Raw genomic sequence first — 57,188 nt, 5'->3', positions numbered from 1 at the left:
GCAGGTGCAACCGCGAAGATCGTGCCCACCACCGGGATTACAGGTAGCGCGTGGGGTCGAAGGAGTCCAGCTCGATGATGCGTAGGCGCGGCAAGGGCGCGTTGAAGGCCTGGAAGTCGTCCTCGAGGTCAACGATCTGCAGCCCCTGTTCCTCGAGTTCGTGCAGACCCGCGGAGAGCAGTTCCCGGAAGCACAGAACAGCCACGCGCCGGTCGTCGGCGAGCAGCGCACGCAGCTGGTCCAGGAAATCGATGTCATGGGTGGCCAGGACGACGTCGCCGTGGCCCTGTTCCAGGATGGCGTCCAGGGTGCGCTGGATACCCACGTCCACGACCTTGACCCGGGCAGGGCCGGACAGGGGCACCACCTGGTAGTCGAACCCCCGCAGTGCGGCCACGAAGCTGAAGGGAAGGTGCCCGTTGGACCCGTTGAGGAAGAACAGCCCCTTGGTCTTGCGCCCCGATCCGGGATCCCACAGCTTACGAGCCCCCTGCATCACGCGTTCCCACCGCGGCCGCTCCTCAGGTCGCGGCTTGCGTTCCAGCAGGGACATGCCCAAGGTGGCGTCGATGTTCTCACCGTCGACCACCAGGTAGGTCACCCGCTCACCGGAAGCCGCTTGACGGTCTTGGTCGGCGGACAGGGAGGCGTCAGCGGGGCCCACTCGTTCTGCAAAGGCGGGATCTTGCGCATTCATGACCATGAGCCTACGGGAGACCGACCGGGGCGCACTCATATCGTCCGGGAACTCATTCGCTCAGGGTCCGGAACCAGGGAAATACCCGGTGTGGTGGGTCACAATCGCGGGCTAGGGTTTGGTGCATGAGTGAGCACAGCCCCGCACGTCTGCAGTCCGATCTCGCCCGTCTGAGCAGGGAGGTGGAGCAGTACCTTTCCACCGTCGAGTCCTTCCACGACGACGAATTCGATCGTGCCTCCCTGTGCGAGGGCTGGACCCGCGCCGACGTGGTCGCACACGTCGCGGTGCTGTCCCGCCGTCTGGTGCGTCTGATCGACTGGGCCGAGACCGGCGACGAGCAGAAGCCGTACGACAGCCCGGAGGAGCGTGCCGCCCTCATCGCCGAGACCGCGGCCCTGCCCAGGACGGAGCTCAAGGTCGAGGCGCGAGCTGCCGCCCAATTCTTCCTGGAGAACGGGCAGCGCCTGCGCGGGGACCTGGCGGCCCAGGAGATTGCGATCGGCCCCAAGACCTTCGCCGCGACGTCGTTGCCGGCCGTGCTGATCGCGGAGATCGTGGTCCATCACGCCGACCTGGACACGCAGTGGGAGGTCGAGGAGGCGGATCCCGACTCGCTGCTGAACGCAGTGGAATCCGCGGTGCGGACCATGCGGGTCAAGGAAGCCCCGGGGATGACGATCTTGACCGACGAGCGGGACGAGTGGGTCATCGGCGACGGCGCCCTGCGGGTCGAGGGAGACCGGGAAGGTGTCCTTGCCTGGCTGGCCCGCGGTGACGACTCGGCGATCTACTTGCCGGAAGGAGCGGTGGCGCCCGAGTTGCCCCGGTGGTGACCGATTCCGTATCAAGCATGCACCCCCCGTACACGAGGGAACGGGCCCCAACTCATCGGAGTTGGGGCCCGTTCCCATGTATACCGATCGAGTCATGGGGGTGAGGTCAAGAGATTTGTTACCTGCGCGTAACAGATCGGACACGAGATTTACTGGGACGCGGAGTCTCATGCTGTTTGTTTGCTGTTAATCTGTGCAGCGTTACCGCCGAGTATGGCCCAGATCACATCCAAGGCTGCTCGGTTCTCCCGATCCTGGAGGTCACCATGAACCCTCTGTTGTCTCGCCGCCGTCTACTCGGAACCGTTGCGCTCTCCTCGGCCGCAGCCGTTGCACTGTCCGCCTGCGGGGGCGGCGGAGGTGGTGGTGAAGGGGGAGGTACGGTGACTGCGTTCAGCGTCGAGCCGGAGAACCCGCTGATCCCGTCCAACACCACTGAACAGGGCGGTGGGCGACCTGTCGAGTTGATCTTCAAAGGACTGATCTCCTACGACGAGGATGCCCAGCCCGTCAACGAGTTGGCCGAGTCGATCGAGTCCGAGGACAACATCAACTGGACCATCAAGATCAAGGGAGGCAAGAAGTTCACCAACGGGGAGGACATCACCTCCCAGAGCTTCGTGGACGCTTGGAACTACGCCGCTGCGGCCAAGAACGCGCAGCAGGGTTCGTACTTCTTCGAGGTCATCAAGGGCTACGACAAGGTCTCCGCCGAGGGCTCGGAGGAGGACGAGATGGAGGGTCTCAAGGTCGTCGACGACACGACCTTCGAGGTCGAACTCTCCCAGGCCGACATCACCTTCCCGAACCGCCTGGGCTATCACACCTACGTGCCGCTTCCCGCGTCGGCCTTCGAGGATATGGAGGCCTTCGGCGAGAACCCCGTGGGATGGGGACCCTTCAAGATGGACGGCGAGGGTGCCTGGTCGCACAACGAAGAGATCCGCCTGGTCAAGAACGAGGACTACGACGGTTCACAGCCGGCGCAGCTGGATGCCCTGACCTTCAAGCTGTACCAGTCCGCGGAAGGCGCATACTCGGATCTCATCTCCGGGAACCTGGACATCCTGGACCAGATCCCGCCGTCCAGCATGGACGTGCGTGAGGACGACCTCTCCGGGCGCACGGACCAGGTGGAGTACGCGGGCAACTACACCTTCGGTATCCCGTACTACCTGGAGGGCTGGTCGGGGGAAGCCGGGAAGCTGCGTCGTCAGGCCATCTCCCTGTCGATCAACCGCGAGGAACTCATCGACCAGGTCATCAAGCAGGGCACTCCCGCCAAGGACTTCACCTCGCCCGCCGTCGAAGGATTCCCGGAGTCCTTCAAGAACCAGGAGTTCGTGGAGTTCGACGCCAAGAAGGCCAAGGAACTCTGGGATCAGGCCGACGAGATCGAGAAATACAACGGCAAGCCCTTCGAGCTGGCCTACAACGCGGACGGTGGCCACCAGGAATGGGTGGACGCCGTGTGCAACATGATCAAGAACGCCCTGGGGATCGAGGCGCAAGGCAAGTCCTACGCGACCTTCAAAGAGCTGCGGACCGAGGCCAACGCCGGTGAGTTGACCTCAGCATTCCGGTCCGGCTGGATGGCGGACTACCCCTCCATGTACAACTTCCTCTCCGCGCAGTTCGCCACCGGGGGATCCTCCAACGATCCCAAGTATGAGAACCCCGAGTTCGACAAGAAGCTCAAGGAAGGCCTCGAAGCCGAAACTGTGGAGGACGCGAACAAGGCCTTCATCGAGGCTGACGAGATGCTGCTCGAGGACATTCCGGCTGTGCCGCTGTACTACCCGGCCCGCACCTTCGGATGGAGCGAGAATGTCAACGACGTCAAGCTGACCTGGAACGGCGAGATCGACTACGCCGTCGTCACCCAGGCCTGACCCCCGACCGGGCCGCGCGCCGTCGATCACGGCGGGCGGCCCGGTCCCGCTTTGCCCAGGTCCGGGAGCTCACATCCACGAGCCAGCCCGACCATCCCGTTCGCAGGAGTCCTTCCACCATGCCAACCACCACACCGGCGCCATCGCGCCCGAACGCTTCAGGGGGTGCCGCCTGACATGGCCTGGTATCTCATCCGACGCATTTTGCAGATGATCCCCGTGTTCTTCGGGGCCATCTTCATCGTCTACTTCCTGATGTTCGCCACCTCCGGCGATCCCACCGCCGCGCTGTGCGGTGATCGTGGCTGCACGGACGCCACCAAGGCGGCGCTCGAGGCCCAGTACAACCTGGACCAGCCGTTCATCGTCCAGTTCCTGCTCTACCTCAAGGGCGTTTTCACCCTGGACCTGGGCAAGAACTTCTCCGGACGTCCGATTCTCTCCGTCATCGCGGACACGTTCCCCAACACCGTCAAGCTCGCGATCATCGCCGTGATCTTCGAAGCGATCTTCGGCGTCCTGCTCGGGCTCATCGCGGGACTGCGCAAGGGCACCTGGTACGACTCCGGGCTGCTGTTCTTCTCCCTGATCCTGATCTCCATCCCGGTGTTCGTCCTGGGCTTCGTCTCCCAGTTCGTGTTCGGCATCAAGCTTGGGTGGACCAGTCCCACGGTGGGCAGCGGTGCTCCGCTGACCGACTTGTTGCTGCCGGGCATGGTGCTCGGCGGCATCTCGCTGGCTTATGTTCTGCGCCTGACCCGCAACTCGGTCGCGGAGACCCGCGACGCCGACCACGTGCGGACGGCCACGGCCAAGGGACTTTCCCGACGACGGGTGATCAACGTTCACGTGCTGCGCAACTCGATGATCCCGGTGGTGACCTTCCTGGGTGCCGACCTGGGCGCGCTGATGGGCGGGGCGATCGTGACCGAACGCATCTTCAACATCAACGGCATCGGCAATCAGCTCTACCGCGCGATCAACCTGGGTGACGGCGCCATGGTCGTCTCCCTGGTCACGTTGATCGTGATCGTGTTCGTGCTGGCCAACCTGCTGGTGGACCTGCTCTACGCCGTGCTCGACCCGAGGATCCGTTATGCCTGAGCCACAGAAAACCGTCACCGAACACTTCGTGGCCCCGGTCCTGGAAGATCAGGGCCGCGCCGGGATCGAGAACCAGCTTGACGCCAAGCCCAGCAACTTGTGGCGCGACGCCTGGAAGTCTCTGCGCAAGAACCCGATCTTCATCATTTCAGCCTTGCTCATGCTCTTTGTGCTGTTCGTCGTCGCGTTCCCGGGGGTTTTCACCTCCGCGTCCCCGAACAGCAACTGCATGCTCTCCAACGCCAACGGGTCACCCACGGACGGGCACCCGTTGGGTTTCACCAACCAGGGCTGCGACATCTACGCCCGCGTGGTCCACGGGGCCCGAGCCTCGGTGCTGGTCGGGTTCGGCGCCACCCTGGGTGTCCTTGTCCTGGGCGTGATCGTGGGCGGCCTGGCCGGCTTCTTCGGCGGCTGGGTGGACGCGATCATCTCCCGCGTCATGGACATCTTCTTCGCGATCCCGCTGATCCTGGGTGCGATCGTCCTCATGTCCGTTCCGGTCATGCGGCAGAACGCCGGGATCGTCACGTTGGCCATCGTGCTGACCGTCTTCGGATGGCCCCAGATGGCCCGCATCACCCGAAGTGCCGTGCTCGAAGTCCGGCACGCGGAGTTCATCACGGCGGCTCGATCGCTCGGCATGGGCAAGTTGTCCATCCTCTTCAAGCACGTCCTGCCGAACGCCGCCGGTCCGATCATCGTGATCGCCACGATCTCCCTGGGCATCTTCATCGTCGCCGAGGCCACGTTGTCCTTCCTGGGCATCGGGCTTCCGCCGTCGATGCTGTCCTGGGGACACGACATCTCCGCGGCCCAACCCCAGCTGCGCACCAACCCGGAGGCGCTGCTGTGGCCCTCACTCATGCTCTCCGTCACGGTGCTGAGCTTCATGATGCTCGGTGACGCACTGCGCGATGCCCTGGACCCGAAGGGACGTACCCAATGAGCACCTCCACTCGAGTTGAAACCCCGGAGACCGCCGGAGCGACCGAGCGCACACCCCTGCTGGAACTGCGCAACGTCGGCATCACGTTCAAGACCACCACGGGCGACGTGGAAGCCGTCAAGGACACCACCATCACCGTGATGCCAGGCGAGACCGTGGCGATCGTGGGGGAGTCCGGCTCCGGAAAGTCCACTTCGGCGCTGGCCGCGATGGGGCTGCTCCCGTCCAACGGCCGGGTGTCCGAAGGTCAGATCTTCTTCGACGGCGAGGACATCACCCACCCGTCGCGCAAGCGCCTGGAAGCCCTGCGCGGGCGGGAGATCGGCATGGTTCCCCAGGACCCCATGTCCAACCTCAACCCCGTCTGGAAGATCGGTTTCCAGGTCCGCGAGACCCTCAAGGCCAACGGCCTGCCCTCGACCGACGCGGATGTGGCGCAGGCGCTCAAGGACGCTGGACTCTCGGACGCCGAACAGCGCATGAACCAGTACCCGCACGAGTTCTCGGGCGGCATGCGGCAGCGCGCGCTGATCGCGATCGGTCTGGCCTGCGACCCCAAACTGCTCATCGCTGACGAACCCACCTCGGCCCTGGACGTCACCGTCCAGAAGCAGATCCTCAACCACCTGGACCGGCTCACGGACGAGAAGGGCACGTCGGTCCTGCTGATCACCCACGACCTGGGGCTGGCCGCGGAACGCGCCGACCGCGTCGTCGTGATGCAGAAGGGACGCGTGGTCGAGTCCGGGCCGGCGCAGGCGCTGTTGCAGAATCCGCAGCACCCGTACACGCAGGAACTGGTGCGCGCCGTGCCGTCGCTGACCCCAGAGGACATCGGGGCGGAGGACGAGGGCGCGGCCGCGGACGAGATCGTCAGCATCAAGGACCTGGTCAAGGAGTACAAGATCCGCGGCTCCTGGGGCCGTTCCACGCAGTTCCGCGCCGTGGACCAGGTGAGTTTCGGGATCCGCAAGGGCCACACGACGGCGATCGTGGGCGAGTCCGGCTCCGGCAAGTCCACCGTCGCCAAAATGCTGCTGGGCCTGGAGGACATCACCTCCGGGACCATCGAGGTCAACGGCCGGGACATCTCCACCCAGTCCGGCAAGGAGTGGTTCGACTTCCGTCGTCGTGTCCAGCCGATCTTCCAGAACCCGTACGGGTCCCTGGACCCCATGCGCAGCGTGTTCCGCACGATCGAGGAACCGCTGCGGGTCCACAAGGTTGGTGACGTCGCGTCCCGGCGCCAGAAGGTCCATGACCTCCTGGACCGTGTGGCCTTGCCGCGCCAGCTGGGGGACCGGTATCCGAGCGAACTCTCGGGTGGGCAGCGGCAGCGCGTGGCCATCGCCCGCGCGCTCGCCCTGGACCCGGAGATCGTGGTCTGTGACGAGGCGGTCTCCGCCCTGGACGTGCTGGTCCAGGACCAGGTGCTCAAGCTGCTGGGTCAGTTGCAGGAGGATCTGGGCCTGACCTACCTGTTCATCACGCACGACCTGGCCGTGGTGCGCGAGATCGCCCACGACGTCTGCGTCATGGAATCCGGGCGCCTGGTGGAGGTGGGTTCCGTGGAGGATGTCTTCGAGAACCCGCAGCAGGACTACACCAAGCACCTGCTGGACGCGATCCCGGGCAAGGACCTCCTGGAAACGGCCTGACCGCTCCGCCTGAGACTCGCCGAGACCTCCGTTACGGCCCATTCCACCCGGGATTTTGGGCCGTAACGGAGGTCTCGTCGGTCAGAGGATGCCGGATTCGTGGGCGATGACCACCAACTGCACCCGGTCGCGGGCCTGGAGCTTGGCCAGAATGCGGGACACGTGGGTTTTGACCGTGGCCTCCGAAAGCACCAAGCGCTGCATGATCTCCGCGTTGGACAGCCCGTGGCCCACCAGCTCGAACACCTCGCGTTCCCGCGGGGTCAGCTCGTCCAGGCGCGGATCCGCCGGAGCCTGCGGCTTGGGTGGGTCGATGAAGCGCTGCATGAGCCGATGCGTGGTGGACGGGGCGATCACGGCGTCCCCGCGGTGGCACGTGCGGATGGCGGCCAACAGGTCCTCCGGCATGGCGTCCTTGAGCAGGAAGCCGCTGGCCCCCGCCCGGATCCCGTCCAGGGCGTATTCGTCCAGGTCGAAGGTGGTCAACAGGACCACGGTGACCCCTGGGTGCGCGGACAGGATCCGATGCGTGGCCTCCAGCCCGTCCATGACCGGCATACGGATGTCCATGAGGACGACGTCGGGGCCCTCCGCGCGCCCGGCCAGAGAGTCGACCAGGGCCACCGCTTGGGCGCCGTCACCGACGTCACCGACGACGCCGAGGTCGGCCTGGGAGTTGATCAGCATGGAGAAGCCGCTGCGGACGAGGGGTTGGTCATCCACGATCAGCACGCGGATGGGCACCGTGTGGGATTCGGGATCGGGGCTCATGGGAGGTCCTGTCGTTGGTCGTCCGTGGTGACCCATCCCCGGATCACCCACTGGTCAGCATTGTCGCGGGACGGCGTGGCCTCCAACTGCCCGCCGTAGACCCCCAGCCGTTCCGCCAGGCCGCGGAGTCCCTGTCCGGAGGACGGGATCGGCCGGTGCGTCGCATCGTCCGACGGCCCGTGACGATTGGCCGACCTGGAGTCCTGAGCGGCCTGTGAGTCCTGAGCGGCAAGCAGCCCGTCGTTGACCACCTGTGCCTCGGCCCAACCGTGGCCCGAACGCAGCACCACGCTCGCGCCGGTGGCCTTGGGGCAGTGCTTGAGCACGTTGGTCAGACCCTCCTGCACCAACCGGTACAGCGCCAGGGACGCACCGGCCGGCAGGCGGGACAGGGCCTCCGGATCCTCGGGGAGTGTCAGGTCAACCGGGAGCCCGGACTGCCGCACGCCCTGGACCAGATCGGGGACGTCCGCGGTGCCCGGCACGGGGGTGACCTGCTGGGCGTCGTCCGTGCGGAGGACCCCCAACAGGCGCCGCATCTCCGTGAGGGAACCGCGCGCCGTCGTGGAGATCCGTTCCAGGGTTTCGACGGCGGCGGTCGGGTCCGCGGCCGAGGCGTAGCGGGCGCCGTCGGCCTGGGTGATGACCACGGACAGCGAGTGGGCGACCACGTCGTGCATCTCACGGGCGATCCGGGTGCGTTCGTCCTGGGCGGCCAGGCGGACCTCCTGGTCGCGTTCGATCTCCAGCCGGTGCGCCCACGCGGCCAGGGCCTCAGCGCGGTCCGCCAGGGCCTGCGCTCGTTGGGCCTCCGCCTGCTCGCGCTCCCAGCGCACGCGCTTGACGTCACCCAGCAGGTAGGAGGTGATGACCACCAACCACACGAAGGGAGTCATCACCAGCACGGCCATCCACCAGTCGGTGCCGCCGAAGGCGATGGACCCGGGCGCGATCATGGGTTCGGACCACAGCGGGCTGACCAGGGAGACCACTAGGGCCACGACCAGCGCGAGCCCCAGGACCCCCAACCGGTGGGACCGCTGGGACCGCGCGGCCACCCGGTGGATGACCATGGGGACGGCCCAGAACCCCGTGGCAACGGGCCACACGCCCAGCGCCACCGTGGAGATCACGGTGGCCAGGGCCACCAGGAGGGCCGCCGTGACCGGTCGACCGATCCGCAGGTAGACGGGAACCCCGACCAACGCGGCCCCGATGAATTGGCCCCAGCCGCCGGACACGCTGCCCAACACCGTGAAGAACATGAGGACGGAGACCACGACGGCGTTCGTGGCCACCTCGTGCTGCTCGGTCCACCGAGCGATTGCCAGGTGCGGTCTCATCTCGCCTCCGGAACCCGGGTCTGCGCGACGGCCGGTGGCCGCCGCGCAGACCCACGGACGTGTCTCATTCGATCGCGGCCAACCCGGCCACGGGTGAGACCTTCGTGGCCCGCCGGGCGGGCAAGGCAGCCGCGATCAGGGCCGTCAGCCAGGCACCGAGGACGACGGCCACGAGTCCCCACCAGGGTGCCGTGAGCAGCACCGGGATGGTTTTGGTGACCATGGCCGAGATCACCGCCGTACCCAACAACCAACCTGCCACGATACCCACGGCACAGGCAGCGGCGGCGATCACGATGGCCTCGCGCCGGATGGTGGCGCCGAGCTGCCGGCGGGAGAGCCCGAGAGCCCGCAGCAGGGAGTTCTCGCGGGTCCGCTCCAGGACGGACAGGGACATGGTGGAGGCGATGCCCAGGACCGAGACCAGGACGGCCGCGCCCAGCAGCCCCAGGGCCACCGCCAACATGATGTTGAGGATGTCCACGTAGGAGGCCTTCTCGAACGCGGCCGCGCCGATCTCGAAGGCGTTCGTGTCCGTGATCTCCGCGATGTCTCCCAGCGCGGTCTGCGTGGGACGCGAACCGATGCCTCGGGCGAGATCCACGGTGGTCTCACCGGCGCCCTGGGTGACGCCTTCGACGTTGTCCAGACCTGAGATCTTCTCGACGGCGGCGGCGTCCAGGTTCCTGGAGATGGTGACATCCACCGGGCGCGTCTGCTCGAGGTGTTCGAGCACCGACTTCTGGGCGACGGCGTGACCGGTCAACACGGTGGCCACCAGCGTGATGCCGATGAGCAGCGCCGTGGCCGTCGTCGTCGTGCGTGCCGGGTGACGGGAGGCGTTGGCGGAGGCCAGTGCCGACGGCGTGCCGCCCGGGAGCAGCCGCCCCAGGACCGTGACCACGGTCGGCATCCACAAGCGCGAGGTCAGGATGAGACCCAGGCCCGCTGCCGCGCCGGCCCCGATCCCTGCGAGCGGCTGGTTGTGGACCATGGCCGCCCAGGCCAGGACCGAGGCCCCGGCCAGCACCAGAACCACCCCGAGGGCGGTGCGGGCCACGGGCAGGCGGTTGTCGCCCCTGGAACCGCGCATGCCGTCCAACGGGGAGGCCTGCATGGCACGCCGTGCGGGGCCCAGGGAGGCGAGCAAGGTGACGACGACGCCCAGGCCGATGCCGATGGCCAGGTCGCGTGGGCTGACCGCGACGACCACCCAGTCGGGCAGCAGCGGCGACAGGGCGAATGCCACCCCGGTCACGGCGGCCACGCCCAGAACCGAGCTGATCGCACCGATGGCCACGGCCTCCATGACCACGCCGCGCCTCAGCTGCGAGCCTGTGGCACCCATGCACCGCAGGAGTGCCAGCTCCCGAGCGCGCTGGGCCGTGAGCACACCAAAGGTTGTGGTGATCACCAGGAAGGCGACGATCGCAGCCAGCAGGGCGAAGGCCATCAGGAAGGCCAACATGATGTTGCTGTCGCCCGACATCGCCTCCAGCTGTTGGTCGGAGAGCTCCTGCGGGGTCTGGACGTCGACGTCCACGCCCTTGTCCTCCAGCTGCGTCGTGACCCGGTCACGGACCTGCTCCAGATCGGCACCGGGGGAGAGCAGTAGTTGGGTGTCGAATGAGGTTGGCAGGCTGTCGACGCCGCCCGGGACCATGTCCGCGAGCTGGTCCTCGGTGACCCAGGTGTTCATCGAGGCCTCCATCTCCGGTGCGTCCACGATGCCCACCACGCGCAGCTCCGTAGCGGTCGGCGTGGCCTGGTCCGCACCGGCCGAGGGTGCCCCGGGTCCTTGCATAACCGCGGTCACGGGAATCGTCTGGTCGATCGAGAGCCCGCCCCGTTCGGCCAGGTCTGTGCTCACGACCACCTCCCCCGAATCCTGCGCCATTCGGCCCTCAGTGAAATCCCACGGGAAGATCGCGTCATCGGTGGGGGCCGGGGCGGCGTACATCGGGGCGGTGGCCGGGTCCTTGCCCTCGATCTGCGCGGCAACCATGGTCTGTGACCATGCGGTCTGCACGCCGTCGATCTCGGTCAAGGCGTTGACGTCCTCGACGGTGAGACCCTCCGAAGCTTCCATGCTGCCGCCACCCTCGGGCATGGCCACGGAGACCACCAGGTCCGAGTTCTTGGTCATGGCGGTGAGGGTCCCGACCATGGAGGCGTTCAACGTCGAATTGAGAATGAACGCGGCCGAGGCGAAGGCCGCGGAGACGGCCACGCACAGGGCGATCAGCACGTAGCGCGCCCATTGCAGGCGCAGGCGGGACAACACGATGCGACGCATCAGAGCGCGCCCCCTCGGCGTTCGTCGGAGACGATCCGGCCGTCCTGAACCATGATCGTGCGGTCCGTGTAGTCGGCCACCCGGGCGTCGTGGGTCACGACCACCACGGTGTTGCCCTCTTCGTGGACCGTCCGCGCGAGCAGCCCGAGCACTTGGGCCGTGGTCTCCGTGTCCAGAGCACCGGTCGGCTCGTCGGCGATGATGACGTCCGGTTCCGTGATGAGCGCACGGGCGATCGCCACCCGCTGCTGCTGACCGCCCGAGAGCTCATCGGGCCGGTGGTCCAGTCGTTCGGAGATGCCCAGAGCCTCGGCCACGCGCTCCAGGCGCCGGGCCTGCAGCTTCTTGCCCGCCAGGGTGAGCGGCAGTTCGATGTTCTGCCGGGCGGTGAGGACCGGGACCAGGTTGAAGGCCTGGAAGACGAAACCCACGTGCTCGCGGCGGAACTCGGTGAGTTTCTTGTCGTTCATGCGGGTGATGTCCTGCCCACCCACGCGGATGCTGGTCTCCGGTCGGTCGTCGGGGGAGTCCAGACCCGCCAGGCAGTGCACCAGGGTGGACTTACCGGAACCGGAGGGCCCGACGACGGCGGTGAAGGTGCCGCGTTCGATGTGCAGAGAGACGTCATTGAGCGCTGTGACCTTGAGTTCACCGTCGCCGTAGGTCCGGGACACGTGCTCGGCCAGGACGGCCGGAGCGGCCTCTCTCTCGGCCCCAGAGGCCCACGGGGTCTGCGATGGGTCTTGCGTCGTGGTCTGGGAAGTGGAGGTGGCAGAGGTGGTGCTGGAATGCAGAGGGTTGCTTGACATGGCATCCATGGTCCACGGCGGGGTGAGGCCGGCACATCGCCCCGCGGGTCCATCTGTGATGATGACGGGATCATCCCGGGGTATGACGTTCGGACTTGACGCCGTCCCGCGGGTCACGTCACGGCGGACAGTCCTTTGACCATGGCCGCGAGGCCGCCGAGGCCGGCGATCACCAGGGCCAGGGTCCGCGCCTGGAGGGGATTGACCCTGCTTTCGAGCAGCGTTCCGAGGCCGACCCCGCCCAGGACCAGCCCGATGACCACGGGCACCAGCCACCACGGCGGGAGTTGGGGTTGCCCCGTGGCCCCGAGCACCGACTTGGTGAGCACGGAGAACAGGCCCATGGACATGAAGATGGGCTGCAACGTGGCCGCGAACGCCCGTTGATCCCACCGGGTCAGGCGCGCGGCGATCACCATCGCCGGAGCGGCCACACCCGCCGTCGTGTTGAGCATCCCTCCGATCAGACCCGTGACCGGAAGCGCGACCTTGGAGTCCAGGTGGGGCAGGCGCGGGGTCGTGACCGTGAGGACCAAGGCGATCAGCACCAGCAGCCCGATGCCGATCTGCAGCCAGGCGGTGGGCAACACCAGGACCAGCAGGGCTCCCAGGACCGCTCCAGGCAACGCCGTGGCGACGACGACCGCGGCCTTGCGCCACTGCACCCGGTCCCGAACGGAGAGCATGATGGTGAAGCCCGAGACCGTGGTGGTCGCGTTGGTCATGAGCACACCCGCGACCGGCCCCAGGATCAGCGAGAGGACCGGCGTCACCACCAGGCCAACGCCGGTGCCGGAGAGCCGTTGGAGGGTGGACCCGACGACGATCGCCAGGCTCGCCCACAGAGCGGGCGTGAGACTGAGATCAGTCATGCCGCGGCCGGGCCATGTCCACGGCGGATTCGGCCAAGGCCAGCCCCACGCCGTCGTACAGCTGGATCACGACGTCGGCCCCCTGTTCGCGGATCTCGCGCACCTGGTCGTCGTACTGGGCCACGGCGGCCACCACGCCGTCGAACCCGCTTTGGTGCAGGCGGCGGAGTGCTTCCAGGTTGGTGCCGTGGAACGGCATGGCCAGCACCGCGATGTTCACGTGCTCGCTCATCTTGAGGCGGTCCCAGAAATCCGGGTCCGTGGCATCCGCTTCTTCGACCAGATAGCCGTTGGCGGAAAGGGATTCCACGCGTTCGGCACTGCTTTCGACGCCCACCACTCCGTAGCCGAACTGGTCGCGTAGTTCCTCGTAGGCACTGCGACCGATGCGGCCCATGCCCAGCACCACGGCGGTGGCGCCGTCGAGGTCGATGGGGCGTTCGTGGACGTGGACCTTGTCCTCCGGCCACCGGGGCAGCACCCGACGTGCGATGGCCAGGACGGTGTCCCGACGGCGGCCCACCAGGGGCGCGACCACCATGCTCAGGGCCACCGCCACGGTGATCGCGATGAGCCAGGTTTCGGGCAGCATGCCGGCCTCCACGCCGACGGCCGTGACGATCAGCGCAAACTCCGAGTAGTTGCTCAGGGCGAGCCCCGCGAACACCGATGTGCGGCGCCGCAGGCGGTTCATGTGCAGCAACCAGATGTAACCGACGGACTGGGCCGGGAGCAGGAGCATCAACAGCGTGCCCACCAACAGTGCTTCACCCGTGACCACACCCGCGATGCCGATCGAGACGAAGAACGCCACCAGCAGGAGTTCCTTGAGACCCATGAGCAGCCGGGAGAGTTCGCCCGCGGCGGGGTGTCCGGCCATCAGGACGCCCACGATCAACGCACCCAGGTCGCCCTTGAGGCCCAGAGCCCCGAAGAGCGCGTACCCGGGCACCAGGGCCATGGCGACCCCGAACACCGCTTGCATCTCGCCGTGGGGCAGCACGTCCCAGACCTTGCGCAGAACCCAGATCAAGGCGGGTAGGAACACCAACAGGACGGCCCACGGAGAGGGCCAGTGACCGGAGGAAGCCGTGATGAACACGACGGCGGCGACGTCCTGAAGGATCAGGATGCCGATCGCGATCCGCCCGTAGTAGGACTGCGCCTCGGCGTGTTCGTCCAGGATCTTGACCACCAGGACGGTCGAGGAGAACGACAGCGCGAAGCCGATCAACGCCAGGGTCCCCACGTCCTGACCAACCAGCAGTGGCGCGCCGAACAACCCGAGCACCCACATGCCCAGCATGCCGATCGAAATGCTCAGGATCCCGTGCACCCCGGCGGTCTGCCAGACCTCACGGGAGAGCAAGGACCGGACGTCGAGCTTGAGGCCGATGCCGAACAGGAGCAGTGTCACGCCCAGATCGGCGGCGGTGTGCAGCCCGGGCAGCGGCTCGACGTCCAGGCCGTTGAGGATGAAGCCGGCGGCCAGGAATCCGATGAGCGGGGGGAGTCTGACCAGGACAGCCACGAGCCCGGCAAGGAAGATCACCGTCAGATAGACCGCCACGGCTCCCACGTGCTTGCTGACCCCCTTGACGCTCCACGTCTCCGACGTGCACAAAGGGCGGTTCACCCGCCCCGAGAACATCTGGAATCAGGGTAGCGGTGATCACACCGCCCCGTTGTGCCCCAAAGGGTAGACTCTCCGGCGGACCGCTGTGATTCCGACGGCGGATGTGATCGCCCGATCAGTGGTGGTCCACGCTCCTCGCAGTCGAACCCCGCCGGGCGCTGCGAATCCCGGTGCCGCACGACAGGCACCCACCCCATCGAAGAGAGACTTCACACGCATGAGCACTGCCCAGCGAACCGACCTCCGCAACGTCGCCATCGTGGCCCACGTGGACCACGGCAAGACCACCATCGTGGACGCGATGTTGCAGCAGACCAACGCGTTCTCCGCGCACGGTGAGGTCGAGGAACGCGTGATGGACTCGGGTGACCTGGAGAAGGAAAAGGGCATCACCATCCTGGCCAAGAACACCACGGTGTTCTACAACGGCCCCTCGGCCAACGGTGAGAACATCACCATCAACGTGATCGACACCCCCGGCCACGCCGACTTCGGTGGTGAGGTCGAACGCGGTCTGTCGATGGTCGACGGCGTCGTGCTGCTGGTGGATGCCTCCGAGGGACCGCTGCCGCAGACCCGTTTCGTGCTGCGCAAGGCCCTCGAGGCCAAGCTCCCCGTGATCCTGGTGGTCAACAAGATCGACCGCCCGGACGCCCGTTCCGAGGAGGTCGTGGGCGAGTCGATGGACCTGCTGCTCGGCCTTGCCTCCGACATCGCCGAGGACTACCCAGAGATGGACCTGGACGCCGTTCTGGACGTCCCCGTGGTCTACGCCTCCGGCAAGGCGGGCCGCGCCTCCACGGAGAACCCCGGGGACGGCAACCTGCCGGACAACGAGGACCTGGAGCCGCTGTTCAAGACGATCATCGAGCACATCCCCGCTCCCTCCTACGACGACGAAGGCGTGCTCCAGGCACACGTGACCAACCTGGACGCCTCCCCGTTCCTGGGCCGCCTGGCCCTGCTGCGCATCTTCAACGGCACCCTCAAGAAGGGGCAGACCGTTGCGTGGGCACGTTCCAACGGTGAGATGAAGAACGTCCGCATCTCCGAGCTGCTGGCCACCAAGGGCCTGGAGCGCGAACCCGCCGAATCGGCCGGGCCGGGCGAGATCGTCGCCGTCGCCGGCATCGAGGACATCACCATCGGTGAGACGCTCACGGACCCGGAGAACCCGGCCCCGTTGCCCCTGATCCACGTGGACGATCCCGCGATCTCCATGACCATCGGCATCAACACCTCCCCGCTGGCCGGTCGCGTCAAGGGCGCCAAGGTCACCGCGCGGCAGGTCAAGGACCGTCTGGACAAGGAGCTGGTAGGCAACGTGTCCCTGCGGGTCCTGCCGACTCAGCGTCCGGATGCTTGGGAGGTGCAGGGGCGCGGTGAGCTGGCCCTGGCGATTCTGGTGGAGCAGATGCGCCGTGAAGGTTTCGAGATCACCGCTGGCAAGCCGCAGGTCGTGACCAAGGAGGTCGACGGCAAGCTGCACGAGCCCGTGGAGCGTATGACCATCGACACCCCGGAGGAGTTCCTGGGCGCGATCACCCAGCTCATGGCCGCTCGCAAGGGCCGCATGGAGTCCATGACCAACCACGGCACCGGCTGGGTTCGCATGGAGTTCCAGGTGCCCTCCCGCGGTCTGATCGGTTTCCGCACCCGTTTCCTCACGGAGACCCGCGGCGCCGGCATCGCCTCCTCCTACTCGGACGGCTACGAGCCGTGGGCCGGGGAGATCGAGTACCGCACCAACGGTTCGCTGGTCGCCGACCGCGCCGGCGTGGCCACGCCGTTCGCCATGATCAACCTGCAGGAACGCGGCACGATCTTCGTGAAGCCCACGCAGGAGGTCTACGAAGGCATGATCGTGGGTGAGAACGCCCGTGCCGATGACATGGACGTCAACATCACCAAGGAGAAGAAGCTCACCAACATGCGCTCCTCCACGGCGGACAACTTCGAGAACCTGACCCCGCCCAAGATCCTCACCCTCGAGGAATCCTTGGAATTCGCCCGTGAGGACGAGTGCGTGGAGGTCACCCCGGAGGCGATCCGCATCCGCAAGGTGATCCTGGACGGCAACGAGCGCGTCAAGGCTGCTCGCCAGCGGGCACGTGCCTGAGCTTTCCCCCTCGGCCGACGCAACGCCGTCGTACCCACAGCAGGGTACGGCGGTGTTGCCGCATGCGCGGCGTTCCCTGCTGCCCGAGGGACAGGGAATCCACGGTGCGCGGGTGCTCTACGTCCACGCCCACCCCGACGACGAAACGGTGGTCACGGGTGCCTCGATCGCACAGCTGGCGCGCGGTGGGGCCGAGGTTCACCTGCTGACCATGACCCGTGGCGAACGGGGGGAGGTCATCCCGGAGCTGCTGCGGCACCTGGAGGTGGGGCAGCCGGCCAACAACGACGACGGCACCGCGTTGGGGGAGTACCGCATCCACGAACTGGCCGCGGCCTGTGCTGCGTTGGGTGTGCGCAACCAGGTGTTCGCGGGGCGGGCCCCGGCCATCGACCCGTCCGTCGGGTTGAGCAACGGGCGGGACCGGTATCTGGATTCCGGCATGTCCTGGGGGCCCGACGGCCGTGCCCGGGCGGCCGCGGACGTGTCGTCGGCCGCGCTCACGGCAGCGCCGGTGGAGGAGGCTGCGGCGCACGTCGCCGCGGCCATCCGCTCCCTCCGGCCCGCGGCCGTGGTGACTTACGACGACGACGGCGGCTACGGCCACCTGGACCATATCCGCACCGCGCAGGTGACCCTGCGGGCCGTGGAGCTGGCTCGCACCGCCGGGGCCGGTGGGGACGGCTGGAACGTGCCGCTGACCTGGGCGATCGAGGGCGAGTTCTCGTCCGAGGACAACCGGGTCCAGGCAGTGGTCGAAGCCGGACCCGCGGGCCTGGCCGCCAAGCGCGCCGCGCTGGAAGCCCACGAGACGCAGGTGACCCTGCCCGCGGATCCCGCCGATCTGACCTTCCGGTTCTCCAACGGGGTGCCGCAGAAGATCAGCGGCGTGGAGACGTTCCGGCTGCTGCGCGGAGACCCGGACGTGGTGCCTTCCTCGTCGGATGGAGCAGCCGGTTCTGCCGGACTTCCCGGTTCCGCCCGGGCCTCCCGCGCGGGTCGCCATCCACTGGAACAGGCCTCCCTGCCGGTGACCCTCACCGTTGCGGTTGTGGGTGGCCTGCTGGCGGGGATCCTGGGCACGGGGGTGCACGGGAACATCTGGCGTCCCGTGCAGGGCCTGACCATTCCGTGGGGTGTGGTGTTGGCACTGGCGTTGCTGACCAGCATGTCCGTGTGGGCGGGAACCACCACGCGCCGCATCTGGGCCGCCGCGGTGCCCGGGATGGTTGCCTACGTGGTCGCCTTCGTCCTGGCTTTCGGGCGCTCGGACTCCCCGCTGATCGTGATGACCACGGATTCGGCGATCGGCCTGGTCGGCTGGGCCTGGTTCGTCGGGATCCTGCTGTCCACCTTCGTGTCCGTGCTTGTGGTGGGCCGTTGGTGGCGCAGGCGCCGTCGCGAACACGTGCCCGCCGCGCCGAAACCGCAGTTCGATCGCCCCTGATGCCGACTGCGCAGTTTGATCGCCCCTGAACCGTTCAGGAGCGATCAAACTGCGCACTCGGCAGCGAAGCCGGCTCAGTCGCGGGGGCGTCGAGGCGGCGGGGGAGGAACACGCTTGGCCAGACGGACGGCCTCCCACGGGATCCTGACCTCACCCTGCCGGGTGTCCAGGACCAGAGGGTCCCCTTGACCGGGGTCATGGCCGCCGTCGTTGTCGGAGAGAAGGCTCGGAGACGAGACCGGAGCCACGATCGAGCCGATGGAGTCGGTGAACTTTTTCCCGGACGTGTTCCCGTCGGGAAGTGCCCAACGCACCGTGACGCGCGTTCCGACGGGGAGGGAGCGAAGCAGTGCGACGGCGGGTACGGAGGTGTTCACGCAGCCACGGTAGCCGGATGTTTCCTACATGACATTCCGTCTTGGGCCTCTTGGGCAACGCCGTAGGATGGTCCGGAACCAACCGTGAGAAAGGATCGCGAGCTTTATGACGTACGTGATCGCCCAGCCTTGTGTCGACGTCAAGGACAAGGCTTGTGTGGAAGAGTGCCCCGTCGATTGCATCTACGAAGGTGAGCGCTCGCTGTACATCCACCCGGATGAGTGCGTGGACTGCGGCGCTTGCGAACCCGTGTGCCCGGTGGAAGCCATCTACTACGAGGACGACACCCCCGAGGAATGGGCGGAGTACTACAAGTACAACGTCGAGTTCTTCGACGACCTCGGTTCGCCCGGCGGTGCCGCCAAGCTCGGCAACACGGGCAAGGACCACCCCGGTATCGCCGCGCTGCCGCCGCAGAACCAGGACTGACACGTGACGGATTCGCCGCGCGCCTTCGGCCTGTCCCTGCCCGAATACCCGTGGGAGGCCATGGCGCCTTACCGGCGTACCGCGCAGCAGCACCCGGACGGCGTGGTGGACCTTTCCATCGGTACGCCAGTCGACCCCACGCCGTTGGTGGTTCAGGACGCGTTGGCCGCCGCGGCGGACGCGCCCGGTTACCCGACGACGCACGGCACCGCCGCTCTGCGCGAGGCGATCGTTGGCTGGTGTGCCCGACGCCGCGGTGTGGCGGGGCTCAGCCCGGAGCAGGTCATGCCCACGGTCGGGTCGAAGGAACTGGTGGCCTGGTTGCCGCTGCTGCTCGGCCTGCGCGCCGGTGACGTGGTGGTTCGCCCCACGGTGGCTTATCCGACCTATGACATCGGCGCTCAGATCGCCGGTGCCGAGCACGTGGCGGCGGACGATCTGGACGAACTCGACGACGACGTGCGTTCGCGCGTGCGGTTGGTCTGGGTCAATTCGCCCGGGAACCCGACGGGCATCGTGCGCTCCGCCGAGTCGCTCAAGAAACTTGTGGACCAGGCCCGGGCGCTCGGCGCCGTCGTCGCCTCCGACGAGTGCTACGCCGAACTCGGCTGGGGTGACTGGGATGTCGAGCGCGGTGGGACGCGCGTGCCGTCCGTGCTGGACCCTGAGGTCAGCGGGGGAGACCTGTCCCTGCTGTTGAGCGCGTACTCGCTGTCCAAACAGTCCAACCTCGCCGGTTACCGGGCAGCCTTCCTGGCGGGTGACCCGGAGCTGATGAAGGATCTGGTCAACTCCCGCAAGCACGCAGGAATGATCGTGCCCGCGCCGGTCCAGGCCGCCATGCAGACGGCGCTGAACGACGACGCCCACGTTGCCGCTCAGAAGGCCCTCTACCGTGGCCGCCGGGAGCGACTGTTGCCTGCCCTGCAAAGTTTCGGCCTGGCGGTCGAGCACTCGGAGGCCGGGTTGTACCTCTGGTGCCGACCGACCGGTTCACAAGAGGACACGTGGAACACCGTGGGGCGGTTCGCCGACCTTGGCATCGTCGTGGGCCCCGGCGTGTTCTATGGTGACGCGGGCTCGGGATACGTGCGGGTGTCCCTGACCGGCTCCGACGAGCGGATCGACGCCGCGGTCCATCGGCTGAACGGCGCCTGAGGCCCGCTCGGACGATGCCCCAGGTCTGGCCCCGGACACGTTGGGACGGGGTTTCCGGCGCTGTCCGCCGTGGGCGCAGAATTGGCACGTTCCCAGGACAAGCGAGTAAGTTGGACTACAGCGATCCTGTGTCCTGAGGCACTCGTGTGACCGATACACCGTTGTGTCGGCCATCTCTCTCAGCACCGACGCCGAACTCACATCATGGGGAGCGCCGGAACCACGCACGACCTACAGGGTCAACGATCGACGAACTATCACCGCGGAGGACATTCATGAGCGAGTCTGCACATGACGCCAAGAACGTTCAGTTGAACTACGAGGGCGGAACCCTCGACCTGCCCGTTCTTGAGGCCACCGAAGGCAACAACGGCTACGGCGTCAGCTCGCTGCTCAAGGACACCGGCAACGTGGTGTTCGACCCCGGTTTTGTGAACACGGCCAACGCTCGTTCGGCCATCACCTACATCGACGGCGCCAACGGCATCTTGCGCTACCGGGGCTACCCGATCGAGGAGCTCGCGGAGAAGTCCAACTTCGTGGAGGTCGCCTACCTGCTGATCTACGGCGAGCTGCCGACTCCCGAGCAGTACCAGGACTTCGAGCATCGCATCACCACGCACACGATGGTGCATGAGGACCTCAAGATGTTCTTCAACGGGTTCCCGCGCTCGGCCCATCCCATGCCGGTGCTGTCCTCTGCGGTCTCCGCGCTGTCCACGTTCTACGCGGATTCGCTGGACCCGCACGACCCGCAGCAGGTGGAGATCTCCACCATCAGGCTTCTTGCCAAGGTGCCCACTCTCGCGGCTTACGCGTACAAGAAGTCCGTGGGGGAGCCCATGCTCTACCCCCACAACGAACTGAACTACTCCGAGAACTTCCTCCGCATGTGCTTCGGTGTACCGGCCGCCAATTACGAGGTGGACCCGGACATGGCCAAGGCCTTGGACATCCTGCTCATGCTGCACGCGGATCACGAGCAGAACTGCTCGACTTCGACCGTGCGCCTGGTCGGTTCCTCCGAGGCCAACATCTTTGCGTCCGTCTCCGCGGGTGTGAACGCCCTCTACGGCCCGCTGCACGGCGGCGCCAACGAAGCCGTGCTCAAGATGCTCGGCCAGATCCAGAACGAGGGCATGGACCCCGACACGTTCATGGAGAAGGTCAAGAACAAGGAGGACGGGGTCAAGCTCATGGGCTTCGGCCACCGCGTGTACAAGAGCTACGACCCCCGCGCCCAGATCATCAAGGGTTACGCCCACGACATTCTGGGCAAGCTCGGTGGCAACAACGAGATGCTGGACATTGCCCTGAAGCTCGAGGAAAAGGCTCTGGCGGACGACTACTTCGTGGAGCGCAAGCTCTACCCGAACGTCGACTTCTACACCGGCCTGATCTACAAGGCCATGGGCTTCCCGGAGCGCATGTTCACGGTCCTGTTCGCGATCGGTCGTCTGCCGGGCTGGATCGCCCAGTGGCGGGAGATGATCGAGGATCCGGAGACCAAGATCGGCCGCCCGCGCCAGCTCTACGTGGGCGAAGGCGAACGCCACTACCCCCAGCGCTGAGGCCCCGGCCCCACCTCACCCGCTGACTTCGGGGTTGTTCCGCCTATTCGACCGAATAGGCGGAACAACCCCGAAGTCAGCGCAGGGGGAGGGAGAGGATTCGGCTGTCAGCCCTCGTAGCCGTTGGGATTGTTCTTCTGCCAGTTCCAGTGGTCGCGGCACATGGTGTCCATGTCCCGGTCGGCGGACCAGCCCAGATCGGCCAGCGCAGCGGAGGCATCCGCGTAGGTCGTGGCGGCGTCGCCGGGGCGGCGGTCCACGATCTCGTACGGGATCTCCACACCGGAGGCCTTCTGGAACGCGTCGCGCACCTCCAGGACGGAGTACCCGTGCCCGGTGCCCAGGTTCCAGACCTTGAGCCCGCCGTTGGCGGCCAGCCAGTCCACGGCCTTGACGTGTCCGTCGGCCAGATCGACCACGTGGATGTAGTCACGCACACCGGTGCCGTCGGGAGTGGGGTAGTCGTTGCCGAAAACCCGCAGCTTCTCGCGCCGCCCCACGGCCACCTGGGCCACGAACGGCATCAGGTTGTTCGGGATGCCGCGCGGGTCCTCGCCGATGCGCCCCGATTCGTGCGCGCCCACCGGGTTGAAGTAACGCAAAAGCGCCACGTTCCAGCGGTCGTCGGCGGCGGCCAGATCGGTCAGGATGTCCTCGATCTGCTCCTTCGTGCGCCCGTACGGGTTGGTGGCGTCCTTGTCGACCTTCTCCGTCAGCGGCATGGTCTCCACCTCGCCGTACACGGTCGCGGAGGAGGAGAACACGATGGTGCGGCAGTCGTTGTCCTCCATGGCGTGCAGCAGGTTCAGCGTGCCCGCCACGTTGTTGGTGTAGTACCACAGCGGCTTCTCGGAGGACTCGCCCACGGCCTTCAGCCCGGCAAAGTGGATCACGGCCTCCGGCTTCCAGGTCTCGAAGACCCGGTTGAGCGCGGGGACGTCCAGGAGGTCGACCTGCTCGAACCCCAGGGTTTCCTTCCCCGCCAGCTCATGCACCCGCTCCAGGGAAGCCTGGGAGGAGTTGGCCAGGTTGTCCAGCACGACGACGTCGTGCCCGGCTTCGAGCAGGGACAACACGGTGTGCGAGCCGATGTATCCGGTCCCGCCGGTGACGAGAATTCGCATGAAACGCCTTTCTGTTGGTGTGGCTCGGAAGGTGGCGGACGATCCCCGTGCCCGCCGGCCGCCAGCCGATCAGTTCTTGTGCAGAGCCTCGTTGAGTTCCACGGTGCGTCCGGCGCGGGGGAGGACCTCCACAGCACCGGTCTGCGAGTTGCGGCGGAACAGCAGGTTCGCAATTCCAGAGAGGTCCACGGCCTTGACCACACGGGCGCCGTCGTTCTCCGTGCCGCCGTCGGGTCCGGTGGCCCCGTTGCCCAGGACGGTCACGCGCGTGCCGGCGGTGACGTAGAGGCCGGCCTCCACCACGCAGTCGTCCCCGAGTGAGATCCCCACGCCCGCGTTGGCGCCCAACAGGACGCGCTCGCCCAGCCGGATGCGCTGCTTGCCGCCCCCGGAGAGCGTGCCCATGATCGAGGCGCCGCCGCCGATGTCCGTGTGATCACCGATGACCACGCCGGCCGAGATGCGGCCCTCCACCATGGCGGAGCCCAGGGTCCCGGCATTGAAGTTCACGAAACCTTCGTGCATGACCGTCGTGCCCTCCGCCAGGTGCGCACCCAGACGGATCCGGTCCGCGTTGCCGATCCGCACACCGGTGGGCACGACGTAGTCGACCATGCGGGGGAACTTGTCCACGGACAGGACCGTGACGTTGCCGCTGGCCCGCAGTCGCAGGAGGGTGAACTGCAGTTCCTCCGCCAGGACCGGGCCGCGCGAGGTCCAGGCGACATTGGCCAGTAGCCCGAAGATCCCGTCCAGGTTCAGGGTGTTCGGCTGGACCAGGCGGTGGGAGAGCAGGTGGAGGCGGAGGTAGGCGTCGGCCGCGTCCTTGGGCGCCTCGTCCAGATCGATCACCCGTTCCAGGATTTCCGCGGTGACGTTGCGCTCGGCGTCGGGCACTGCGGCACCGCGCAGGTCGGCGTCCAGGGACGTGTCAGCCTCCCGGGCGAGGACCGGGTTCGGGTACCAGACGTCCAGGATCGTCCCGGCCTTGGGGCCCTCGGCGACAACCGTGGCCAGGCCCAGGCCGGCAGCGTAACGGGGGGCATCTGAATGTGTGGAAGTCATGGGGTCCATCCTACGGACAGCACCCGGTTAGGGTGGTCGGATGACGACCGCGCGCACGGTGCCACAAGTGCCCACACCTCCCGCCTTGGACTTGACGGCCGATCCGGCTGAGCTCACCGCAGCGTTGATCGACGTCGAATCCGTCTCCGGTAACGAGGGACCCTTGGCCGATGCCGTGGAGGCTGCCCTGAGGTCGTATCCGAATCTGCGCGTCCACCGCGACGGCGATGCGATCGTGGCCCGCACGGAGCTGGGCCGTTCGGAGCGGGTGGTGCTCGCGGGCCACCTGGACACCGTTCCGCTGCCGAGCGTTGAAGGCTCGCGGGGGACGGTGCCGTCGTCGTGGTCCGGAACCGACGCCGACGACGACCGGGTCCTGTGGGGGCGCGGGGCCACGGACATGAAGGGCGGCGTGGCGGTCCAACTGGCCCTGGCGGCTTCCCTGACCGAACCCAACCGCGATGTCACGTACGTCTTCTACGACCACGAGGAAGTGGACTCGGCCAAGTCGGGTCTGGCGCGGTTGTACCGCAATGCCCCGGAAATGTTGGAGGCGGATTTCGCGGTGCTGTTGGAACCGACCAACGGGACCGTGGAAGGCGGATGCAACGGGACGCTGCGGTTCACGATCGACCCCGCGGGGCTGGCCGCCCACTCAGGGCGTGCCTGGCGGGGCGAGAACGCCATCCACAAACTCGCCGACGTCCTGAGCGTCCTGGCCGAGTACGAGCCCCGGGAGATCGAGGTCGAGGGACTGGTCTACCGCGAAGGCCTCAACGCCATCCGCATCCAGGGCGGGGTTGCGGGCAACGTGATTCCCGACGCCGCCCGGGTCGAGATCAATTACCGATTCGCCCCCGACAAGTCCTTGGACCAGGCGCAGGAGCACTGCCGGGAGCTGTTCCCCGGACACGAACTGACCTTCGTGGACCTCTCACCGGCGGCGCGGCCGGGACTGGACCGTCCTTCCGCCGCGGCCTTCGTGGACGCCGTCGGGCAGGAACCGCAGCCCAAGTACGGGTGGACGGACGTGGCGCGGTTCTCCGAGAAGGGGGTCCCCGCCGTGAACTTCGGCCCCGGGGACGCCCTGCTGGCACACACCGACGACGAGCACGTCACCGCTGCAGCCATTCGGGACTGTCACCGGGCGCTGGAGAACTGGCTGACCGCCTGACCGCGGCCCTGGGAGTGAGGGAGGCTCTTCTGCCCGAGCAGTGCAGCGCGGGCAGGAGAGCGACTGGTCACCGAGCGGCCGGTGCCACGGCGGCGGGCGCGGGCGCGACCGTGGGTTTGGTGCGTCCCGAGGTCCGGTAGCTCAGGAACCCGGAGAGCCATTGGGCCAGGGAGGTCAGGGCGAAGTTGATGACCACGAAGATCACCGCGGCCATGAGCAGCGTTTGGAGAATGTTCCCGTCGCCCGAACCCAGCCGCCGGGCCGAGGCGAGCAATTCGGGGTACGTGATGATGTAGCCCAACGCGGTGTCCTTGAGGATCACCACGAACTGGCTCAGGAGCGACGGCAGCATGGCGGTCAAGGCCTGCGGCAGGAGAATGCTGCGCAACGTCTGGGACTCGGTGAGCCCCACGACCAGTCCGGCTTCACGTTGCCCCCTGGGCAGCCCGTGCACGCCCGAACGGATCAGTTCCGCGATCACGGAGCCGTTGTAGAACATGAGTGCCAGGACCACGGCCCAGAACGGGGTCTCCGTGGGTTGAACGATTCCAGTCCGTCCGATCCCCAGGTAGAAGAAGATCATCATGACCAGCACGGGGACCGCGCGGAAGAACTCGACCACCACAGTGGAGACGGCGCGGACCACGGCCAGGGAGGACAACCGCCCCACGCCGAAAACCAGCCCGAACACCACGGACAGCACCACGGCCAGGCCAGCGGCCTTCAACGTGGAGAGGATGCCGGGCAAGAAGAAGTTCTCCCAGGACCGTGCGGTGAACAGCTGCGTCCACTTGGTCGCCTCCAGCTGGCCCTGGTCCGCCAACTTGCCCAGGACCACCCAGGCCAGGGCTGCCACAAGAAGGAGCCCGACAACGTTCAGGACCAGGGTGATGACCCGGCCGCGCGGACCTTGGACGTCGAACAGGACGTTCTGAGCATTCGAAGCCATCAGCGCACCACCGCAAACTTCCGTGAGGCCCATGTGGTCAGCAGCCCCACCGGGACCACGATGAGCACGAAGCCCACAGCCACGGTCAGGAAGACTGCAATGATCACGTCGGGCCGGAACTCGATCATGGTCTTCATCAGGGCGGAGATCTCCGTCACGGAGGCCGCGGCGGCCACCGTGGTGTTCTTGGTCAGGGCGATCAGCGTGTTGCCCAGCGGGGTGATCGCACCGCGCAACGCCTGCGGGAAGATGATCATCCGTGCCGAGGGGAGGAACCCCAGACCGATCGCCCGGGCGGCTTCGGCCTGCCCGACGGGCACGGTGTTGACCCCGGAGCGGATGGCCTCGCACACGAACGCCGCGTGATACACCGTCAGGCCGATCACGGCGTAGCGGAAGAAGTTCTGGTTGAAGTCCGCGCTCAGATTGATCTGCAGCTGGCTCCACACACCGAGCACCAGGAAGACCAGGATGATGGTCAGCGGGGTGTTTCGGATCGTATTGACGTAGGCCGCTCCCATCCACCGCAGGGAGGCGATGGGCGATATGCGCATCAGCGCCAGGACGCTGCCCAGCACCATTGACCCGATCGCGGCGAAGAAGGTCAGTTTGATGTTGACCCAGAACGCGGCGGCCACGTCGAACTGTTGGAACAGACTCGCGAAGTCGGCGAAGTAACTACTCACGATGCCTCTCGAAGGCTGGAGGTGGTCAGGGACACCGGGTGTGCGCGGAACTTGCGGCCACGTCGCGGCCCGTGGTTCGAGGGACCTGAGGGTGCCGTGAGGTCCCGGCACCCTCAGGCGGGTCAGGAGGCGCAGGCCTCAGGCGTGGGCGGGTTGAGGTCCTTGTTGTAGGAGTAGTCAGCGCCCTCGGTGTTGGAGGTCACGGCTTCCTCCCACGCGCCGTCGTCGATCATCTTCTCGATCGCGGCGTTGATGTCCTCGCACTTGTCCGAGCCCTTGGGCAGGCCGACGCCGTACTTCTCCTCGGAGAAGGTGTTGCCGACCACGCGGAACTTGCCCTTGTTGGCATCCGTGGAGGCCAGACCGGCCAGGATGATGTCGTCGGTGGTCACGGCGTCCACGCCGCCGGAGCCGAGCATGGTCACGCAGTCCGCGTAGCCGCTCTGCTCCACCAGGTTGACCCCGGGGACCTCTTCCCGGACGTTCTCCGCGGAGGTGGAGCCGGTGACCGAGCACAGGTTCTTGCCGGCCAGGTCCTCGGGGCCCTTGATCGAATCGTCGTCGGAACGCACCAGCAGGTCCTGTCCGGCCACGAAGTACGGGCCAGCGAAGTCCACGGATTCCTTGCGCTCGTCCGTGATGGAGTAGGTCGCGAAGATCATGTCCACCTGGTTGTTGGAGAGCATGTTCTCGCGGTTGGCCGACGGGGACTCGACCCATTCGATCTGGTCCTCGGAGTAACCGAGTTCCTTGGCCACGTACTTGGCGACCTCGACGTCGAAGCCCGTGTACTCGCCACCATCGGCGTAACCCAGACCCGGCTGGTCGTACTTGATGCCGATGCGCAACGTGTCGCCGTCGCCACCGGCCTGATCGCCGCCACCACCGCCGCAGGCGGACAGCGTCAGGGCGGCCGCGGCTGCGATGGCGGCCACGCTGTAGAGCTTGTTCTTGTGGTGCATTGTTCTCCCGATCTCGAATGAGGGTGTGAGGGTTCCGGCGCCGCCGGGCGGCGCTGCCGGGTGAAGGATCGTTCGGGCCCCGACGACGACGTCGGGGACCTAGAGCGTCAGTGGTTCAGGATCTTGCTGAGGAAGTCCTTGGCTCGGTCGGACTGCGGGTTGGCGAAGAACTCCTCCGGGGTGTTCTGTTCGACGATCTGGCCGTCGGCCATGAACACCACGCGGTCCGCGGCGCGCCGGGCGAAGCCCATTTCGTGGGTCACGACGATCATCGTCATGCCCTGTTTGGCCAGCGTGGCCATGGTGTCCAGGACCTCGTTGATCATTTCCGGGTCCAAGGCGGAGGTGGGTTCGTCGAAGAGCATGACCTTGGGGCTCATGGCCAGGGCGCGGGCGATCGCCACGCGTTGCTGCTGACCACCCGAAAGCTGCGCGGGGAGCTTGTCCGCCTGGTTGTCAACGCCCACACGCTTGAGCAGTTCCATCGCGCGCTCTTTGGCTTCCGAGGAGGACTTCCCGCGGACCTTCATGGGACCGAGCGTGACGTTCTGCAACACGGAGCGGTGCGCGAACAGGTTGAAGGACTGGAAGACCATCCCGACGTCGGCCCGGAGTTTGGCAAGAGCCTTGCCCTCCTTGGGCAGCGGCTTCCCGTCGATTCGGATTTCCCCGTCGTCAATGGTCTCGAGCCGGTTGATCGTGCGGCACAGGGTGGACTTGCCGGAACCGGACGGGCCGATGATTACGACGACTTCGCCGCGGCGCACGTCCAGGTTGATGTCTTTGAGCACGTGCAGGCTGCCGTAGTGCTTGTTCACATTGGTGACCTGAACCAGGACCTCGCCGGTCTCAACGGCGATCGGGCTGGTGGCGGTGCTCACTGTCTCGTTGGGCATGAGAGAAAGATAGTGGAAAAAATCACATTGTGATGACGTTCACGTCTCCGAATTGTGAAATGGACCGACTCACGGTGCCGCGGCGGGTTCGGCGCGAAGGAGACCCTGTTTGGGAGGGGCCTGCCGCTACCGTGTAAACCATGACGTCGAACGGATCAGAGACTTCCCCATCAACCGGGTCCGGGGCATCGCGGGAGAGTCCCCGGCCCGACCGAAACAAGTTCCGACACAAGGGACCGATCATCCTTCGCGGACGGGAGCTGCAGCGCAGCACCTCCGATCAACGATTCCTCGAACCCGAGGTCGTGGCGGGCAGGGCCCCCGGGGACTTCACCCGAACAGATCCCTGGCGGGTGCTGCGGATCCAGTCCGAGTTCGTGGACGGGTTCGACACCCTGGCACGGTTGGGCCCGGCGATCTCCGTCTTCGGTTCGGCACGGATCCAGGAGTCCTCTGCCGAATACGCCATGGCCCGCGAGGTGGGGCAGGAACTCGGCAAGGCGGGCTACACGGTGATCACCGGCGGTGGGCCGGGCGTCATGGAGGCGGCCAACCGGGGCGCCCACGACGTGCAGGCCAGCTCCGTGGGACTGGGGATCGAGTTGCCGCACGAGCAGGGCATGAACCCCTACATCGACCTGGGCATCAACTTCCGCTACTTCTTCGTCCGCAAGACGATGTTCGCCAAGTACTCGCAGGGATTCATCGTGCTGCCGGGTGGATTCGGGACCATGGACGAACTCTTCGAGTCCCTCACCCTGGTGCAGACCGGCAAGATGACGCGGTTCCCGGTGGTTCTGATGGGTGGGAAGTTCTGGGCACCGCTGGTGGACTGGATCAAGGACAGCTTGGTACGTGAGGGCATGATCTCCCCTGAGGACCTGGACCTGTTGTACGTCACCGATTCGCCGAGCGAGGCGGTGACGGTCATGCGGGAAGCACACGAGCGTCGTAACGAAGAACTGCGGGCCAAGGCGCGACGAGCGGGTTCGGATTTCGACCCGGAGGAGTTCCTGGAAGGCGACGCCCCGTGAATCAGACCGCCCCCACTCGCGTCCACGTGTGGTTAGGGGCCGTAGGGGCGCGTGCCGCCGGGCTGTTCATGAGTGCACCGTGGTGGGCGCAGGCCCTGATCATCTGGTTGGCCTCCCGCCTCTGGGGTTTCGTGCTCTTCAGTGTGGTGGACCGCCAGGCACCGGATGGGCCCTGGGGTCAATCGCCCCTGGGGTACTCGTCCTTCGTCTCCATCTGGGACGGCCAGTGGTACGAGAAGGTTCACGACGCGGGATACCCCACCGAACTCCCGCGGAATGCGACGGGGACCGTGGCGGCCAACCAATGGGCGTTCTACCCGCTGTTTCCCATGGTGGTCCGGTTGATCACGGGGGCGACGGGCCTGCCCTGGGAGTTCGCCGGTCCGACGGTCGCTTTGGTTGCGGGATTCGCGGCTGCCCCGCTGATTCTCGGCCTGTTCCGGGAGTTCCTTGGCTCTCGTGACGCCCTGTGGGCGTTGGCCGTGGTCGCCTTCGGGCCGGCGTCGCCCGTGCTGCAGACCGCCTACGCGGAGTCACTGCACCTGGCACTGCTGGCCGCAGCCCTGTTATTGGTCCTGCGTGGACACTCCGTGGCCGCCGCGGGAACGATCCTGCTCATGTGCCTGACACGACCCGCCGGTGTCCCGTTCGCAGCGGCGTTGGGACTGACCTGGTTCATCAGGTCCGTCCTGAGGGTCGGAGGGGGACGCCCCGGGGGTCTCACCGGCTGGCTGCGGTTGCTCGACAAATGGTTCTGGTTGGCGCTGTGGTCCTGTGGCTGTGCGTTGTTGTGGCCGGCATTGGCGTGGTGGGCCACGGGTGAAGTTGGGGCCTACACGGACACGGAAACGGCCTGGCGCGGCACGTCTCTGGTGCCTTTTGAGCCGTGGCTGCGATTGGGGAACCGGTTCTTCGGGGTCGGCCTGGGTTGGCTGGCGGTCCTGGTGCTCGTGGGGCTGTTCGCCCTGATCGTGACCACCCGCGTGGTTCGGGAGACCTTGCCGTTGATCGCCTGGATGTGGGTGGTCTGCTATGCGGTATACCTGCTGGCCTTCCTGCACCCGCAGTCCTCGACCTTCCGGTTGCTCATTCCCGTCTTCGTGGTTGCGGCGCCGTTGGTCGCGGTCAGCGAATCCAAGGCCTACCGGTGGGGACTCGTGATCGTGGGGGCGCTGTTACAGCTTGTGTGGGTCGGTTACCTGTGGCAGTGGTCCCCGCTGCCCCAGGGCGGCGACTGGCCCCCGTGATTCGCTTTCCGCCGTCGTCCCCGCTCGCCACGGGGCCACGACGAACGGGCACCCGGGCTGTCTGCCCCGCCTCACCACCCCGGAGGGGAGGGGCTCGGTTCCGGTAAGATGACGGAGAACACCCTTCGATGACAGGAGAACAACCAATGGCGGCTATGAAGCCGAGGACTGGTGACGGTCCCATGGAGGTCACCAAGGAAGGCCGCAGCCTGATCATGCGAGTCCCGCTGGAAGGCGGTGGTCGCCTCGTCGTCGAGCTGAAGGCCGATGAAGCGGCAGAGCTCAAGGGATGCCTGGAAGGCGTCACCTCCTGATCGCAACCCCTTGATGCCATCGGCCCGAGGCCGGGATCAAGGTCCCGGTGGCCCGGACGACAAAGGCCCTCACCGCACCGCGGTGAGGGCCTTTGCACGTGACGATCAGCGTTTGACAGCCACCAGGAGTCCGGATCCCGGCGTCAGGATCGCCGACTGGAAACGTTCGTCCTCACGGAACAACCGGTGGATCTCGCGCTGCACCCGCGTGGACTCCTCGCGGATCACGGGATCGGGGACCTTGTCCTGATCCAACGTGTCCTGAACCAACAGGGTGCCCCCGGGGCGGAGCATCCGCGTCGCCTCGTCCACATAGAGCAGTGTGTTCGCGGCATCCGCGTCCAGGAAGACCAGATCGTAGGCCTCCGTGGTCAGCCGCGGGAGGACCAGGGAAGCGCGGCCGGAGATGGTCCGGACCCGGTTCCCCGCCACCCCCGCCTCGCGGAAGGTGTCGCGAGCAGCCCGGAGCGCGCGGACGTCGGTGTCAATGGTGGTCAGGACCGTGCCGTCGGGCAGGCCCCGAAGAATGGCCGTGCCCGAGACCCCGGCGCCGGTACCGACCTCGACGGCGGAGCGCGGCTTGGCTGCGGCTGTGAGAACCGTCAACGCGGCGGCCACGCCCGGGGTCACAGATCGAATGTTCAAGGCCGTGGCGCGCTCGCGGGCCCGCAACAGCACCTCGTCCTCCCGAGGGTACGCCTCGGCATAGGACCAGCTGGTGGTCTTGCCCCGGCCCATCCACACCTCCCGGTCTGCAATGTCGTCTCTGCGGTGATGTCTGTGTGTCGCGGTCTCTGCTCGGGCTCGGCGCAGTGGGCGCCGCGCGGGAGTTCACACGCTCTGAGCATCCTACTCGTCCGCCCGTGGGGCCCGGATGTGGGGCGGGATCGCGGGCAGCTTCCAGCCCCCGCACAGGTTGGCCGGTGAGCATGGTGGTGTTCCCGTCTGATCGTGCCGACGGCCTTCACGGGCCGAGATGCCCACACATGGATTGACTCAAGGTGCACAAGGTCTTCTGGTCCCACCGCATCGTGGTGACGTCACTGGCGGTGTCCGCGCTGCTCGTCGCCGGCATCGCACTCTCGGGGTGGTACGTCGGCTCCCGGGGGGCCGCGAACTCGGGTGGCTCGCCCACGGTCTCGGGCTCCACCTGGGTGGGGCCGCAAGGGTTGGTTCACACCCAGAACTCCGACGTCGACAGCTTGCGCGACGAAGGATGGACCCTGCCACTGGTCGGCCTCACCGGTTACCGGACCGAGGAACTTCGACAGACGACGGTGGCCGGGCAGCCCGCCGTCGTCGTGAACGTCGAATACCGCGGGAACCGCAGCATCGAGGTGGTCGAGCAACGGGGAGAGGTGGACACCGAGCACCCCGTGGACGGATTCACGGGTCTGCCCGCGACTGCCATGGGGATGGAACCCACCACGGTGGCCGGGAACGTGGTGTGGGTCTACGAGGGCTCCCCGTGGCGGGCCATGATCGTCCACGACGACGTCACCTACACTCTCGTCTCCGACGACGCCCCCGCCCGCATGGCCGCCGTGGTCCAGCAGGTCGAAGCCGGACACCGAGCGATCCTGGAACGCCCAGAGGAACTGGACCGGGGGACCGTTGACACGATTCTGGTCGGGTGGCGCCGGATCCTGGGGCTGCAGTGACCACCGGAGCGACCACCGGAGCTTCCACCGACCGACATCGACTCGAAGCGGACTCGGTCGGCACCCTGCCGACGTCCAGGTGGCTCCACGTCCGACTGCTAATCTCTTAGCCGTGTTCGGTATCAGTGGAGCGGAAGCCATCGTCCTGATCGTCGTGGCGCTGCTCGTCATCGGCCCCGAGCGTCTTCCGGAATACGCGCAGAAGCTCAAGGACCTGGTCAAGTCCGTGCGTCGTTATGCCAGCGGAGCCAAGGACGACCTGCGCGAGACCCTGGGACCCGAGGTCACGGACGTGGACTGGCGGAAGCTGGACCCGCGTCAGTACGACCCCCGGACCATCGTGCGCGACGCCCTGGCCGAGGTGGACCAGGAAGACGCAGCCGAACGACGTCGTAGGGAACGCGAGGAGCGCGAGGCCGCCCGGGAGGCACGCAAGGCCGAACGCGAAGCGGAACGTGAGAACGCCCCGGCCGCCGGGGGATCCACAGCGGCCACCGAGACCTCGACCCTGGTACGGATCACACCGGGCCAGCGAGCGCCCTTCGACACCGAGGCCACCTGAGTCGCCGGAACCGGTGATTCAGCGGGGGGTGACCCCCAGCGACTTGCCCACCAGTCCACGCGGACCGTCGATCGCGTCGGCGACCTCGGTCAACGCCATCGCCGCCGGGGACTCGGGGTGGGACCAGACCACCGGAACGCCGTCGTCGCCGGCCTCACGCAGGGTGACGTCCAGTGGGACGGAACCGAGCACACCCACCGGGTAACCCATCCGTTCGGTCAGGGAACTGGCGATCTTCTCTCCGCCGCCAGAGCCGAAAACCTCCAGCTGCGAGCCGTCGGGCATGACCATGGCGGCCATGTTCTCGACCACCCCGGCCACCGTCTGATCCGTCATGGCGGCAAGGGACCCCGCGCGCTCAGCGATTCCGGTCGCGGCCTGCTGCGGTGTGGAGACCACCAGGACCTTGGAATGCGGCAGTTTCTGGGCCACGGAGATGGCGACATCGCCTGTCCCCGGAGGCAGATCGAGCAGCAGATGGTCCAGGTCCCCGAAGTGGACGTCGGCCAGGAACTGTTCGATGGCCCGGTCCAGCAACGGGCCGCGCCAGACCACGGGGGTTTCGGGGTCGGTGAACATGCCGATCGAGATGACTTTGACCGTCCCCGGGGTGCCGGAGTCCTTGCGCGCGGCCTCCGGTACCTCCACCACGGCGGGCAGAATCATGTCGCCCACCTGGGTGGGGCCGCGGTGGATCCCGAACAGGCCCGGGATGGAGAAGCCGTGAATGTCAGCGTCCACCACGCCCACGGAACGACCCTTGGCGGCCAGGGCGGCGGCCACGTTGGCCGTCACGGAGGACTTGCCCACTCCGCCCTTCCCGGAAGACACCGCGTGCACCCTGGTCAGTGAGTTGGGGTCGGCGAACGGGATGGTACGCGTGTGGCCCAGCAGCTGCTTGAGTTCCTCCCGCTGCTCGGGCGTCATCACGTCCAGTTCCACGACCACGCGGTTGACCTCGTCCACGGCCTCCAGGGCTGTCTGGAGGTCGGACTCGATCGTGGACCGCAGCGGGCAACCGGAGATCGTCAGCAGGACCTCCACGACGGCGGTGCCGTCCGGTTCCAGGGCGGCTCGCCGGACCATGCCCAAGTCGAGCAGGGGCCGTTTCAGCTCGGGGTCCTCGACGGTGTTCAGAGCGTCCCGCAGTCGCGGATCGACCTCGGGTTCCGGAAGGGCTGGACGGGGGACTTCAGAACTCACGAGGGTCCTCTGTGCTTTCCGGGGGTTCGGTGTCCGCGGGGGTGCTCTCGGTCGGAATTCGCTCCACGGGAATGTTCTGAGGCGGAAGAACGACGGGAATGAGGCCCGTGGGTGCTGCCTTCGAGTCCCGGGAATCCCCTGCCCCGGATTTCTTCTTTTTCTTCTTCTTGCCTCCGGTGGCCACGGCGGACGGGTTCTTCTGGGCGGAGGGGGTGGCCGAGTCGCCGTCGTCCTCCTGGCGGTCCTCCAACAGCTCCTGCAAGAGGTCGCGCATCTCCGCACGCACGAAGTCGCGGGTCGCGACGTCGCGGACCGCCATGCGCAAGGAGGCGATCTCCCGGATGAGGTACTCGGTGTCCGCCAGGTTCTCCTCCTGGCGTTTGCGGTCCTGCTCGGCGATCACGCGGTCGCGGTCGTCCTGCCGGTTCTGCGCCAACAGCAGCAGGGGAGCCGCGTAGGAGGCCTGCAGGGAGAGCATCAGGGTCAACAGGGTGAAGTTCAGAGCCCGGGGGTCGAACTGCAGCGATTCCGGCATGACCGTGTTCCACCCCAGCCACACGGCCACGAACACGGTCATCCACATGAGGAACTGGGGCGTACCCATGAAGCGGGCGAAACCCTCGGTCATCTGACCGAAGGAGTCCGGGTTGGGCCGAAGCCGGTCCCAGGCGCCGTTGCGCAACCCGGAGGGGGTGTCCAGGCCGACGGGGCGACGATCAGGGTTGGTGCGGGTCTCACTCATAGCGTCGTCCCACCTTCCGCACAGGAGTTCCGTCGTCCCAGGTCCGCCAGTCGTCCGGCAGGAGGTCGTCCAGGATGTCGTCGATCGTGACCGCGCCGACCAGGCGTCGGTTCTCGTTGACCACGGGGATGATCGTCAAGTCGTAGGTCGCCAGTTCCTTGGCGACGTCAGAGACCGGGGACATGTCGCGGACGGGTTCGATCGAGGTGTCCAGCATGGTTCCCAGGGCCTCGGGTGGTGGGACTCTCAGGAGTTGTTGCATGTGGACCATGCCGAGGTAGCGGCCGGTGGGGGTTTCCAGCGGGGGGCGGCACACGAAGACCGCGGCGGCCACGGTGGGGGAGACCTCCTCCTGCCGGATCGCAGCGAGGGCGTCGGCCACGGTGGTCTCCGGGGACAGGATGATGGGCACCGGGGTCATCATGGACCCGGCCGTGCCCTCGTCGTACTCCAGGAGTCGACGCACGTCCTCGGCCTCTTCGGGCTGCATGAGCTGCAAGAGGTCCTCCGCCTGTGTGTCGGGCAGTTCGTTGAGCACGTCGGCGGCGTCGTCGGGTTCCATCTCCTCCAGAACGTCGGCGGCGCGCTCGACGTGGAGGTTGGTCAGGATGAAGACCTGGTCCTCCTCCGGAAGCTCCTGGAGCACGTCGGCCAGTCGGTCGTCCCTCAGCTCGCCGGCGATCTCGAGCATGCGCTTGGGGGAGAGGTCGTGCAGCTCTTCGGCGAGGTCGGCGGGCTGGTCCTCCTCGTGGGCGTGGACCCACTGGGTGGCGGCCTGCGGTCCCACGGAAGCCAGATCCCGGGCTTCTTCCCATGCGACCACCAAGGTTTCGCCGGAACGACGTCGCATGAGGCCACCGGCTGCGCCCGAACGGCGGACGTAGAGCTCCGTGAGTTGCCAGTCACCGGAGCGTGCCTGTTCCATGGCGACGTCGAGGATCTCCGCGGTCCCGGAGCCGTCGAGGAGTGCAACCTGCTGGTCGAACATCTCACCGATCACCAGCGTCTCCGAGCCGCGTTGTTCGAAGCGACGCAGATTGACCAGACCCGTGCACACGATGCGTTTGGAATCCATGCTGGTCACACGGGTCATCGGCACGAACACCCGCTTCTTGCCGAGGACTTCCACGACCATGCCCACCACGATGGGTCGTTTGACCGAGCTGGTTCTGCGCCCACCCGGGGCGCGGCGGAGCACCACGAAATCGCGCAGTCGCCCCACCCGATCGCCCAGCGGATCGAAGACGTCCAGGCCGATCAGCCGTCCGATGAAGATCTTTTCCAGGGAGCTGCTCACCGCACCAGCCTAATGGCCGTGAGCGGTTAAGCCCGTCGCGATGTCCGCGCGTAGCACTGGTCATGTGTAGGCCGAGGGGTCAATCATGGACGCATGAGTCTCTTCGGACAACGCCCATCGTCCATGACCCCGTCGGGGCCGCCTGAAGGTGAAACCATCGGCAGCTTCGAGCGGTACGCGGATGCCCAGACCGTCGTGGATCACCTGTCGGACCAACAGTTCGACGTCCAGCACGTCTCGATCGTCGGCCGGGACCTGACTTCCGTGGAACGGGTCACGGGACGTCTGACGTACCCGCGGGTGGCCTTGGCCTCGGCCTTGCAGGGGGCCATGTTCGGCCTGTTCTTCGGTGTGATTCTCGCAATGTTCGGGGGCAGCGGCTGGGGAGCCTCGGTGCTGCTGACCGTCCTCATGGGTGCTGCCTTCTGGGTGATCCTGGGAGTGGCGGGCTTTGCAGCACAACGCGGCCGCCGCGACTTCACCTCCGTGTCCACGGTTGCGGCATCGCGGTACGAGGTGGTGGTCAAGTCAGACCTGGCCGGCCAGGCGCGTGGCCTGGTCGCCGGACTGGACGTGCCCGGACTGCGCGGTGCCGGTCAGGGGGCCCGGAACGCGCCGGGCCGTGCCCCGGTTCCTGGACCGGCGCCCGCCAACGGCGCCGAGGCGCCGTCGACGGGCGGGGAAACCAGAACGGACACGGATGCGGTCCACCCGTCGGGGCGTGTGCCGTCCTCCGAGGAGGACCTGCCGGACGGTCGGCCCCGCTACGGAGTCCGGGTGGATCCGCAAGAACCTGCGGCGCCGCAGCCGGCTCCCCAGAACACTCCGAGCGACCACGCCTACGGGGAGCCGACGCGGGAAGTGTGAGGCAGCCGACCGGTCCTGGGCCAGGTTCGAGTCCGGTGCCGGTGCGGCCTGGGTCAGCCCTGCGTGAGACCCGCCATCCAGGCCTCGACCTCGTCCGGGTCCCTGGGCAGTGCGGCGGACAGGTTCTCGTTGCCGTCCTCGGTGATCAGGACGTCGTCCTCGATCCTGACACCGATGCCCCGGTACTCGGCCGGGACGGCCAAGTCCTCGTCTTTGAAGTACAGGCCGGGCTCGATCGTGAACACCATGCCGGGTTCGATCACCGCGTCCTGGTACATCTCCCGCCGCGCCTGCGCGCAGTCGTGGACGTCCAGCCCCAGGTGGTGGCTGGTGCCGTGCGGCATCCAGCGACGGTGGTGCTGACCCTCGACGGACAGTGACACCTCGGCGGACACGGGCAGCAGTCCCCATTCCTCGAGGCGCGTGGCAAGGACCTCCATGGCGGCGTCGTGGACGTCACGGAACCGATTGCCCGGTACGGCCACCTCGAAGGCCCTGTCGGCGGCGTCCAGCACGGCCTGGTAGATCTTCCGCTGCACAGGGGAGTAGATGCCGTTGACGGGGAGGGTGCGGGTGATGTCCGCCGTGTACAGGGACTCGGCCTCGACCCCGGCGTCCACCAGGATCAGGTCCCCCTCCGTGACCACACCGGTGTTGCGGATCCAGTGCAGCACGGTGGCGTTGTTGCCGGAAGCGGCGATGGTGTCGTACCCCAGGTCGTTGCCCTCGGAACGGGCTCGGGCGAAGAACGCGCCTTCGACCACGCGCTCGCCGCGCGGTCGGCCCGTCGCGGCACCCAGGGAACGGACCACGTCCTCGAAACCGCGGATGGTCATGGCCACGGACTCCCGCAGCTGGCCGACCTCGTGCTCGTCCTTGACCAGCCGCAGCTCGGAGAGTGCCTCCACCAACGCGCTGTCCTCCCGGTCGGCCGCCTCCAGATCCAGGTCTGCGTCGAGGCGACTGGAATCCACCAGCTGATCCACCCGCGCGTCGTGGGTCTTGAGCGCCCGTACCCGGACCCCACCCTGCGCGGGGTCACCGACGTTCTTGGTCAAGGCGGGTTCGAGCTGGGACAGGTCGGCGGTGCGGAGCCCGTAGGCGGAGGAGATCTCACGCAGGGTGGGGCGGTCTCCTACCCAGAACTGCCCGTTGCGTGAGTCCGCGTAGAACTCCTGGGTGTCCCGCCCGGCCATGGGGTGGAAGTAGAGCGTCGCGGTGTGGCTCGAGCCGTCGTCGCCCTGACCGTCGTCCGTGGGTTCCAGGACCAGCACGGCGCTCGGTTCGTGGTCCACCCCCAGACCGGTGAGGTGGGCGAAGGCCGAATGGGGCCGGAACCGGTAGTCCGTGTCGTTGGAGCGCACCTTGGGCGCCCCCGCGGGAACCACGATCCGCTCACCGGGGAAGCTCTCAGAGACCCGACGACGACGACGCGCCGCGTGATCGGCCACCGCCTCCCGGGGAAGCTCCGCGTCCTGCGGTTCCGCCCACTGTGAGGCCATGAACTGCTGGAAGGCCTTGGACTGCGGGGAGCGCGTGCGGTTCTCGCCGCGGTCCGCGAAGGACTGATCGGTGGCGTTCTCCTCGGTTTCGCCCGAGGGTGCCGTCGGCCGGGCGTTTTCGGAGGTCTGCTCAGCGGCGTTCTCAGAGGTGTTCTCGGAGGTGCTCGTCATGTCGCTCCATTCCGGGCCCCGTCCGGGCCCGTTGCAGATTCGGTGTCTCGGTCCATGGTGTCACTGTTGACCTCACCACCCGGACGGCACGGTGGCGATCGTCAGCACCGAGGAGCGAGGGCACGTGCCAGGATTGAGGGCATGCAGATCGACCTCCACACTCATTCCACCGCTTCCGACGGCACGCAACCGCCGGCCGACGTCATCCGGTGCGCGGCGGAGGCCGGCCTAGACGTCGTGGCGCTGACCGACCACGACACGACGGTGGGGTGGCCGGAGGCGGCGGAGGCCGCTGAACGGCACGGCATCGCTCTGGTCCGTGGCACGGAGGTGTCTTGCCAGACCGAGACCGGGATCTCCGTGCACCTGCTGTCCTACCTCCAGGACCCCGACCACGAGGGGCTCAACGAGGTCATGGAACGGGCCCGGACCTCACGGCTCACCCGGGCCCGGCGGATGACCGAACTCATCGGGCAGGACCATCCGATCACGTGGGAGATGGTCCAGGAGCACGTGGCGGACGGTGCGACCGTGGGGCGTCCGCACCTTGCCGACACCCTGGTGACGGCCGGTGTGGTGGCCGACCGGACGGAGGCCTTCGACACGATCCTGCACCCCCGCTCCGGCTACTACGTGCGCCACTACGCGCCCGACCCCGTGACGGCGGTCCGGTTGGTCCGCGCGGCCGGAGGCGTGCCGGTGATGGCGCATCCCATGGCGGCCGTTCGCGGGCGGGTGGTCGGGACGGAGGTCCTCAAGGCCATGATCGACGCGGGCCTGGCGGGGCTTGAGATCGCCCACCGGGACAACTCGGAGGCCGGCCGCGCACAGCTGTCCGAGCTCGCGGCACAGCACGACCTGATCGTCACCGGCTCCTCCGACTACCACGGAGCGGGCAAACCGAACCAACTCGGCGAAAACCTCACCTCGATCCATTCGCTGCGTCGGATCGAGTCCGAGGCGGGGGGAGCCACCCCCGTGCTCCGGTAGTCGCGAACGGAAAGGGCCGGTGCCCCGAGACCGAGGTCTCGGGGCACCGGCCCTTTCCGTGGCTGTCGGGTTAGCCCTCGCCGCCTTCGGTGGTGCGCTGGTTCTGCCCCGAGCCCTGCCCGTTCGTGGTCCGCCGCCGACGGCGCCGCCGCTTGGCCTGGCCTTCGCCCGAGCCCTGCGCCCCGGAACGGTCGTGGCCCTGACCGGAGTCCCCGTTGCCCGATCCGCTCTTGCGTTCGTGATCGTGCGGACGACCGTCGCGCTCGGCGCCGTCGGGAGCAGTGTCACCCGAGCGCTGTGCGCCGTGGTGGGCGCGGTTGCCGCCGCGGCCGCCCGAACGACGACGCTGCCGGTCGGAACCGCGTCCGGAGCGTTCGCCGTCGCGATCCGAGGAGCGACCGCCACGTCCGCTGCGGCCACCGCGCCCGTTCTCCGAACCCTGACGGGCGGACTTGTCCGGCCCTCCCAGGTCCTCGAGCTCTTCGGCGGCCAGACCCGCGTGAGTGCGCTTGCTCTTGGGCAGACGGCCCTTCGTGCCTTCGGGGATCCCCAGGTCGGTGTAGAGGTGCGCGGAGGAGGAGTACGTCTCGCGCGGCTCCTGTACCCCGAGCTCCAGGGCCTTGTCGATCAGGCGCCACCGCGGGACGTCGTCCCAGTCCACGAACGTGACGGCGGTGCCCTTGTTCCCGGCACGGCCCGTACGGCCCGTTCGGTGGAGGAACGTCTTCTCGTCCTCGGGGCACTGGTAGTTGATCACGTGCGTGACATCGTCGACGTCGATGCCGCGGGCCGCGACGTCCGTGGCGACCAGCACGTCCACCTTGTTGTTGCGGAAGGCCCGCAGCGCCTGTTCGCGCGCGCCCTGGCCGAGGTCGCCGTGCAGGGGAGCGGCGGCAAAACCGCGCTTGGACAGTTCGTCGGCCACTTTCGCGGCGGTGCGTTTGGTGCGGGTGAAGATGATGGTCTTCCCGCGGCCCTCGGCCTGCAGGATCCGGGACACCACCTCGTCCTTGTCCAGGTGGTGGGCGCGGTAGATGACCTGGCGGATGTCCGCCTTGGTCGTGCCTTCGTCCGGGGCCGCGGCGCGGATGTGCATGGGCTTGGACATGTAGCGGCGGGCCATGGCGACGACGGGGCCGGGCATGGTCGCGGAGAACAGCATGGTGTGGCGTACTCGGGGGACCGTCGAGAGGATCTTCTCCACATCGGGCAGGAAGCCCAGGTCCAGCATCTCGTCCGCCTCGTCCAGGACCACGGCTTTGACCTGGGAGAGGTCAAGGTGGTGCTGACGGTTCAGGTCGATCAGGCGACCCGGGGTGCCGACCACGATCTCCGCGCCCTTCTCGAGGGCTTCGATCTGGGGCTCATAGGCGCGGCCGCCGTAGATGGTCAGTACGCGCGCGTTGCGGGTCTTGGCCGCGGTGGCCAGGTCGGAACCCACCTGGACGGCCAGTTCACGCGTGGGGACGATGATGAGTGCCTGTGGGGCTCCGGCGTTCTTGAGGTCATCCCAGCCCTCGTCGTCGCGTCCCACGACGCGCTGGATCACGGGGATACCGAAGCCCAGGGTCTTGCCGGTTCCGGTCTTGGCCTGGCCGATGATGTCCTGCCCGGTGAGAGCCACCGGGAGGGTCATGGCCTGGATGGGGAACGGGGAAGTGATGCCTTCGGCCGCCAGAGCGTCGACGATGTCCTGGCGGACCCCGAAGTCCGCGAAGGACTTGGGCGCCTCGGCGACCGTCTTCTCGTTCGCATCCACGGAGGCCTCGGCGACCTCTTCGATCGTCGCAGCGGTTTCAGCGGCCTCGGGAGACTCTGGGGTCCCAGCGATGTCAGCGGGTGCTGTGGGCTCGGTGGTCTCTGCCGATAGGTTCTCGGTCACGGTGGAATGGTCCTTGTCCGTCGATCGGGTGCGCGCGGGGCCGGAAACGTTGATCACGTCCGACCGCGGGAATCAGGGCCCGCGGGAAGCGGACGCATGCGCGCAGTGGGGAAGCCGATCGCGGTGGGTGCGGCGAAGACGGTGCCTCCGCCACGTGGTTGTGACTTGATCTCGTCGACGACCGGTCATCCAGTGCGCAACCACTCTACCGGTTGGTCGAGGTCAGGCGTTGGAGACGCCCGGCATGAATCCGACCTTGCGACGGGCTTCGGAGCCGATTTCGACGTAGGCGATGCCCGCGGTCGGGATGATGGTGGTGTGATCCTTGGCATCGGTCAGTGACAGGACCGATCCCTCGGACAGGGCCTTGTTGACCAGTTCCTGGGCCTCTCCCGCGCTCAACGGGGAGTCGACGACGACTTCGCGGCCGACGTTCTGGATACCGATCTTGATCTCCACGGTGCCTCCTGCGGCTGGGTTTGACTCGTCCGGCTGCAAGGCCGATCCGCGAGCCATTCTAGGAACCGGTCAGGTCCAGTCCTCGTCGATGATGCTGATTCCGCCCCAGGCTAAACGAAAGACCTGCCGTTCGGCCTCGGCGCGATCGCCGACCTCGGCGTGATGCGCCCAGTAGGAGGCACCGGCCTCTGCCATTGCGGTCAGGGAACGGGAGAGCATCACGGCGTGTCCCTGACTCAGACCCGCGTTCGGACCGAGCACCGATCCGATGGCCTCGGCCACCCCCACGTGGAAGTTTTCAAACCGGGTGCGGATCTCCGGATCGGCGAGCAGGTCGCTTTCGAAGATCAGCCGGTAGGCCTGGGGCTGGTCGGCCACGAAGTCGAAGTACACGGACAGCATGGACTCCACGCGCGTGCGGTTCACGGGGCTCGAACGCAGGGCCTCGATCAGCCGGGCGGCCAGCCCTTCCAGGTTGTCGTCCACCAGGGCCAGGTACAACTCCCGCTTTCCGGGGAAGTGCTGGTAGAGCACGGGTTTCGAGACCCCGGCCGCTTCCGCGATGTCGTCCATGGAAGCCTTGTGGTACCCGTGCAGGGAGAAAGCCTCGAGCGCGACAGCCAGGAGCTGTGCACGCCTCTGGGCTCGCGGCATCCTCGGTGAGCGCGGGCGTTGTTCTGACATGGTGGCTCCTGCCGCCGGGTCACCCCGCCGCGCGCGGCACGGAACGAAGTCGCGGCTCGGAGTTGGTGGTTGTGTCGCGGTGACCGCGCACCTGTTCGGTGCCCCGTTCGTGGGCGGCGGGATCCGCAGACGTGGGCTCGGAGGCGTCGCTCGCGTGCTTGGCCTCGGGCTCCGGGACCTCGATGCCGAAGAGTGCCTCCAACCCTGCCAGGTAGTCCTCGGCGCGGCCTTCCTGGGCGAGTTTGCGGGCACGCACCGTGGGCTCGTGGAGCAGGGACTTCACCATGCGGCGCATGGCGAACTCCACTTCCTCGTGTGCCGCGGTGCACCCGTGCTGTTGCCGGATCTTCTCGAGTTCCCGGTCGAGCACACCCATCGTGTACTGCCGAAGTGCCACGATCGCGGTGCTCATGTCCCGCCCTTCGCGGCGCTGCCGGAACCGCTGGGTGGCCTGGTCCACGATCTGTTCCGCCGCGGCCACGGATTCGTCGGTCTCCTCCGGGGCGGCGAGCTTGACGGACTCCAAGGTGATCAGTTCGACCTCGGGCAGATCGGCGACGGCGGGGTCGAAGTCCCGGGACAGGGCAAGATCCACCACGGTCAGCGGTCCGAGCGGGATCTCCTCGACCGACATGGGTTCTGAACCACCCGAGCAGCCGATCACGACGTCGCAACGTAGGAGGGCGTCCTGCAGGCCGTCGCCATCCACCGGGGTTCCGCCGCGGTTGGCCGTGAACTGCTCGGCCCGGCCCGAGGCGGAGTAGACCTCGATGTCCGCGCAGCCGCGGTCGCGCAGGGCCGCCATTGTGGCGCCCGCGTAGGCACCCGTGCCGAAGACCAGGGCGCGGCGCTGGGGCCACTGTCCGGCCGTGACGTCGTCGGCAAGGTCGAGGGCGACGGAGACGATCGAGCGCCCGCGCTCACCCAGGCTGGTGTGCGTGCCGACTTCCCGCGCGGTCTGTGCCGCCGCTTCGAACAGTCGCACGAGTTCTCCCGAGGCGGTACCGGAGCGCTGCGCTTCGGTCAGGGCGCGCCGCACTTGTCCGGTGATTTCCCGTTCACCCACGACCGCGGACTCCAGTCCCGAGACCACGGTGAAGAGGTGACGGGCGGCGTCGTCGTCGACCAGCAGGCGCACGCCGGAGGCGACGTCACCGGGGTCGAATCCCGCGCGCTGGGCCAGCAGCTCCACCAACTGATCGCGCGACTGCGCGACCACCCGGGGGTCACCGGCGTCAGCGTCGAGTTCGCCGTAGAGCTCGAGTCGGTTGCAGGTCGACAGTGCGACAGCGCCGGTCAGGGCACCTGAGTTGACCATGTCCGAGGGCAGGCCGAACGCACCGTCCGCCAGACGGGCAACGGTTGTGAGATCGACATCGCGGTGTGAGGCGACCAGAGAAAAGAGCACCACAGTGATTGCATCGTAACGCCAACCGGTGGCGGCACATGTCACCGCAGTGCTCGAAGTGGTGTCGGACCCAATCACTGACGACGCGTCACCAAACCCCGGCGAGGTGCTTGGCACAATGGCGGTGATGACGACTTCACCTACCCCCCACAGTGCTGCGCCGGGGCATGTGATCGGGCACGACGACGTGACCGACTCCACGGCTCCCTCCGGTTTCAGAGGCGGGTTTGCCAACCTCCCCACTGACCACCCCCTCCGCTCCGGTCGCACGCTCGAGACACCTCTCCTGCAGGCCCTCACCGCACGGAAACCGGCTCACCCGCCCGTGTGGTTCATGCGCCAGGCCGGCCGGTCCCTGCCCGAGTACCGCGAGGCCCGCGGCCAGACGGCCATGCTCGATGCCTGCCTGACCCCGGATCTGGCCGCCGAGATCACACTCCAGCCGGTGCGTCGGCACAACGTGGACGCGGGCATCTTCTTCTCGGACATCGTGGTGCCGCTGCGCCTGGCCGGCGTGGACGTGGAGATCGTGCCGGGCAAGGGCCCCGTCCTGGGCACCCCGGTCCGTACGGCAGCGGACGTCGCCGCCCTGCCGGAAATCGACGACGACGCACTGGAGCCCATCCGCGAGGCGGTGGCCCTGACGGTGGCCGAACTCGGGGAGACCCCTCTCATCGGGTTCGCCGGTGCCCCGTTCACGGTGGCCGCCTACATGGTCGAAGGCGGACCGTCCCGTGACCACCTGCTCCCTCGCACGATGATGCACGCGGACCCGGAGGCCTGGGACGCGCTCGCGAACTGGGCGGCACGCGCCTCCGGTGCGTTTCTGCGGGCGCAGGTGCTCGCAGGGGCCTCCGCCGTGCAGCTGTTCGACTCCTGGGCGGGATCGTTGTCCGTCCACGACTACCTGGACCACGTGGTGGGGCACTCGGCCACCGCACTGTCCGCCGTCGCCGACCTCCCCGTTCCCCGGATCCATTTCGGAACCGGAACCGGCGAACTGCTCGGGGCCATGCGCGACGCCGGGGCGGAAGCGGTGGGCGTGGACCATCGAATCCCGCTCGAGGAGGCCAACCGCCGACTGGGCGGGCGTACGGTGGTTCAAGGCAACATCGACCCCGCGTTGCTCCCCGCCCCGACGGACATCCTGCACCGGCACGTCGACGACGTGCTCCGTGGTGGATCGCAGGCCCCGGGGCACGTGGTGAACCTGGGCCACGGTGTGCCGCCGAGCACCGACCCGAACGTCCTGACCGACCTGGTCAGCTACATCCATGCGAGCACCGTCGCCTCCGGGCGCGGCTGAGCCGCTACCACCACCTCCGGTGACCGCCTAGGCAGCGGGCCCCACCGGAATCTGAAAGGAGCCTTCCGGTGACCCCCTCCTCGGACGAGCACCAGAGCGCCACGAAGTACCGCCGAGCACGCAGTGCGCTCGTGGTCGGGGGTGGTGTCGCCGGACTCGTGGCCGCGCGGGACCTGGCGATCGCGGGGCTGCGCGTGACCCTGGTCGAATCCCGGCCCCAGTTCGGTGGCGCCGTGGGCTCCCACATGGTTGCGGACCTGGTCCTGGATTCCGGGGCGGAGTCCTTCGCGACCCGCACCGACGATGTTGCCGACCTCATCAAGGAACTCGGCCTGACCGGTCGGGTGTGCGCACCGAATCAGGCGGGGTCTTGGGTGTACCTGGCCGACGGCGCGCGGCCCGGCGAGCGCTCCGGCGTGCTCGGAATCCCGGGTGATCTGGACCGGGAAGGGCTGAGGGAGACCCTCGGCAAGTACGGCATGTGGCGGGCCAAGCTGGACCTGAAACGACCGGCACGCGTCGGTGTCAAGGCCAAGACGGTGGGGGAGCTCGTCCGGGCCCGTATGGGCGCGGCCGTGGTCGAGAAACTCGTGGCACCCTTCACCCTCGGCGTGCATTCGCTGCACCCCGACGAACTCGACGTCGACACCGTGGCACCCGGCCTGCGCAAGGCCCTCCAGGAGTGCGGGTCCCTGACCGCTGCCGCCGCCTCCCTGCGGCAGGCCACACCGGCCGGGCAGAACGTTGCGAGCCTCAGCGGCGGCATGAACGTCCTGGCCGAAGCCCTGGTTCGTGACCTGACCACCAGGGGAGTCAAGCTCGTGACCGGGTACGACGTCCTGGCCCTGGACCGCGACCCCCGGCGTTCGGGCTGGATGGTGGTCCAACGGCAGCCGGACACCGGGGACAAGACGGCGATCGCCCGCGGTGAGCTGCTGGTCATGGCCGCCGACGGCAGCAGCGCCATCCGTCTGCTCTCCGGGGTGGACCGGGACTTCGCCCAGTTGCAGCCCGACCCGAGCCCCAAGGTGGCCCTGGCCACGCTCGTCGTCGACCGCCCGGAGCTCGATGCGGCCCCGCGAGGCACGGGCGTGCTGGTCGCCCCCGACGCCAAGGACGTGCGGGCGAAGGCCATGACCCACGCCTCTGCCAAGTGGCAGTGGGTCCGTGACGCCTTGCCCGCGGGACGCCACGTGGTCCGGCTCTCCTACGGCCGAGGCGGGGAGAAGGACAACCAGGTATCACCCGAACTCGCCCTCACGGACGAGCAGTTGGTGACCCTGGCCATGCGGGACGCCTCCACCCTCCTGGGCGTCCGTCTGCGCCCTCAGGACTTGGTGGATGCGGACGTCGTGCGCTGGGAACAGGCGCTGAGCCGGCCCTCGCCCGGACACCGTGACCGGGTCGTGCGGTTGCGTGAGGACGTGGCCAAGCTGCCCGCGGCCGTCGCCGTGGGCGCGTGGCTGGCCGGTACCGGCCTGGCCGCCGTCGTCAAGGACACCCGCCGTGAGGTCGCCGAACTGCTGGAACGCGAGGCCGCGTCACCGGCCACGGACGACCACCCGTGAACGACACCCACCAGTCAGAATCACCCGACAGACAGTCCGAGGATCCCGACGAGGACCGGACCAGGAAGGACGAGAGAACCGTGAGCGAGAACGCACCGTCGAGCACGCAGAGCACACAGACCCCGGAGCAGGCGGAGGAGACCCTCTACTGGGCCGTGTGGTCGGTGTACGCCCGTGATCACGGCCGCACCGCGTTGACCGCGGCGGAGGAGGCCCCGGCCGTCGAGGAGTTCGACGCGCTGGTGGCCGCCCTGGCCGAGGAAGGTGTGATCGTCCGCGGCACCTACGACGTTTCCGGGCAGCGCAACGACGCCGACGTCATGCTCTGGCTGCACGGCGACGACCCCCAGGCGCTGCAGTCCGCCCTGCGCCGCGTCCGCCGCACCGCGCTGATGGCAGGCACCCACCAGGTGTGGTCCTCGATGGGTGTGCACCGCGACGCGGAGTTCACCCGCAACCACCTGCCCTCCTTCGCCCGCGGGGTGGCCCCGGAGAAGTGGATGTGCGTCTACCCGTTCGTGCGCTCCTACGACTGGTACTACATGGACGACGAGCATCGCTCCAAGATCCTGCGCGACCACGGCATGAAGGGCCGGGATTACCCGCAGGTGCTGGCCAACACCATCGCCTGCTTCGGGCTCAACGACTACGAATGGCTGCTCGGCCTGGAGGCTCCTGAACTCGTGGACCTGGTGGACCTCATGCGTCACTTCCGGAACACCGAGGCACGGCTGTACGTACGCGAGGAGACCCCGTTCTACACCGGCCGCCGGGTGGAGACCGCGGAACTGCTCGAGGTTCTTCGATGAGCGCCGGTCAGACCCGGGACCGGGAGGTCGAACCGGAGGAGGTGCTCGCGCCGTCGTCGGTCGTGGTGCCGACCGGTGACGAGCTGGCCCGCCTTGCAGCCGACGGCGGAACGGGTGCGACGGCGGGTGCAGCGCAGATTTCCTCTGCGGCGCTGAGCCAGGCCCGCGCCGACGAAGCCGCCGAGTGGGACGCCGTGGTGCTGTCCTCCTTCGGCGGGCCGGAAGGTCAGGACGACGTGATCCCGTTCCTGCGTAACGTCACGCGCGGCCGCGGCATCCCGGACGAGCGCCTCGAGGAAGTCGCCACGCATTACCGGGCCAACGGTGGGGTCTCGCCGATCAATGCGCAGAACCGTGCCCTGCTGGCCGCGCTGGAGGCCGAAATGCGGGACCGCGGTGTCGAGACGCCGATCCTGTGGGCGAATCGCAACTGGGAACCCTACGTCGGCGACGTCGTCCGGCAGCTGCACGACGAGGGCAAGGACCGGGTGCTGGTGCTCGCGACCTCCGCCTTCTCCGGGTACTCGTCCTGCCGCCAGTACCGCGAGGACTACGGGGTGGCGGTGCGGGAAGCGGGCCTGCAGGACCGGATGACGATCGGCAAGATCCGTCAGTACTACGACTCCGAAGGCTTCCTGCTCCCGTTCGTGGAGGGTCTGGAAACCGCCCTGACCGAGATCACGGCCCAGGACTCCTACGGCGAGGGCCCCACGCGGATCCTGTTCGCGGCCCATTCCGTGCCCGACGTGGACGCCGTGGCCTCCGGGCCCGAGCAGATGCGGGACCGTTTCGTGGGTGGCTCCGCCTATGTCCACCAGCTGCTCTCGGCTTCCCGGGAAATCATGGCCCGCCTGGCCGACCGTGCCGGGCACGGGTCCGTCGATCAGCTGCCCGACTGGGAGCTGGTCTTCCAGTCCCGCTCCGGCTCGCCGAAGGTGCCGTGGCTGGAACCCGACGTCAACGACGCGATCGAGAAGGCCGCGGGTGACGGCGTGGGTGGCGTGATCGTGGTCCCGATCGGATTCGTCTCCGATCACATGGAGGTCATCTGGGACCTGGACACCGAAGCGCGGGAAACGGCCGCCGAACAGGGCCTCGCGTTCATCCGCACGGCCACCCCCGGTACGCACCCGGCATTCGTCGCGGCACTGGTGGACCTGATCGAACAGCGCATGGTCGGACGCTCCGCCCCCGAGCGGGTCTCCGCGTGCGCCGAGGGCACCTGGTTCGACACCTGCGCGGCCGAATGCTGCACCAAGGTGCTCCGCGGCGCCACCGAACCCCGGCCCACGGTCGCCCAGCGCGAGCCCGGGGCTCCGCTGCCGGTGGGTACCGATGACGACGGAGCCGTGGTCTACGCATGAGTTCTGCACCGACGGCGGTCCTGCGCGTGGGAACCCGGGGCTCGGACCTGGCGGTGACCCAGACCGGTCACGCGGCACAGGCGCTGAGTGTCGCCGCCGCGGCCGCCGGAGCACCGTTGGAGCACGAGCTCACGATCATCCGCACCGAAGGTGACGTGGCCACGGGCTCGCTGGCCTCCTTGGGCGGCACCGGCGTGTTCGCCGCAGCCTTGCGGCACGCCCTGGTGGAGACCCGGGTGGATCTGGCGGTGCATTCGCTCAAGGACCTCCCCACGGCCCCGCACCCTGGACTGGCCATCGGCGCGGTCCCCGTCCGCGAGGATCCCCGGGACGCCCTGTGTGCCCGCGACTGCCTGGCCCTTGCCGATCTGCCCCTCGGGGCCAAGATCGGTACGGGGTCACCGCGCCGGGCCGCGCAGTTGTTGGCGGCCCGCCCCGACCTGGTCATGGTCGACATCCGCGGCAACGTCCCCACCCGTCTGGGCAGAGTTGCCGGGCTGGACGAGGACGGGCCGGGGGACCTGGACGCCGTGGTGCTGGCGGCGTCGGGACTCAACCGGCTGGGACTCGGTGACAGGATCACGGAGTACCTGGACCCGTCGGTCGTGTTGCCGGCCCCCGGTCAGGGTGCCTTGGCGCTCGAGGTGCGCGCGGACCTGCTGTTGGCCGATCCGGAACTGGCGACCCAGGCCTCCGGGGCCTACGGCGAGTTCCCCTCCGTTCGCCCGGACCCCGGGCGTGCGGGGCAGGCCGAACTGGACGCCCGCCTGCTCGCCGCACTGGGTGCGGTGAACCACCAGGAGACCCGGTGGGCCGTGACCGCCGAGCGGTCCTTGCTGGCCCGGCTGGAAGCCGGGTGCGCGGCGCCGGTCGGCACGTTGGCCACGGTCGAGGACGGGTTGCTGGTGCTGCGCGTTGCCGTGGCAGCCCCCGACGGGAGCCGGATCATGCGGCGCACGGAAGCCTCCGACGAACTCTCCGCCGAAGCCGCGCGTGAACTCGGCCGGAGGGTCGGCGATGGGCTGTTGGCCGACGGCGCCGCCGCACTGGCGGGACTGGCCTGAGGCTGCGGTCCACGGTGCGACCGAACGACGGCGAATCTCCGCTCTCCGGGGCGCGCGTGCTCGTAACCCGGACCCCGGACCGGGCCCGCGACCTCGTCGCCGCACTACGGGCGGCGGGTGCCGAACCCGTCCTGGCTCCCGTGCAGGAAGCCGTCCCGGTCTCGGGTGCCGACGCGCAGGCGTTCCAGGACCTCTTGAACCGCCTGGCCGGTTCCGGTGCGCCCCACTGGGTGGCCGTCACCTCGGCCAACACCGTGCGAGCCATGGCACGCGCGGTGTCGGCAGGGTTCTCCGGCAACGGGCGTGGGCTCGGGGAATGGCTGGCGCCTGCCTTGCAGCGGGGGCTCCAGGTCGCGGCGGTCGGTACGGCCACGGCCGCTGAACTGGAAGCTCACGGGGTCCCCGTCCACCTGCTGCCCCCGGCCGAGCATTCGAACGCCCGGGGGATGGCGCGGGTGTGGCCCACGCCGCCGTCGTCGGGCCACGACGACGCCCCCACGGTGTACCTGCCCCAGTCCGCGAACGCCCGCCCCACCCTGGCCCGGGGACTCACCGAGCACGGGTGGCGGGTTCGAGTCGTCACGGCCTACCGGATGGCCGAATGGCCGTCCGCGGACCCGCTGGTTCCGGCTGACCCGCTGGACGGGCTCCCGGTCTGGACCACGGACAGGGCCCGGACCGAACTGCACTCCGGGGCCGTGGATCTGGTGGCGGCCACGGCGCCGTCGGTCATCCAGGCACTCGCGGCACCCGCAGAACCCGCGGCGCCCCGTGGCGACGTCGTGAACCGCGACACGCGACGTGGGTACCGGCCACCTGTGCCCGCTACCGTGGGAGTGGTCGCGATCGGGGAACCCACGCGACAGGCCTGCGCGAAGCTGGGCATCACCGCGCTCGCGGCCCGCGACCCGTCAACGGACGCATTGATCGAAGCACTCGAGGAGCAACGAACCATGAGCACAGCTCAGAACCAAGCCGGGAGCCCGGAAACCCGCGGGTCCGTGGACCTGCCGTACCGGCCGCGGCGGCTGCGCACCTCACCGATCATGCGCGCGCACGTCCGTGAGACGCACCTCCACCCCAGTCAGCTCATCCTTCCGGTCTTCGTGCGCGAAGGTGCTCAGGAGCCCCGCGCGATCAGTTCCATGCCGGGCGTCGTGCAGCACTCGATGGATTCCCTGAAGCACGCCGCGACCGAGGCCGTGGAGCTGGGGCTCGGTGGATTCATGATCTTCGGCGTGCCCACGACCTTGGACGCCACCGGCTCCGGACTGGTGGCCGAGGACGGTGTGCTCAACCAGGCCCTGCGCGCCGTCCGTGCGGAGGTCGGCGACGACATCCTGGTCATGGCCGATCTGTGCCTGGACGAGTTCACGGACCACGGCCACTGCGGTGTCCTCGACGACCGCGGCCGGGTGGACAACGACGCCACGCTCGCGCTCTATGCCCAGGCCGCCGTGGCCCAGGCCGAGGCCGGTGCCCACGTGCTGGGCCCCTCCGGCATGATGGACGGTCAGGTGGGCGTCATCCGCACGGCCCTCGACGAGGCCGGGTTCATCGACACCTCCGTGCTGGCCTATTCCGTCAAATACGCCTCGGCCTTCTACGGGCCCTTCCGAGAGGCCGTGGACTCGAGTCTCACCGGGGACCGCAAGACCTACCAGATGGATCCCGCCAATCGCCGGGAGGCCATGCGCGAGCTGGAGCTGGACCTGGACGAGGGGGCCGACATGGTCATGGTCAAGCCCGCGATGTCCTACCTGGACATGGTCCGCGAGGTGGCCGATCATTCGCCCGTCCCCGTCTCCGCCTACCAGATCTCCGGCGAGTACTCGATGATCCAGGCGGCTGCCGCCAACGGGTGGATCGACCGTCGTGCCGCCATCCAGGAGTCCCTGCTCTCGATCCGGCGAGCGGGTGCCGACACCGTCCTGACCTACTTCGCGACCGAGGCCGCGCGGTGGTGGCGGGAGGAGAACGGAGTGGCCTGAGAACAGGCCCGGACCGGTCCGGACCGGCCCCGTGGTGAGGACCCGGGCCCGAGCGCCGCGCAGCCACACCGAACCGACCAGACTTTCCCGCCCCGTACCGGCGGCGACCCCAGCAACAGACCAGAAACCAGAGAGGACGATCTCGTGACCGTCTCCGATGAACTCTTCGACCGTGCCCGGCGTGTGATGCCGGGTGGCGTGAACTCGCCCGTGCGGGCCTTCAACTCCGTGGGTGGCACACCCGCCTACATCACCGCCGCGCGCGGGCCCTACCTGCAGGACGTCGACGGACGCGAGTACGTGGACCTGCTCGGCTCCTGGGGCCCCGCCCTGGTCGGCCACGCGCATCCCGTGGTGTTGGAAGCCGTCCACTCGGCGGTGGAGAAGGGCCTGGGATTCGGCACCTCCACCCGCGCCGAGACCGAGCTGGCCGAGGCCGTGGTCGACCGGATCGCGGCGATCGAGGAGATCCGCATGGTCTCCACGGGCACCGAAGCCACCATGACGGCGATCCGACTGGCGCGAGGCGTCACCGGACGCGACCTGGTCATCAAGTTCGCAGGTTGCTACCACGGCCACGTGGACTCGTTGCTCTCGGAGGCCGGCTCCGGCGTCGCAACCCTGTCCTTGCCGGGCTCCGCGGGGGTCACGGCCGCCACGGCGGCGGAAACCCTGGTGCTGCCCTACAACGACCTGGAGGCCGTTCGCGCCGCCTTCGCCGCCCATCCCGATCGGATCGCGGCCGTCATCACCGAAGCCGTGCCCGCCAACATGGGTGTGGTCCCGCCGGAGCCCGGTTTCAATGCCGGACTGCGGGAGATCACCCGCCAGAACGGGGCGCTCATGATCTTCGACGAGGTCATGACCGGTTTCCGCCTCCATCCCGCCGGGTACTGGGGGCTGTCCTCACCCGACGAGGGCGGGTGGGAACCCGACCTGTTCACCTTCGGCAAGGTCATCGGTGGCGGTCTCCCGGCCGCCGCGGTCGCGGGCAAGCGTGAGGTCATGGAGCAGCTGGCACCCACCGGGCCGGTGTACCAGGCGGGCACCCTGTCCGGCAACCCCGTGGCCATGGCGGCCGGACTGGCCACGCTTCAGTTGGCCGACGACGACTGCTACCGCACCGTGGACCGCCGGTCCGAACAGCTGCGGGCCGCCGTGACGGAGGCCTTCGACGCGGCGGGTGTGGACCACTCCGTGCAGAACGCGGGGTCGCTGTTCTCGGTCACCTTCGGCACCGCGGGCAAGCCCGTGCGCACCTACGCCGATGCCAAGGCCCAGGAGGTCTTCCGCTGGGCCCCGTTCTTCCACTCGATGCTCGATCAGGGTGTGCACCTGCCGCCGTCGGTGTTCGAGGCCTGGTTCCTGTCCGCGGCCCACGACGACTCCGCCATGGAGCGCATCATGCAGGCACTGCCGGCCGCTGCCAAGGCGACCGCGGAGGCCACGCCGAACGCCTGACAGCAGACCGGAAGGGTCGGGCCCGCCTGTGTGCGTGCCCGACCCTTCCGGTCTGTCAGCGGGTCACTGACCCGTGATGTTCTTGGCGGCGTCCTTGACGTTCTCGCCCGCCTGCTTGGTCTTGGCCGATGCCTGGTCTCCGGCGCCTTCGGCCTGCATCTGCTCGTTGTCGGTGGCCTCGCCCAGGGCTTCCTTGCCCTTTCCGGATGCCTCTTCCGCCTTGTTCTTGATCTTGTCGCCGAATCCCATGACTGCCTCCTGGGTGGTGATGGATAGTGACATTGCCAACAGTACCCTTAGCAAGTTGGTGGGTGAGACGGGCCGTCAGGACCTGACGGGCCAGGTCCCGTCGATCACGATCGTGGGATCGTTCTTCACCCCGCGCAGGTAGTCCTGCAGGTTCAGTGCCTGTGCCTCGGCCCAGCCGATCTGCGCGTCGTGCAGGGCTGCGGCCGGAACACACAACTCCGCGTGTTCCCGGGCCAGGATCTGGGCCAGTCGCACCGCCGCCAGGGCGTCCTCCGCGGACGTGTGGGCGGATTCCAGGGGGATGCCGTAGGCCTCGGACAGTGCCACGAGGGTTCGCTTTCCGTGCCAACGAACCCGGACCTGCTTGTGCATGACATACGGGTCCAGGACGGGGCGCGGGGCGGCCAGGTCCAGACCGTGGCGCTGCGCCTCCGCGGCCAGGACGGTGAAATCGTACGGTGCGTTGAAGGCCAGGACGGGGATGTTCCGGACGAACAGGTCGCCGATCACCTGGACCAGTTCGGAAACCACCTGTCCGGCCGGAGCACCGTGCTCGCGAGCGTGTTCCGTGGTGATGCCGTGGATGGCGGCGGCGCCGTCGGGAATCTCGACGCCGGGGTCGGCAAGCCATTCCCATTGCCCCAGGATCTGGCCGTCCGGAGCCACGAGCAGCACGGAGGCGGTCACGATGCGGCAGGTCCGCGCATCACGGCCCGTGGTCTCCAGGTCGAAGGTGGCCAGTGCCTGGTCGGGCCAGGCGAGCTGCGGGTCGATCACGACGTCGTCGAGGTCGGCGGCCTCCGGCTGGGTGCCCTCCGCGACGGGGGTGTCGAAGAGGGTCGGCTGATCGGGTCCGGGCACGTGCGGCATGTCCACACCGTACGTGCCCGTACCGACACCGTCTGGCAACCCACCCGGAGGGCTGTTGTGTGAGCCGCCTTACGCCGCGATGGTGCTCGGATGCTTGTGTCGTCCGGGACTCGTGGTGGGATATGGCCATGGTCGATCTCAGCCCAGTACAGCCTGATTCCGCTGCCCAGGACGCGGACGTGCTTGCCGGTGTGCTCCCCGTCGAACGCCGGGGCAGGTGGGCCATCACCGCTCCCGAGCCCAGTGGACTGCACGTTCCACCGTGGGAGGCACTGGATCCTGAGCAACAGGAGATCGCCGGACTGGAATTCGGGTGTGGGCCCCGCCTGGTCCTGGGAGCACCCGGCACCGGACGCACCACAGCCTTGGTGTCGCTTGCCGCGCGCCGGCTCCGGGAGGGGCTGTCGGCGGACAATCTCCTGGTCCTCACCCCGAGCAGGAGTTCCGCCGCGCGGGTACGGGACACCCTGACGGCCACGGTGGCCACCACGATGTCCACCCCGCCGGTGAGGGCGTGGCAGGCGTACGCGTTCGACCTGCTGCGCCGAGCCCATGTCCAAGGCCGGCTGCCGGGGGTGGAGAACCCGCCCAAACTGCTCTCCGGACCGGAACAGGACGTCCTGATCCGCGAACTGATGGAGGGCCACGCCCACGGCATCGGCGCGGGCGTCGTCTGGCCCCCGGATCTTCAGGAAGCCGTGTCGACGCGCGGCTTCCGGCAGGAGATGCGGGAACTGTTCGACCGGCTCTCGGAGCACGACCTGTCCCCGGAAGACCTGGCGGACCTCGGGCGTGGGCTGGGCCGACAGGACTGGGTGGTTGCGTCGTCGTTGCGAGCCGAGTACCAGGCCGTTCGGCGGCTGCGCATGCCGGAGGCCTTCGACCCCGCGGAGCTGGTCACGGAGGCCGCTCGGCTGCTCGAGAACGACCCCGAGATGCTCGCCACCGAGCAACAACGGCTGGAACTGGTCCTCGTCGACGATCTCCAGGAGGCCACCCGTTCGATCCACCGACTCCTGGCCGTGCTGTGTGCGGGCCGGGACGTGATCATGACGGCCTGCCCGGACACCGTGGTCCAGGGTTTCCGTGGCGCCCGCCCGGACGCGCTGCGCGGGCTGACCGACCGCGTCGGTACGGCAGCAGCACCGCTGCGGACCCACCTGCTGGTCACGGGCCACCGCATGCCCGCCGAGATCCAGGAGGCGTGGGGGAGGGTTGCCGCCCGGGTTCCGGCCGTGACGGGCCAGTCACCGCGGTCGCGGCGACCCTCACCGGCCCCCACCCCGAACACTGCGTCGGCGCCGGGGCCCGAATCCTCTGGATCCGGGGCTTCCGCAGCGCAGCCAGGTTCGGGTGATTCGGGCCTGCACGCCGTCGTGTTGGCCTCCGAGGTGCATGAGGCACGGTGGATCGGACACGGCATCCTCCGGCGCCATCTCCTGGAGGGGGTGCCGTTCCAGGACATGGCCGTGGTGGTGCGCAACAGTGCTCGGCTCAAGAGCGTCCAGCGCCAACTGGAAGGACTCGGGATCCCCGTGACCACGTCCGCCGCGGAGACGCCCGTGCGGGACGAACCCGCCGTCAAACCGCTGTTGGACGCGCTCAAACTGGTGGTAGACGCGCACCACAACGACCAGGAGCCGACCGACGAGTCCGCGTCCC

52 protein-coding genes and 1 pseudogene (2 of these 53 cut by a window edge) are annotated in these 57,188 nt (G+C 68.0%); 27 read left to right on the top strand and 26 right to left on the bottom strand.

What is annotated here, in order from left to right; all coding sequences use genetic code 11:
* On the bottom strand, positions 1-29 hold the start of the coding sequence (zupT, locus tag EDL96_RS09440; protein WP_325049549.1) for a zinc transporter ZupT. Its footprint begins 889 nt before the window's first position; only the first 29 of its 918 coding nucleotides appear in the window; it begins with the start codon at positions 27-29; its stop codon lies beyond the left edge, outside the window.
* An 8-nt stretch (positions 30-37) separates the two neighbouring features.
* Positions 38-697, bottom strand: a complete 660-nt coding sequence (locus EDL96_RS09435) for an NYN domain-containing protein (RefSeq protein ID WP_456073102.1) — start codon at positions 695-697, stop codon at positions 38-40.
* Positions 698-822: 125 nt separating this feature from the next.
* Between EDL96_RS09435 and EDL96_RS09430 the strand changes: the two genes are divergently transcribed.
* The 5 genes from EDL96_RS09430 to EDL96_RS09410 all read left to right on the top strand — a co-directional run bounded on the left by EDL96_RS09430 (position 823) and on the right by EDL96_RS09410 (position 7,136).
* Positions 823-1,533, top strand: coding sequence for a maleylpyruvate isomerase family mycothiol-dependent enzyme (locus EDL96_RS09430; RefSeq protein ID WP_123825541.1), 711 nt, complete (start codon positions 823-825; stop codon positions 1,531-1,533).
* A gap of 383 nt (positions 1,534-1,916) precedes the next feature.
* Positions 1,917-3,425 (top strand): peptide ABC transporter substrate-binding protein, encoded by a 1,509-nt coding sequence (locus EDL96_RS09425; RefSeq protein WP_325049548.1) that lies wholly within the window; start codon positions 1,917-1,919, stop codon positions 3,423-3,425.
* 177 nt (positions 3,426-3,602) lie between these two features.
* Positions 3,603-4,529: an ABC transporter permease gene (locus EDL96_RS09420; protein WP_123825539.1), complete on the top strand. Its 927-nt coding sequence runs from the start codon at positions 3,603-3,605 to the stop codon at positions 4,527-4,529.
* On the top strand, positions 4,522-5,478 hold the full coding sequence (locus tag EDL96_RS09415) for an ABC transporter permease (protein ID WP_123825538.1): 957 nt from the start codon (positions 4,522-4,524) through the stop codon (positions 5,476-5,478). Before EDL96_RS09420 ends, EDL96_RS09415 begins: the two co-directional genes overlap by 8 nt.
* On the top strand, positions 5,475-7,136 hold the full coding sequence (locus EDL96_RS09410; RefSeq protein WP_123825537.1) for a dipeptide ABC transporter ATP-binding protein: 1,662 nt from the start codon (positions 5,475-5,477) through the stop codon (positions 7,134-7,136). The genes EDL96_RS09415 and EDL96_RS09410 overlap by 4 nt, the downstream gene beginning before the upstream one ends.
* A gap of 81 nt (positions 7,137-7,217) precedes the next feature.
* Here EDL96_RS09410 and EDL96_RS09405 read toward each other — a convergent pair whose 3' ends face one another.
* The 6 genes from EDL96_RS09405 to EDL96_RS09380 form a co-directional block, all read right to left on the bottom strand.
* Positions 7,218-7,907: a response regulator gene (locus EDL96_RS09405; protein ID WP_123825536.1), complete on the bottom strand. Its 690-nt coding sequence runs from the start codon at positions 7,905-7,907 to the stop codon at positions 7,218-7,220.
* Positions 7,904-9,250 carry a sensor histidine kinase gene (locus EDL96_RS09400; RefSeq protein ID WP_123825535.1) on the bottom strand — a complete coding sequence of 449 codons (1,347 nt, stop codon included), beginning with the start codon at positions 9,248-9,250 and terminating at the stop codon, positions 7,904-7,906. The genes EDL96_RS09405 and EDL96_RS09400 overlap by 4 nt, the downstream gene beginning before the upstream one ends.
* Before the next feature lie 64 nt (positions 9,251-9,314).
* Positions 9,315-11,546, bottom strand: coding sequence for an ABC transporter permease (locus EDL96_RS09395; RefSeq protein ID WP_123825534.1), 2,232 nt, complete (start codon positions 11,544-11,546; stop codon positions 9,315-9,317).
* Entirely contained in the window at positions 11,546-12,355 is an 810-nt protein-coding gene (locus EDL96_RS09390) for an ABC transporter ATP-binding protein (protein WP_123825533.1), read from the bottom strand. Before EDL96_RS09390 ends, EDL96_RS09395 begins: the two co-directional genes overlap by 1 nt.
* 113 nt (positions 12,356-12,468) lie before the next feature.
* Positions 12,469-13,227, bottom strand: coding sequence for a sulfite exporter TauE/SafE family protein (locus tag EDL96_RS09385; RefSeq protein ID WP_123825532.1), 759 nt, complete (start codon positions 13,225-13,227; stop codon positions 12,469-12,471).
* Positions 13,220-14,797, bottom strand: a complete 1,578-nt coding sequence (locus tag EDL96_RS09380; protein ID WP_233568808.1) for a cation:proton antiporter family protein — start codon at positions 14,795-14,797, stop codon at positions 13,220-13,222. Before EDL96_RS09380 ends, EDL96_RS09385 begins: the two co-directional genes overlap by 8 nt.
* Positions 14,798-15,080: 283 nt before the next feature.
* On the opposite strand from EDL96_RS09380, the gene typA reads away from it, so the two are divergent.
* Both typA and EDL96_RS13460 read left to right on the top strand, forming a co-directional pair.
* The gene (gene typA, locus EDL96_RS09375; protein ID WP_123825531.1) at positions 15,081-16,982 is read left to right on the top strand and encodes a translational GTPase TypA; all 1,902 of its coding nucleotides are present in this window, start codon (positions 15,081-15,083) and stop codon (positions 16,980-16,982) included.
* Positions 16,975-18,429, top strand: a complete 1,455-nt coding sequence (locus EDL96_RS13460; protein ID WP_233568807.1) for a PIG-L family deacetylase — start codon at positions 16,975-16,977, stop codon at positions 18,427-18,429. Before typA ends, EDL96_RS13460 begins: the two co-directional genes overlap by 8 nt.
* A 74-nt stretch (positions 18,430-18,503) precedes the next feature.
* Here EDL96_RS13460 and EDL96_RS09365 read toward each other — a convergent pair whose 3' ends face one another.
* On the bottom strand, positions 18,504-18,806 hold the full coding sequence (locus EDL96_RS09365) for a putative acetyltransferase (protein WP_123825530.1): 303 nt from the start codon (positions 18,804-18,806) through the stop codon (positions 18,504-18,506).
* A 106-nt stretch (positions 18,807-18,912) separates the two neighbouring features.
* Between EDL96_RS09365 and fdxA the strand changes: the two genes are divergently transcribed.
* From fdxA to EDL96_RS09350, 3 genes are all read left to right on the top strand, one after another.
* The gene (gene fdxA, locus EDL96_RS09360) at positions 18,913-19,236 is read left to right on the top strand and encodes a ferredoxin (protein ID WP_123825529.1); all 324 of its coding nucleotides are present in this window, start codon (positions 18,913-18,915) and stop codon (positions 19,234-19,236) included.
* Positions 19,237-19,239: 3 nt separating this feature from the next.
* Complete coding sequence (gene dapC / locus EDL96_RS09355) at positions 19,240-20,394, top strand: succinyldiaminopimelate transaminase (RefSeq protein ID WP_123825528.1); 1,155 nt, start codon at positions 19,240-19,242, stop codon at positions 20,392-20,394.
* A gap of 275 nt (positions 20,395-20,669) precedes the next feature.
* Positions 20,670-21,965 (top strand): citrate synthase, encoded by a 1,296-nt coding sequence (locus EDL96_RS09350; protein WP_123825527.1) that lies wholly within the window; start codon positions 20,670-20,672, stop codon positions 21,963-21,965.
* Positions 21,966-22,072: 107 nt separating this feature from the next.
* On the opposite strand, the gene galE is transcribed toward EDL96_RS09350, so the two are convergent.
* Positions 22,073-23,089 carry a UDP-glucose 4-epimerase GalE gene (galE, locus tag EDL96_RS09345; RefSeq protein WP_123825526.1) on the bottom strand — a complete coding sequence of 339 codons (1,017 nt, stop codon included), beginning with the start codon at positions 23,087-23,089 and terminating at the stop codon, positions 22,073-22,075.
* A 69-nt stretch (positions 23,090-23,158) separates the two neighbouring features.
* Positions 23,159-24,154, bottom strand: a complete 996-nt coding sequence (dapD, locus tag EDL96_RS09340) for a 2,3,4,5-tetrahydropyridine-2,6-dicarboxylate N-succinyltransferase (protein ID WP_123825525.1) — start codon at positions 24,152-24,154, stop codon at positions 23,159-23,161.
* A gap of 40 nt (positions 24,155-24,194) precedes the next feature.
* Between dapD and dapE the strand changes: the two genes are divergently transcribed.
* Complete coding sequence (gene dapE / locus EDL96_RS09335) at positions 24,195-25,328, top strand: succinyl-diaminopimelate desuccinylase (protein ID WP_123825524.1); 1,134 nt, start codon at positions 24,195-24,197, stop codon at positions 25,326-25,328.
* Positions 25,329-25,395: 67 nt separating this feature from the next.
* Here the strand turns inward: dapE and EDL96_RS09330 are convergent, their stop codons facing one another.
* From EDL96_RS09330 to EDL96_RS09315, 4 genes are all read right to left on the bottom strand, one after another.
* Entirely contained in the window at positions 25,396-26,277 is an 882-nt protein-coding gene (locus EDL96_RS09330) for an amino acid ABC transporter permease (protein WP_233568806.1), read from the bottom strand.
* Positions 26,277-26,963, bottom strand: coding sequence for an amino acid ABC transporter permease (locus EDL96_RS09325; protein WP_123825522.1), 687 nt, complete (start codon positions 26,961-26,963; stop codon positions 26,277-26,279). The genes EDL96_RS09330 and EDL96_RS09325 overlap by 1 nt, the downstream gene beginning before the upstream one ends.
* A 122-nt stretch (positions 26,964-27,085) precedes the next feature.
* Complete coding sequence (locus EDL96_RS09320; protein WP_123825521.1) at positions 27,086-27,925, bottom strand: glutamate ABC transporter substrate-binding protein; 840 nt, start codon at positions 27,923-27,925, stop codon at positions 27,086-27,088.
* A 107-nt stretch (positions 27,926-28,032) separates the two neighbouring features.
* Positions 28,033-28,821, bottom strand: a complete 789-nt coding sequence (locus EDL96_RS09315) for an amino acid ABC transporter ATP-binding protein (protein ID WP_123825520.1) — start codon at positions 28,819-28,821, stop codon at positions 28,033-28,035.
* 140 nt (positions 28,822-28,961) lie between these two features.
* Here EDL96_RS09315 and EDL96_RS09310 point away from each other — a divergent pair, with 140 nt between their 5' ends.
* The 3 genes from EDL96_RS09310 to EDL96_RS09300 all read left to right on the top strand — a co-directional run bounded on the left by EDL96_RS09310 (position 28,962) and on the right by EDL96_RS09300 (position 31,416).
* Positions 28,962-29,855 (top strand): LOG family protein, encoded by an 894-nt coding sequence (locus EDL96_RS09310; protein ID WP_123825519.1) that lies wholly within the window; start codon positions 28,962-28,964, stop codon positions 29,853-29,855.
* Positions 29,852-31,102 carry a hypothetical protein gene (locus EDL96_RS09305; protein ID WP_233568805.1) on the top strand — a complete coding sequence of 417 codons (1,251 nt, stop codon included), beginning with the start codon at positions 29,852-29,854 and terminating at the stop codon, positions 31,100-31,102. The genes EDL96_RS09310 and EDL96_RS09305 overlap by 4 nt, the downstream gene beginning before the upstream one ends.
* Before the next feature lie 146 nt (positions 31,103-31,248).
* Complete coding sequence (locus tag EDL96_RS09300) at positions 31,249-31,416, top strand: DUF3117 domain-containing protein (protein WP_123825518.1); 168 nt, start codon at positions 31,249-31,251, stop codon at positions 31,414-31,416.
* A 105-nt stretch (positions 31,417-31,521) separates the two neighbouring features.
* Here the strand turns inward: EDL96_RS09300 and EDL96_RS09295 are convergent, their stop codons facing one another.
* Positions 31,522-32,154, bottom strand: coding sequence for an O-methyltransferase (locus EDL96_RS09295; protein WP_123825517.1), 633 nt, complete (start codon positions 32,152-32,154; stop codon positions 31,522-31,524).
* Positions 32,155-32,417: 263 nt separating this feature from the next.
* Between EDL96_RS09295 and EDL96_RS09290 the strand changes: the two genes are divergently transcribed.
* Positions 32,418-33,077: a hypothetical protein gene (locus tag EDL96_RS09290; RefSeq protein ID WP_123825516.1), complete on the top strand. Its 660-nt coding sequence runs from the start codon at positions 32,418-32,420 to the stop codon at positions 33,075-33,077.
* 112 nt (positions 33,078-33,189) lie between these two features.
* Positions 33,190-33,639: a twin-arginine translocase TatA/TatE family subunit gene (locus EDL96_RS09285; RefSeq protein ID WP_123825515.1), complete on the top strand. Its 450-nt coding sequence runs from the start codon at positions 33,190-33,192 to the stop codon at positions 33,637-33,639.
* 18 nt (positions 33,640-33,657) lie between these two features.
* Here EDL96_RS09285 and EDL96_RS09280 read toward each other — a convergent pair whose 3' ends face one another.
* Genes EDL96_RS09280 through EDL96_RS09270 form a run of 3 tightly spaced genes read right to left on the bottom strand, consistent with a single transcriptional unit; the run spans position 33,658 to position 36,881 of the window.
* The gene (locus EDL96_RS09280) at positions 33,658-34,842 is read right to left on the bottom strand and encodes a P-loop NTPase (protein ID WP_233568804.1); all 1,185 of its coding nucleotides are present in this window, start codon (positions 34,840-34,842) and stop codon (positions 33,658-33,660) included.
* Positions 34,832-35,584 carry a DUF1003 domain-containing protein gene (locus tag EDL96_RS09275; RefSeq protein WP_123825514.1) on the bottom strand — a complete coding sequence of 251 codons (753 nt, stop codon included), beginning with the start codon at positions 35,582-35,584 and terminating at the stop codon, positions 34,832-34,834. Before EDL96_RS09275 ends, EDL96_RS09280 begins: the two co-directional genes overlap by 11 nt.
* A complete protein-coding gene (locus EDL96_RS09270) occupies positions 35,577-36,881 on the bottom strand; it encodes a magnesium transporter MgtE N-terminal domain-containing protein (RefSeq protein WP_123825513.1) in 1,305 nt (434 codons plus the stop codon). The genes EDL96_RS09275 and EDL96_RS09270 overlap by 8 nt, the downstream gene beginning before the upstream one ends.
* A 93-nt stretch (positions 36,882-36,974) precedes the next feature.
* Here EDL96_RS09270 and EDL96_RS09265 point away from each other — a divergent pair, with 93 nt between their 5' ends.
* Positions 36,975-37,748 carry a general stress protein gene (locus EDL96_RS09265; RefSeq protein WP_123825512.1) on the top strand — a complete coding sequence of 258 codons (774 nt, stop codon included), beginning with the start codon at positions 36,975-36,977 and terminating at the stop codon, positions 37,746-37,748.
* Positions 37,749-37,801: 53 nt separating this feature from the next.
* Here the strand turns inward: EDL96_RS09265 and EDL96_RS09260 are convergent, their stop codons facing one another.
* Positions 37,802-39,421: an aminopeptidase P family protein gene (locus EDL96_RS09260; protein WP_123825511.1), complete on the bottom strand. Its 1,620-nt coding sequence runs from the start codon at positions 39,419-39,421 to the stop codon at positions 37,802-37,804.
* A 141-nt stretch (positions 39,422-39,562) separates the two neighbouring features.
* On the opposite strand from EDL96_RS09260, the gene EDL96_RS09255 reads away from it, so the two are divergent.
* Positions 39,563-40,411 (top strand): PHP domain-containing protein, encoded by an 849-nt coding sequence (locus EDL96_RS09255; RefSeq protein WP_123825574.1) that lies wholly within the window; start codon positions 39,563-39,565, stop codon positions 40,409-40,411.
* 70 nt (positions 40,412-40,481) lie between these two features.
* On the opposite strand, the gene EDL96_RS09250 is transcribed toward EDL96_RS09255, so the two are convergent.
* From EDL96_RS09250 to EDL96_RS09235, 4 genes are all read right to left on the bottom strand, one after another.
* Positions 40,482-42,194, bottom strand: a complete 1,713-nt coding sequence (locus EDL96_RS09250; RefSeq protein ID WP_233568814.1) for a DEAD/DEAH box helicase — start codon at positions 42,192-42,194, stop codon at positions 40,482-40,484.
* 321 nt (positions 42,195-42,515) lie between these two features.
* Positions 42,516-42,752 carry a DUF3107 domain-containing protein gene (locus tag EDL96_RS09245; protein WP_123825510.1) on the bottom strand — a complete coding sequence of 79 codons (237 nt, stop codon included), beginning with the start codon at positions 42,750-42,752 and terminating at the stop codon, positions 42,516-42,518.
* Between the two features lie 69 nt (positions 42,753-42,821).
* A complete protein-coding gene (locus tag EDL96_RS09240) occupies positions 42,822-43,436 on the bottom strand; it encodes a TetR/AcrR family transcriptional regulator (protein WP_123825509.1) in 615 nt (204 codons plus the stop codon).
* A gap of 19 nt (positions 43,437-43,455) precedes the next feature.
* The gene (locus tag EDL96_RS09235) at positions 43,456-44,847 is read right to left on the bottom strand and encodes a glutamyl-tRNA reductase (protein ID WP_123825508.1); all 1,392 of its coding nucleotides are present in this window, start codon (positions 44,845-44,847) and stop codon (positions 43,456-43,458) included.
* 124 nt (positions 44,848-44,971) lie between these two features.
* Between EDL96_RS09235 and hemE the strand changes: the two genes are divergently transcribed.
* The 8 genes and pseudogenes from hemE to hemL all read left to right on the top strand — a co-directional run bounded on the left by hemE (position 44,972) and on the right by hemL (position 54,407).
* Positions 44,972-46,150, top strand: a complete 1,179-nt coding sequence (gene hemE, locus EDL96_RS09230) for a uroporphyrinogen decarboxylase (RefSeq protein WP_199732579.1) — start codon at positions 44,972-44,974, stop codon at positions 46,148-46,150.
* A gap of 68 nt (positions 46,151-46,218) precedes the next feature.
* Positions 46,219-47,718 carry a protoporphyrinogen oxidase gene (gene hemG, locus EDL96_RS09225; RefSeq protein WP_123825506.1) on the top strand — a complete coding sequence of 500 codons (1,500 nt, stop codon included), beginning with the start codon at positions 46,219-46,221 and terminating at the stop codon, positions 47,716-47,718.
* A gap of 80 nt (positions 47,719-47,798) precedes the next feature.
* Complete coding sequence (hemQ, locus tag EDL96_RS09220; protein WP_123825505.1) at positions 47,799-48,527, top strand: hydrogen peroxide-dependent heme synthase; 729 nt, start codon at positions 47,799-47,801, stop codon at positions 48,525-48,527.
* Positions 48,524-49,891, top strand: coding sequence for a ferrochelatase (locus EDL96_RS09215; RefSeq protein WP_123825504.1), 1,368 nt, complete (start codon positions 48,524-48,526; stop codon positions 49,889-49,891). Before hemQ ends, EDL96_RS09215 begins: the two co-directional genes overlap by 4 nt.
* A complete protein-coding gene (gene hemC, locus EDL96_RS09210) occupies positions 49,888-50,955 on the top strand; it encodes a hydroxymethylbilane synthase (protein WP_123825503.1) in 1,068 nt (355 codons plus the stop codon). Before EDL96_RS09215 ends, hemC begins: the two co-directional genes overlap by 4 nt.
* A 14-nt stretch (positions 50,956-50,969) precedes the next feature.
* Positions 50,970-51,875: pseudogene (locus EDL96_RS13755) on the top strand (uroporphyrinogen-III synthase); the annotation flags it as partial.
* Positions 51,876-51,908: 33 nt separating this feature from the next.
* On the top strand, positions 51,909-52,946 hold the full coding sequence (gene hemB / locus EDL96_RS13750) for a porphobilinogen synthase (RefSeq protein ID WP_407656946.1): 1,038 nt from the start codon (positions 51,909-51,911) through the stop codon (positions 52,944-52,946).
* Between the two features lie 144 nt (positions 52,947-53,090).
* Positions 53,091-54,407, top strand: coding sequence for a glutamate-1-semialdehyde 2,1-aminomutase (hemL, locus tag EDL96_RS09200; protein ID WP_123825501.1), 1,317 nt, complete (start codon positions 53,091-53,093; stop codon positions 54,405-54,407).
* Between the two features lie 63 nt (positions 54,408-54,470).
* On the opposite strand, the gene EDL96_RS09195 is transcribed toward hemL, so the two are convergent.
* Positions 54,471-54,656, bottom strand: a complete 186-nt coding sequence (locus tag EDL96_RS09195; protein ID WP_123825572.1) for a CsbD family protein — start codon at positions 54,654-54,656, stop codon at positions 54,471-54,473.
* Positions 54,657-54,731: 75 nt separating this feature from the next.
* Positions 54,732-55,526: an exonuclease domain-containing protein gene (locus tag EDL96_RS09190; RefSeq protein ID WP_123825500.1), complete on the bottom strand. Its 795-nt coding sequence runs from the start codon at positions 55,524-55,526 to the stop codon at positions 54,732-54,734.
* A gap of 128 nt (positions 55,527-55,654) precedes the next feature.
* On the opposite strand from EDL96_RS09190, the gene EDL96_RS09185 reads away from it, so the two are divergent.
* Positions 55,655-57,188: the beginning of an ATP-dependent helicase gene (locus EDL96_RS09185; RefSeq protein WP_123825499.1), read on the top strand. The gene runs 1,955 nt beyond the window's last position; only the first 1,534 of its 3,489 coding nucleotides appear in the window; the start codon lies at positions 55,655-55,657; the stop codon falls past the right edge of the window.

It is taken from the genome of Kocuria soli, assembly GCF_003797835.1.
Lineage (GTDB): Bacteria > Actinomycetota > Actinomycetes > Actinomycetales > Micrococcaceae > Kocuria > Kocuria soli.
The sequence above is the reverse complement of the archived record's forward strand: the minus strand, read 5'-3'. Positions and strand labels throughout refer to the sequence as shown.

Bases quoted from the DNA above. Each gene is read 5' to 3' on its own strand.
- EDL96_RS09435 (WP_456073102.1), bottom strand. From the start codon at position 697: ATGAATGCGCAAGATCCCGCCTTTGCAGAACGAGTGGGCCCCGCTGAC.
- EDL96_RS09430 (WP_123825541.1), top strand. From the start codon at position 823: ATGAGTGAGCACAGCCCCGCACGTCTGCAGTCCGATCTCGCCCGTCTG.
- EDL96_RS09420 (WP_123825539.1), top strand. From the start codon at position 3,603: ATGGCCTGGTATCTCATCCGACGCATTTTGCAGATGATCCCCGTGTTC.
- EDL96_RS09415 (WP_123825538.1), top strand. From the start codon at position 4,522: ATGCCTGAGCCACAGAAAACCGTCACCGAACACTTCGTGGCCCCGGTC.
- EDL96_RS09410 (WP_123825537.1), top strand. From the start codon at position 5,475: ATGAGCACCTCCACTCGAGTTGAAACCCCGGAGACCGCCGGAGCGACC.
- EDL96_RS09405 (WP_123825536.1), bottom strand. From the start codon at position 7,907: ATGAGCCCCGATCCCGAATCCCACACGGTGCCCATCCGCGTGCTGATC.
- EDL96_RS09400 (WP_123825535.1), bottom strand. From the start codon at position 9,250: ATGAGACCGCACCTGGCAATCGCTCGGTGGACCGAGCAGCACGAGGTG.
- EDL96_RS09395 (WP_123825534.1), bottom strand. From the start codon at position 11,546: ATGCGTCGCATCGTGTTGTCCCGCCTGCGCCTGCAATGGGCGCGCTAC.
- EDL96_RS09390 (WP_123825533.1), bottom strand. From the start codon at position 12,355: ATGTCAAGCAACCCTCTGCATTCCAGCACCACCTCTGCCACCTCCACT.
- EDL96_RS09385 (WP_123825532.1), bottom strand. From the start codon at position 13,227: ATGACTGATCTCAGTCTCACGCCCGCTCTGTGGGCGAGCCTGGCGATC.
- typA (WP_123825531.1), top strand. From the start codon at position 15,081: ATGAGCACTGCCCAGCGAACCGACCTCCGCAACGTCGCCATCGTGGCC.
- fdxA (WP_123825529.1), top strand. From the start codon at position 18,913: ATGACGTACGTGATCGCCCAGCCTTGTGTCGACGTCAAGGACAAGGCT.
- EDL96_RS09350 (WP_123825527.1), top strand. From the start codon at position 20,670: ATGAGCGAGTCTGCACATGACGCCAAGAACGTTCAGTTGAACTACGAG.
- galE (WP_123825526.1), bottom strand. From the start codon at position 23,089: ATGCGAATTCTCGTCACCGGCGGGACCGGATACATCGGCTCGCACACC.
- dapD (WP_123825525.1), bottom strand. From the start codon at position 24,154: ATGACTTCCACACATTCAGATGCCCCCCGTTACGCTGCCGGCCTGGGC.
- dapE (WP_123825524.1), top strand. From the start codon at position 24,195: ATGACGACCGCGCGCACGGTGCCACAAGTGCCCACACCTCCCGCCTTG.
- EDL96_RS09330 (WP_233568806.1), bottom strand. From the start codon at position 26,277: ATGGCTTCGAATGCTCAGAACGTCCTGTTCGACGTCCAAGGTCCGCGC.
- EDL96_RS09320 (WP_123825521.1), bottom strand. From the start codon at position 27,925: ATGCACCACAAGAACAAGCTCTACAGCGTGGCCGCCATCGCAGCCGCG.
- EDL96_RS09315 (WP_123825520.1), bottom strand. From the start codon at position 28,821: ATGCCCAACGAGACAGTGAGCACCGCCACCAGCCCGATCGCCGTTGAG.
- EDL96_RS09310 (WP_123825519.1), top strand. From the start codon at position 28,962: ATGACGTCGAACGGATCAGAGACTTCCCCATCAACCGGGTCCGGGGCA.
- EDL96_RS09300 (WP_123825518.1), top strand. From the start codon at position 31,249: ATGGCGGCTATGAAGCCGAGGACTGGTGACGGTCCCATGGAGGTCACC.
- EDL96_RS09295 (WP_123825517.1), bottom strand. From the start codon at position 32,154: ATGGGCCGGGGCAAGACCACCAGCTGGTCCTATGCCGAGGCGTACCCT.
- EDL96_RS09275 (WP_123825514.1), bottom strand. From the start codon at position 35,584: ATGAGTGAGACCCGCACCAACCCTGATCGTCGCCCCGTCGGCCTGGAC.
- EDL96_RS09265 (WP_123825512.1), top strand. From the start codon at position 36,975: ATGAGTCTCTTCGGACAACGCCCATCGTCCATGACCCCGTCGGGGCCG.
- EDL96_RS09260 (WP_123825511.1), bottom strand. From the start codon at position 39,421: ATGACGAGCACCTCCGAGAACACCTCTGAGAACGCCGCTGAGCAGACC.
- EDL96_RS09255 (WP_123825574.1), top strand. From the start codon at position 39,563: ATGCAGATCGACCTCCACACTCATTCCACCGCTTCCGACGGCACGCAA.
- EDL96_RS09240 (WP_123825509.1), bottom strand. From the start codon at position 43,436: ATGTCAGAACAACGCCCGCGCTCACCGAGGATGCCGCGAGCCCAGAGG.
- hemE (WP_199732579.1), top strand. From the start codon at position 44,972: ATGACGACTTCACCTACCCCCCACAGTGCTGCGCCGGGGCATGTGATC.
- EDL96_RS09215 (WP_123825504.1), top strand. From the start codon at position 48,524: ATGAGCGCCGGTCAGACCCGGGACCGGGAGGTCGAACCGGAGGAGGTG.
- hemC (WP_123825503.1), top strand. From the start codon at position 49,888: ATGAGTTCTGCACCGACGGCGGTCCTGCGCGTGGGAACCCGGGGCTCG.
- hemB (WP_407656946.1), top strand. From the start codon at position 51,909: ATGAGCACAGCTCAGAACCAAGCCGGGAGCCCGGAAACCCGCGGGTCC.
- EDL96_RS09195 (WP_123825572.1), bottom strand. From the start codon at position 54,656: ATGGGATTCGGCGACAAGATCAAGAACAAGGCGGAAGAGGCATCCGGA.
- EDL96_RS09190 (WP_123825500.1), bottom strand. From the start codon at position 55,526: ATGCCGCACGTGCCCGGACCCGATCAGCCGACCCTCTTCGACACCCCC.